Source organism: Pseudoxanthomonas koreensis (genome assembly GCF_010093225.1).
GTDB lineage: Bacteria > Pseudomonadota > Gammaproteobacteria > Xanthomonadales > Xanthomonadaceae > Pseudoxanthomonas > Pseudoxanthomonas koreensis.
The window spans coordinates 1-50546 of the sequence record NZ_PDWM01000020.1 but is presented as its reverse complement, the minus strand read 5'-3'; the positions used below and the strand labels follow the sequence as shown (position 1 = coordinate 50546).

The 50546-nt window shown below is 70.7% G+C and carries 36 protein-coding genes and 2 pseudogenes; 29 read left to right on the top strand and 9 right to left on the bottom strand.

The window, feature by feature from the left end:
* Positions 1 to 45: 45 nt before the first annotated feature.
* The 3 genes from sucC (at position 46) to CSC64_RS07960 (ending at position 3846) form a co-directional block, all read left to right on the top strand.
* Positions 46 to 1209 carry an ADP-forming succinate--CoA ligase subunit beta gene (gene sucC, locus CSC64_RS07970; protein WP_162434794.1) on the top strand — a complete coding sequence of 388 codons (1164 nt, stop codon included), beginning with the start codon at positions 46 to 48 and terminating at the stop codon, positions 1207 to 1209.
* 20 nt (positions 1210 to 1229) lie between these two features.
* Positions 1230 to 2105 carry a succinate--CoA ligase subunit alpha gene (sucD, locus tag CSC64_RS07965; protein ID WP_162434793.1) on the top strand — a complete coding sequence of 292 codons (876 nt, stop codon included), beginning with the start codon at positions 1230 to 1232 and terminating at the stop codon, positions 2103 to 2105.
* 109 nt (positions 2106 to 2214) lie between these two features.
* A complete protein-coding gene (locus CSC64_RS07960; RefSeq protein ID WP_162434792.1) occupies positions 2215 to 3846 on the top strand; it encodes an NAD+ synthase in 1632 nt (543 codons plus the stop codon).
* Positions 3847 to 3917: 71 nt separating this feature from the next.
* Here the strand turns inward: CSC64_RS07960 and CSC64_RS07955 are convergent, their stop codons facing one another.
* Entirely contained in the window at positions 3918 to 4790 is an 873-nt protein-coding gene (locus CSC64_RS07955) for an outer membrane protein assembly factor BamD (protein WP_162434791.1), read from the bottom strand.
* 101 nt (positions 4791 to 4891) lie between these two features.
* Between CSC64_RS07955 and rluD the strand changes: the two genes are divergently transcribed.
* Both rluD and pgeF read left to right on the top strand, forming a co-directional pair.
* A complete protein-coding gene (gene rluD / locus CSC64_RS07950; RefSeq protein ID WP_162434790.1) occupies positions 4892 to 5872 on the top strand; it encodes a 23S rRNA pseudouridine(1911/1915/1917) synthase RluD in 981 nt (326 codons plus the stop codon).
* Between the two features lie 16 nt (positions 5873 to 5888).
* A complete protein-coding gene (gene pgeF, locus CSC64_RS07945; protein ID WP_162434789.1) occupies positions 5889 to 6722 on the top strand; it encodes a peptidoglycan editing factor PgeF in 834 nt (277 codons plus the stop codon).
* Between the two features lie 92 nt (positions 6723 to 6814).
* On the opposite strand, the gene CSC64_RS07940 is transcribed toward pgeF, so the two are convergent.
* From CSC64_RS07940 to otsB, 4 genes are all read right to left on the bottom strand, one after another.
* Positions 6815 to 7600 (bottom strand): DUF481 domain-containing protein, encoded by a 786-nt coding sequence (locus tag CSC64_RS07940; RefSeq protein WP_202922335.1) that lies wholly within the window; start codon positions 7598 to 7600, stop codon positions 6815 to 6817.
* Positions 7601 to 7701: 101 nt separating this feature from the next.
* Positions 7702 to 9069 carry an alpha,alpha-trehalose-phosphate synthase (UDP-forming) gene (gene otsA / locus CSC64_RS07935; RefSeq protein WP_162434788.1) on the bottom strand — a complete coding sequence of 456 codons (1368 nt, stop codon included), beginning with the start codon at positions 9067 to 9069 and terminating at the stop codon, positions 7702 to 7704.
* Positions 9066 to 10853, bottom strand: coding sequence for a glycoside hydrolase family 15 protein (locus CSC64_RS07930; RefSeq protein ID WP_162434787.1), 1788 nt, complete (start codon positions 10851 to 10853; stop codon positions 9066 to 9068). Before CSC64_RS07930 ends, otsA begins: the two co-directional genes overlap by 4 nt.
* A gap of 37 nt (positions 10854 to 10890) precedes the next feature.
* On the bottom strand, positions 10891 to 11664 hold the full coding sequence (gene otsB / locus CSC64_RS07925) for a trehalose-phosphatase (protein WP_162434786.1): 774 nt from the start codon (positions 11662 to 11664) through the stop codon (positions 10891 to 10893).
* A 179-nt stretch (positions 11665 to 11843) separates the two neighbouring features.
* Here otsB and CSC64_RS07920 point away from each other — a divergent pair, with 179 nt between their 5' ends.
* Together CSC64_RS07920 and clpB are read left to right on the top strand one after the other, a co-directional pair.
* Complete coding sequence (locus tag CSC64_RS07920) at positions 11844 to 12374, top strand: DUF4166 domain-containing protein (RefSeq protein ID WP_162434785.1); 531 nt, start codon at positions 11844 to 11846, stop codon at positions 12372 to 12374.
* Positions 12375 to 12487: 113 nt separating this feature from the next.
* Positions 12488 to 15073, top strand: coding sequence for an ATP-dependent chaperone ClpB (gene clpB, locus CSC64_RS07915; RefSeq protein WP_162434784.1), 2586 nt, complete (start codon positions 12488 to 12490; stop codon positions 15071 to 15073).
* A gap of 205 nt (positions 15074 to 15278) precedes the next feature.
* Here clpB and CSC64_RS07910 read toward each other — a convergent pair whose 3' ends face one another.
* The gene (locus CSC64_RS07910) at positions 15279 to 15776 is read right to left on the bottom strand and encodes a Dps family protein (protein ID WP_238389831.1); all 498 of its coding nucleotides are present in this window, start codon (positions 15774 to 15776) and stop codon (positions 15279 to 15281) included.
* 195 nt (positions 15777 to 15971) lie between these two features.
* Between CSC64_RS07910 and hrpA the strand changes: the two are divergent.
* Positions 15972 to 18021: pseudogene (gene hrpA / locus CSC64_RS14075) on the top strand (ATP-dependent RNA helicase HrpA); the annotation flags it as partial.
* 77 nt (positions 18022 to 18098) lie between these two features.
* Positions 18099 to 20195 (top strand): annotated as a pseudogene (locus CSC64_RS14070) (DUF3418 domain-containing protein); the annotation flags it as partial.
* Between the two features lie 54 nt (positions 20196 to 20249).
* Here the strand turns inward: CSC64_RS14070 and CSC64_RS07900 are convergent.
* Entirely contained in the window at positions 20250 to 20861 is a 612-nt protein-coding gene (locus CSC64_RS07900) for a hypothetical protein (protein WP_162434781.1), read from the bottom strand.
* Positions 20862 to 20922: 61 nt separating this feature from the next.
* Here CSC64_RS07900 and CSC64_RS07895 point away from each other — a divergent pair, with 61 nt between their 5' ends.
* The 7 genes from CSC64_RS07895 to CSC64_RS07865 all read left to right on the top strand — a co-directional run bounded on the left by CSC64_RS07895 (position 20923) and on the right by CSC64_RS07865 (position 31105).
* Complete coding sequence (locus tag CSC64_RS07895; RefSeq protein ID WP_162434780.1) at positions 20923 to 23106, top strand: RelA/SpoT family protein; 2184 nt, start codon at positions 20923 to 20925, stop codon at positions 23104 to 23106.
* Between the two features lie 94 nt (positions 23107 to 23200).
* Entirely contained in the window at positions 23201 to 25372 is a 2172-nt protein-coding gene (locus CSC64_RS07890; protein ID WP_162434779.1) for a RelA/SpoT family protein, read from the top strand.
* 116 nt (positions 25373 to 25488) lie between these two features.
* Positions 25489 to 25869 (top strand): RidA family protein, encoded by a 381-nt coding sequence (locus CSC64_RS07885; protein WP_162434778.1) that lies wholly within the window; start codon positions 25489 to 25491, stop codon positions 25867 to 25869.
* A gap of 52 nt (positions 25870 to 25921) precedes the next feature.
* Positions 25922 to 28057 (top strand): ATP-dependent DNA helicase RecG, encoded by a 2136-nt coding sequence (gene recG, locus CSC64_RS07880; protein ID WP_162434777.1) that lies wholly within the window; start codon positions 25922 to 25924, stop codon positions 28055 to 28057.
* 148 nt (positions 28058 to 28205) lie between these two features.
* Entirely contained in the window at positions 28206 to 29147 is a 942-nt protein-coding gene (locus CSC64_RS07875; RefSeq protein WP_162434776.1) for a nucleoside hydrolase, read from the top strand.
* Between the two features lie 88 nt (positions 29148 to 29235).
* Positions 29236 to 29484 carry a type B 50S ribosomal protein L31 gene (locus CSC64_RS07870; protein ID WP_162434775.1) on the top strand — a complete coding sequence of 83 codons (249 nt, stop codon included), beginning with the start codon at positions 29236 to 29238 and terminating at the stop codon, positions 29482 to 29484.
* A 331-nt stretch (positions 29485 to 29815) separates the two neighbouring features.
* Positions 29816 to 31105 carry a citrate synthase gene (locus CSC64_RS07865; protein WP_162434774.1) on the top strand — a complete coding sequence of 430 codons (1290 nt, stop codon included), beginning with the start codon at positions 29816 to 29818 and terminating at the stop codon, positions 31103 to 31105.
* A 118-nt stretch (positions 31106 to 31223) separates the two neighbouring features.
* Here CSC64_RS07865 and CSC64_RS07860 read toward each other — a convergent pair whose 3' ends face one another.
* Together CSC64_RS07860 and CSC64_RS07855 are read right to left on the bottom strand one after the other, a co-directional pair.
* Complete coding sequence (locus CSC64_RS07860) at positions 31224 to 31874, bottom strand: hypothetical protein (RefSeq protein WP_162434773.1); 651 nt, start codon at positions 31872 to 31874, stop codon at positions 31224 to 31226.
* A 98-nt stretch (positions 31875 to 31972) separates the two neighbouring features.
* Positions 31973 to 34444, bottom strand: coding sequence for a penicillin-binding protein 1A (locus tag CSC64_RS07855; RefSeq protein WP_162434772.1), 2472 nt, complete (start codon positions 34442 to 34444; stop codon positions 31973 to 31975).
* A 220-nt stretch (positions 34445 to 34664) separates the two neighbouring features.
* Here CSC64_RS07855 and CSC64_RS07850 point away from each other — a divergent pair, with 220 nt between their 5' ends.
* From CSC64_RS07850 to tkt, 13 genes are all read left to right on the top strand, one after another.
* On the top strand, positions 34665 to 35723 hold the full coding sequence (locus tag CSC64_RS07850) for a pilus assembly protein PilM (protein WP_162434771.1): 1059 nt from the start codon (positions 34665 to 34667) through the stop codon (positions 35721 to 35723).
* A complete protein-coding gene (locus tag CSC64_RS07845) occupies positions 35723 to 36502 on the top strand; it encodes a PilN domain-containing protein (RefSeq protein WP_162434770.1) in 780 nt (259 codons plus the stop codon). Before CSC64_RS07850 ends, CSC64_RS07845 begins: the two co-directional genes overlap by 1 nt.
* Entirely contained in the window at positions 36499 to 37173 is a 675-nt protein-coding gene (locus CSC64_RS07840; protein ID WP_162434769.1) for a type IV pilus inner membrane component PilO, read from the top strand. The genes CSC64_RS07845 and CSC64_RS07840 overlap by 4 nt, the downstream gene beginning before the upstream one ends.
* Before the next feature lie 29 nt (positions 37174 to 37202).
* Positions 37203 to 37715, top strand: a complete 513-nt coding sequence (locus tag CSC64_RS07835) for a pilus assembly protein PilP (protein WP_425501691.1) — start codon at positions 37203 to 37205, stop codon at positions 37713 to 37715.
* A 15-nt stretch (positions 37716 to 37730) separates the two neighbouring features.
* Positions 37731 to 39590 (top strand): type IV pilus secretin PilQ, encoded by a 1860-nt coding sequence (locus CSC64_RS07830; RefSeq protein WP_162434767.1) that lies wholly within the window; start codon positions 37731 to 37733, stop codon positions 39588 to 39590.
* A gap of 119 nt (positions 39591 to 39709) precedes the next feature.
* Positions 39710 to 40708, top strand: coding sequence for an AAA family ATPase (locus tag CSC64_RS07825; protein ID WP_162434766.1), 999 nt, complete (start codon positions 39710 to 39712; stop codon positions 40706 to 40708).
* Entirely contained in the window at positions 40705 to 41664 is a 960-nt protein-coding gene (locus tag CSC64_RS07820) for a DUF58 domain-containing protein (RefSeq protein WP_162434765.1), read from the top strand. Before CSC64_RS07825 ends, CSC64_RS07820 begins: the two co-directional genes overlap by 4 nt.
* Positions 41665 to 41674: 10 nt before the next feature.
* Positions 41675 to 42124, top strand: coding sequence for a DUF4381 family protein (locus CSC64_RS07815; RefSeq protein ID WP_162434764.1), 450 nt, complete (start codon positions 41675 to 41677; stop codon positions 42122 to 42124).
* Entirely contained in the window at positions 42124 to 43146 is a 1023-nt protein-coding gene (locus CSC64_RS07810) for a vWA domain-containing protein (RefSeq protein WP_162434763.1), read from the top strand. The genes CSC64_RS07815 and CSC64_RS07810 overlap by 1 nt, the downstream gene beginning before the upstream one ends.
* Positions 43143 to 44939 carry a VWA domain-containing protein gene (locus CSC64_RS07805; protein ID WP_162434762.1) on the top strand — a complete coding sequence of 599 codons (1797 nt, stop codon included), beginning with the start codon at positions 43143 to 43145 and terminating at the stop codon, positions 44937 to 44939. The genes CSC64_RS07810 and CSC64_RS07805 overlap by 4 nt, the downstream gene beginning before the upstream one ends.
* Positions 44940 to 44947: 8 nt before the next feature.
* A complete protein-coding gene (locus tag CSC64_RS07800) occupies positions 44948 to 46633 on the top strand; it encodes a BatD family protein (protein ID WP_162434761.1) in 1686 nt (561 codons plus the stop codon).
* A 148-nt stretch (positions 46634 to 46781) separates the two neighbouring features.
* Positions 46782 to 48092 carry a dicarboxylate/amino acid:cation symporter gene (locus CSC64_RS07795; RefSeq protein ID WP_162434760.1) on the top strand — a complete coding sequence of 437 codons (1311 nt, stop codon included), beginning with the start codon at positions 46782 to 46784 and terminating at the stop codon, positions 48090 to 48092.
* 295 nt (positions 48093 to 48387) lie between these two features.
* A complete protein-coding gene (gene tkt / locus CSC64_RS07790; protein ID WP_162434759.1) occupies positions 48388 to 50385 on the top strand; it encodes a transketolase in 1998 nt (665 codons plus the stop codon).
* The last annotated feature ends 161 nt before the right edge of the window (positions 50386 to 50546 follow it).

Here is a 50546-nt window from a genome sequence, read left to right as displayed (position 1 = left end):
GACCCCGGCCGCCCGGCGGTCATTCCCCACCCCCACTGGTGAAGCATGAATTTCCACGAGTACCAGGCGAAACAGCTGTTTGCCGACTACGGCATCCCGGTTCCCGCCGGACGCGTCGCGTCCACCCCGGCCGAAGCGGTCGATGCGGCCAAGGCGCTCGGCGCCGGACCCTGGATGGTCAAGGCCCAGATCCACGCGGGCGGCCGCGGCAAGGCCGGCGGCGTCAAGTTCTGCAAGACCACCGATGACGTGTTCAACGCCGCCATCGGCATGCTCGGCAAGAAGATGGCCACCTACCAGTCCGGCGGCGTGGCGCTGCCGGTCAACCAGGTGCTGGTGACCGAGGCCGGCGAGATCGCCAAGGAACTCTACCTGTCGGTGCTGGTCGACCGCGGCAGCAAGTCGATCACCTACATCGCCTCGTCCGAGGGCGGCGTGGACATCGAGACGGTCGCGGCCGAGACCCCGCACCTGATCCAGACCCTCAACGTGAACTTCGTCGAAGGCCTGCAGCCGTACCAGGCGCGCGACGTCGGCTTCGCCCTGGGCCTGAACGCCAGGCAGGTCAACCAGCTGGTCAAGATCATGACCGGGCTGTACCGCCTGTTCAACGACAAGGACCTGGCCCTGGTCGAGCTCAACCCGCTGGCCATCCTCGACAGCGGCGACCTGTACGCGCTGGACGGCAAGGTCAACTCCGACGACAACGCCAGCTTCCGCCACCCGGACCTGGTGGCCATGCGCGACAAGAGCCAGGAGGACGAGACCGAGGTGCTGGCCAGCCAGCACGACCTCAACTACGTCACCATGGACGGCAACATCGGCTGCATGGTCAACGGCGCCGGCCTGGCGATGGCGACCATGGACGTGATCAAGCTCAACGGCGGCGAGCCGGCGAACTTCCTCGACGTTGGCGGCGGCGCCACCAAGGACCGCGTGACCACCGCGTTCAAGCTGATCCTGTCCTCGGACAAGGTCAAGGCGATCTTCGTCAACATCTTCGGCGGCATCGTCCGCTGCGACATGATCGCCGAGGGCATCATCGCCGCGGTCAAGGACGTGGGCGTCAAGGTGCCGGTGATCGTGCGCCTGGAAGGCACCAACGTGGAAGAGGGCAAGAAGCTGCTGAAGGAAAGCGGCCTGGCCATCATCCCCGCCGACGACATCAACGACGGCGCGAAGAAGTCGGTCGCCGCGGTCGCCGCCTGAATATCGAGGACTAAAAACGCATGTCCGTTCTGATCAATAAAAACACCAAGGTGATCGTGCAGGGCTTCACCGGCCAGCAGGGCACCTTCCACGCCGAGCAGATGGTCGAGTACGGGACCCAGGTCGTCGGCGGCGTCACCCCGGGCAAGGGTGGCCAGACCCACATCGGCCTGCCTGTGTTCAACACCGTCGCCGAAGCCGTCCAGGCCACCGGCGCCGACGCTTCGGTGATCTACGTGCCGCCGCCGTTCGCGGCCGACGCGATCCTGGAAGCGGCCGCGGCCGGCATCAAGGTCATCGTCTGCATCACCGAAGGCATTCCGGTGCTGGACATGCTGCGGGTCAAGAACGTGCTCAAGGGCCACCCGGACGTGGTCCTGGTCGGGCCGAACTGCCCCGGCGTGATCACCCCCGGCGAGTGCAAGATCGGCATCATGCCGGGCCACATCCACCAGCCGGGCAAGGTCGGCATCGTCTCGCGCTCGGGCACGCTGACCTATGAAGCCGTGAAGCAGACCACCGACGCCGGCCTGGGCCAGTCGACCTGTATTGGTATTGGCGGCGACCCGATCAACGGCCTGAACTTCGTCGACTGCCTGAAGCTGTTCAACGAGGATCCGCAGACCGAGGGCATCATCATGGTCGGCGAGATCGGCGGCAGCGCCGAGGAAGAGGGTGCCGAATACATCAGGCAGCACGTGAAGAAGCCGGTCGTCGGCTTCATTGCCGGTGCGTCGGCCCCTCCGGGCAAGCGCATGGGCCATGCCGGCGCGATCGCGTCGGGCGGCCAGGGCACGGCCGAGGGCAAGTTCGCCGCGATGGAAGCGGCGGGCGTGACCACGGTGCGTTCGCCGGGCGACCTGGGCGCGGCGATGAAGAAGCTGCTGGGCGGCTGATCGATCCGCCACGCCACGCGACACACGGAAGGCCGCCCCCGGGCGGCCTTCCTTTTTCCGCCCCGCGGCGCGCCGGTATCATGGCCGCATCCCACACCGGTCCGCCGCCATGAAGGATTTCCTGCGCATCGCCCTGGCCCAGTTCGACTTCCCGGTCGGTGCGGTGGCGGGCAACGCGGAGCGGATCGCGGCGATGATCGCCGACGCGCGCGACGAGTACGGCGCCGATGTGGTCGTGTTCCCGGAACTGGCGGTCAGCGGCTATCCGCCCGAGGACCTGCTGCTGCGGCCCGCGTTCCTGGCCGAGTGCGACGCGGCACTCAAGCGGATCGCCGCCGGCGTGCACGGCATCGTCGCCGTGGTGCCTTGGCCGGAGGCGGCCGGCAGCGTGCTCTACAACGCCGCCAGCGTGCTGCGCGACGGTCGCATCGAGACCACCTGCCGCAAGCGCGAGCTGCCCAACTACGCGGTGTTCGACGAGCGCCGCTACTTCGAGGCCGATCCGGACCGCGAACCCTGCGTGTTCGAAGTCGAGGGCGTGCCACTGGGCGTGCTGGTCTGCGAGGACCTGTGGTTCCCCGAACCGCTGGCCGATACGGTGGCCGCCGGTGCGCAGCTGGTGCTGGTGCCCAACGCCTCGCCGTTCGAGCGCGGCAAGCACGCCCAGCGCGATGCGCTGCTGGCCCAGCGCACGCGCGAATCCGGCGCCGCGCTGGCCTACCTCAACCTGGTCGGCGGCCAGGACGCGGTCGTGTTCGACGGCGCCTCGGTGGTGGCCGACGGCGACGGCACCGTGCATCCGGCCGCCGCCGCGTTCACCGACCAGTGGCTGCTGGTGGATTACGACACCGCCGCGCGCAGCTTCATCCCGGTGCAGTGGATCGACGACGGCGACGAGAGCATGGACGCGCTGGCCTGGCGCGCGGTGGTGCGCGGGATCCAGGACTACTGCGGCAAGAACGGTTTCTCGAAGGTATGGCTGGGGCTGTCGGGCGGGATCGACTCGGCGCTGGTGCTGGCGCTAGCGGTGGACGCGCTGGGCGCGGCCAACGTCACCGCGGTGCGCCTGCCCTCGCGCTACACCGCGGACCTGTCCAACGACCTGGCCGCCGAGCAGTGCGCCGCGCTCGGGGTGAAGCTGGAGACGGTGGCGATCGAGCCGGCGTTCCAGGGTTTCCTGCAGTCGCTGGAACCGCTGTTCGAAGGCCACGGCGCGGACACCACCGAAGAGAACCTGCAGTCGCGCTGCCGCGGCGCGATCCTGATGGCGCTGTCCAACAGGTTCGGCGGGCTGCTGCTGACCACCGGCAACAAGAGCGAGTACGCGGTCGGCTACGCCACCATCTACGGCGACATGTGCGGCGGCTACGCGCCGCTGAAGGACCTGTACAAGACGGAGGTCTACGGCCTGTCCAAGTGGCGTAACACCGTCGGTGGCGCGCCGGTGATCCCGCCGGCGGTGATCGCGCGGCCGCCTTCGGCCGAGCTGCGCCCGGACCAGACCGACCAGGATTCGTTGCCAGCCTACGACGTGCTCGACGGCATCCTCTACCGCTACATCGACCAGGAGCAGTCGCGCGACGAGATCGTTGCCGCCGGTTACTCGGCCGAAGTGGTGGACCGGGTGCTGCGGCTGGTGCGCACCAGCGAGTGGAAGCGCCACCAGGCCGCGCCGGGACCGAAGGTCTCGCGTCGCGCCTTCGGCCGCGAGCGCCGCTACCCGATCAGCAACGGCTTCTGAAGAAGTAAAAAAGGGGGGCGGAGGGAATTAAGCGCTTGGCGCTTAATTCCCTCCGTCCCCCTTTTTTATCCTTACTGCCGCTCGGCGTTTCGTTGCCCGGTCGGCGACTTCTCGCCGGCGAACGGGTTCAGCCTGCGGATCGCCCACGGGTAGTCCGGCCAGTCGCCGCTCAGCGCCGGGTGCTGCGGGTCGTTGAGCCTGAGCACGCGCACCGCATCGTCGGCCAGGGTGGTGTTGCCCAGCTCGCGGTAGGCGGTGACCAGCACGGCGACGGCGTCGTTCTGGAACTCGCTCTGCGGATAGGTCTCGAGGATGTAGTTGGCGCGGCCGACCGCCGAAAGCCAGGCGCCACGGCGCATGTAGTACAGCGCGGTGTCCAGCTCGTGGCGGGCGAACATGTTGCGCAGCTCGACCATGCGCTGGCGCGCGTCGGCGGCGTAGCGGCTGTTCGGGTAGCGCTGGGTGACCCGGGCGAAGTCGTCGTACGCCTGCTGCGGCGAGGCCAGGTCGCGGCGGGCCGGGTCCAGCGACCAGACGCGCTGCAGGAACACCGCGTCGCGGTTGGAGTTGGCCAGGCCGCGCAGGTAGTAGAAGTAGGCGATGTTGCGGTGGGTCGGGTAGGTACGGATGAAGCGGTCGATGGTGGAGACCGCATCCTCGTGCTTGCCGGCCTTGAACTGGGCGTAGGCCGTTTCCATCAGCGCCTGTTCGGTGTACGCACCGTACGGGTACTGCGCAACCAGGCGCTTGAACGTGGCTTCGGCGCCGCTCCAGTTGCCCTTCTCCATCTGGGTGTGGGCCTTCTGGTAGAGCTGGTCGACCGGCATGCCCTCCTCGGCGTCCTCCTTGCTCTTGCGGCAGCCGGTGGCCAGGAAGGCCACGAGCAGCAGCAGGACGGCCAGGCGCAGCGGAGCGGGGAGGGCGAAGCGGGAGCGGTGGGCCATCGGAGGCGTACGGCGCGGAAACGGGAAGGGCCGATGATAGCCTAGTGGCCTGTCCGGCGACTGACTCCCGGCTGCCGGGCCCGCCCGGCGGCGATCCCCCGATGCCCTCGACTCCTTCCGCTTCCCGCCAGGCCACCGTCCCCGACGAGGCCGCCGGCCGCCGCTTCGACGCGGTGCTGGCCGAACTGTTCCCCGAATACTCGCGTTCCCGCCTGGCCGCCTGGATCAAGTCCGGCGACGCCCTGCTGGCCGGCGAACCGGCGCGCCCGCGCGACCCGGTCCGCGGTGGCGAAACGGTCACCCTGGCCGCGGTGGCCGAGGTCCAGACCGAGGCCGTGGCCGAGGACATCCCGCTCGACATCCTCTACGAGGACCCCGACCTGTTCGTGCTGGACAAGCCGGCCGGGCTGGTGGTCCATCCCGGTGCCGGCAACCCGGCCGGGACCCTGGTCAACGCCCTGCTGCACCGCGACCCGGAGCTGGCGCTGCTGCCGCGCGCCGGCATCGTCCACCGCCTGGACAAGGACACCAGTGGCGTCATGGTGGTGGCGCGCACGCTGCCGGCGCATACCGGCCTGGTCGCGCAGCGGGCCGCGCGCGAAGTGCATCGCCAGTCCCTGGCGGTCGTGGTCGGCGCGCTGGTCTCCGGCGGCACCGCCAACGCGGCGATCGACCGCCACCCGCGCGACCGCCTGCGCATGGCCGTGCGCGAGGACGGCAAGGATGCGGTCACCCACTTCCGCCTGCGCGAGCGCTTCCGCGCCCACACCGCGCTGGAGTGCAGGCTGGAAACCGGCCGCACCCACCAGATCCGCGTGCACATGCAGCACCTGCGCCACCCGATCGTCGGCGACCCGCTGTACGGCGGCCCGCTGAAACTGCCGAAGGGCGCGAGCGAGGAACTGGCGGCGCAGCTGCGCGGTTTCCGCCGCCAGGCACTGCATGCGGAAACCCTGGAGTTCGCCCATCCGGTCAGCGGCGAAGCGGTGCGCGTCTCCGCCCCGGTGCCGGCCGACATGCGCGAACTGCTGCGGGGGCTGCGTGCGGACAGCCGCGCCTGGGAAGAGAGCCAGCGGCGCTGAGCCGCTGGCCGGTCGCATGGTCACGGTCGGTCCTTCCAGCGAATCCGCTGCCGGCATCGGTGGCACCGGGCCGCTCGCAGATCCCGCCTTCCTGCCGGCCGCGTGGCCGGCGCCGCCGGGCGTGGTCGCGTTCACCACGCTGCGGCACGGTGCCGGCGTGTCGGCTGCGCCGTTCGATACGTTCAACCTCGGTGCGCGCTGCGGCGACGATCCGTCCGTGGTGGCGGCCAATCGCGCCGAGCTGGCGCGTCGCGCCGGCCTGCCGTCGTCGCCGTACTGGCTGCGCCAGGTGCATGGCAGCGGCGTGCTGCGCTTCGATGCGCGGGCGGGCGATGAAGTCGCGGCTGCAGAGGAGCCGGAAGCCGATGCCGCGGTGACTTCGAAACCCGGCACGGTGCTGGCGATCCTGACCGCCGACTGCCTGCCGGTCGTATTCGCCGCACGCGACGGCAGCGAGGTCGGCGCCGCCCATGCCGGCTGGCGTGGGCTGGCCGGCGGCGTGCTGGAGGCGACGGTCGCCGCGATGGCGACGCCCGCCGCGCAGCTGCTGGCCTGGCTGGGCCCGGCCGCCGGCCCGCTGGCCTACGAAATCGGTGCCGAAGTACGCGACGCCTTCATCGGCGAAGACCCGGAAGCGGCGTCGGCGTTCACCGCCACCCGCCCCGGCCACTGGCGCGTGGACCTGTACGCACTGGCGCGGCGCCGGTTGCAGGGTGCCGGCATGCCCGCCGACGCGATCCACGGTGGCGGACTGTGCACGATCTCCGACCCGCGCCGCTTCTACTCGCACCGCCGCGACCAGCGCACCGGACGCATGGCGACGGTGGCGTGGCTGGCGGCGCGCGGCTGATCGCGACGGCAGGCAAGGGACTGAAACGGAACAGACCCGCGATGCGGGCCTGTTCCGTTGCCGCACCGGTTCTCGCCGGCTTGCACCAACCCTCAGCGGAAGTTGTAGACCAGGTTCACCGTGGTCAGGGTGTCGGTCTTCTTGACCCCGGCGGTTTCGTCCACGTCGGTGTTGTGGCGGGTCTGCAGGCCGGCCTTCAGCGCGAAGCGTTCGTTCATCGCCACGGCCACGCCCAGGTCGTTCTGGAGGAAGGTGTTGTCCTTGCCCGATTCCACCAGCAGGGTGTCCACCAGCTCGGTGTTGGCGGTGAGGCGGTGGCGGAGGTCGAGCTGGCCGCGGATGATGGCGTTGCTCTCGGTCGCGCCGGTGGCGGCGTCGCGGGCGCGGCGGTAGCCGGGGCCGATCTCGCCCAGCAGGCGAGTGCGCTCGTTGTCGACGAAGCGGTAGCCGTAGCCGATCGCGGCGGTGGCCTGGTATTCGAAGGCGGAGAAGTCGTCGTTCTCGTAGCGCAGGGTGGCCGACAGGTGCCGGCGTGGGTCGATGCGCCAGGCGCTTGAGGCGCCGAGGTCGTAGCGGTTGGCGCTGGTGCTGTAGCGAGTCTCCTCGACGCCGTCGCCGTCGAAGTCGCCGGTGGTCTCGCCCTTGGCGCGCAGGCCCGAGGCGCTGAGGGCATGGGTCCAGTCGTCGTCCTCGTAACCGAAGGCGAGCTTGGCGTTGAGGTTCTCCGAACGCGAGTTGCCGCGGGCCAGGGCCAGGCCCAGTTCGCCGCTGCCGGTCCAGCCGGCCGGCGCGGGTGCATCCTGGGCGAGGGCGGAAAGAGGCGCCAGGGCGGCGAGGGAGAGGACGACGGTGGCGGCAATGGCGTTGCGTTGGGACATGGGGGTCCTTGTGGTGGTGACGGAAACCGGGCACGACAGCGCGCCGGATCGTGCCGGCGCGGCGCGGGCATATGATGCCGTGCGTGGCTGAGCGTGGCCTGTCAGGCCGATTCCAGCGCCTGCAGATAGTCCCTGCGCCAGGCGTGGATGTCGTGCAGGCGCAGGTACTCGTACATCGCCTGCCAGCGCTCGCGGCGCTGGGCCAGCGGCATGGTCGCGGCGGTGGCGATCGCGTCGGCCACGCCATCCAGGTCGTGCGGGTTCACCTGCAGTGCCTCCTTCATCTCCAGCGCGGCGCCGGCCAGCAGCGACAGCACCAGCACGCCGGGATCCTGCGGGTCCTGCGCGGCCACGTATTCCTTGGCCACCAGGTTCATGCCGTCGCGCAGCGGCGTGACCAGGCCCACGCGCGCGCCGCGGTAGAAGCCGGTGAGGGTGGGGTGCGGGAAGTTGCGGTTGACGTAGCGCAGCGGCGTCCAGTCGGGCGCGGCGTGGGCGCCGTTGATGTGCCCGGCGATCTGCTCAAGCTGGTTGCGCAGCAGCTGGTACTCGCCCACGTCGCCGCGCGACACCGGCGCGATCTGCAGGTAGGTGAGGCTGCCCTTCTGGCCGGGGTGGCGCTGCAGGTAGCGTTCGAAGCCGTGGAAGCGTTCGGGCAGGCCCTTGGAGTAGTCCAGGCGGTCCACGCCGATCGCCATCATCCGCCCGGACAGGCTGGTGCGCAGCGCGCGCACCGCCGGCTTGTTCACCGCTGCGGCCGCCTGCCGGGCGATGTGCGCGGTGTCGATGCTGATCGGGAACGCGCCGGTGCGGAAGCGGCGTCCGCCCGGGGCTTCGAGCACGTCCGTGCCGACGATCCTGCCGCCGCCGTACAGCCGCACGTACGACTGGAAGCGGTCGCAGTCGCGCCGCGTCTGGAAGCCGAGCAGGTCGTAGGCGTACAGGGTGGACATCAGCAGCTGGTGGTCGGGCATGGCCATCAGCAGGTCGGCCGAAGGCACTGGCACGTGCAGGAAGAAGCCGATCCGGCAGCCGATCCCGCGCTCGCGCAGCATCGCCGCCAGCGGGATCAGGTGGTAGTCGTGGACCCAGACGGTGTCGTCCTCGCGCAGCAGCGGCGCCAGGCTGTCGGCGAACAGCGCGTTGACCCGCCGGTAACCCTCCCGCGTGGCGCGGTCGTAGTCGACCAGGTCCAGGCGGAAGTGCAGCAGCGGCCACAGCGTGCGGTTGGAGAAACCGTTGTAGTAGGCGTCCAGGTCGGCGCGGTCGAGGTCGACGGTGACGTAGCGGATGTCGCCGTCGCGCTGCTCGTGCAGTTCGCCGCTGCGTCCGCGCACGGACTTGCCGCTCCAGCCGAACCACACGCCGCCGCGCTCGGACAGCGCCGCCTGCAGCGCCACCGCCAGGCCGCCGGCGCGGTCCTCGCCGGGGATGGCGACGCGGTTGGAGACCACGACCAGGCGGCTCACGAGGCCTCCTGCCAGGAACGCGACAGGCGCATCGCGGCGATGATCAGGCCCACGTGCGAATAGGTCTGCGGGAAGTTGCCCCAGCCTTCGCCGTCCTCGAACGCCATGTCCTCAGACAGCAGCCCCAGCCGGTTGCGCCGCGCCAGCACCCGCTCGAACAGGTCGCGCGCCTCGTCCATGCGCCCGATCGCGGCCAGCGCGTCGATGTACCAGAAGGTGCAGATGGTGAAGCTGGTCTCCGGCGTGCCGAAGTCGTCCGGGGCGATGTAGCGGAACACGCCGTCGCCGTGGCGCAGTTCGCGGCCTATCGCCTCGACCGTGGCCACGTAGCGCGGGTCGTTGGCGTCGACGAAGCCGATGTCGGCCAGCAGCAGCAGCGAGGCGTCCAGGTAGTCGCTCTGGAACGAGGCGCTGAAGTGGTTGGCCTCCGCGCGCCAGGCACGCTCCAGCGTGGTCGAACGGATCGCATCGGCGCGCCCGCGCCAGTGCGCGGCGCGGCCGTCCAGGCCCAGGCGCAAGGCGATCCTGGCCAGGCGGTCGCAGGCGGCCCAGCACATCGCCGCGGTATAGGTGTGCACCTCGGCGCGGCCGCGGAATTCCCACAGGCCCGCGTCCGGCACGTCGTGCAGGGCGAAGGCGCGCTCGCCCAGCGGCTCGAGCCGGGCGAAGGCGTGGGCATCGCCGGGGTCGACCAGGCGCTGGTCGAAGAACAGCTGGGTCGAGGCCAGCACCACGCTGCCGTAGACGTCGTGCTGCTTCTGGATCCAGGCCAGGTTGCCGCGCCGCACCGGGCCCATGCCGCGATAGCCGGCCAGCGACGGCACCTCGTGCTCCTCGAGCTTTTCCTCGAAGCCGATCCCGTACAGCGGCTGCAGGCTGCCGTCATGGGTGGCGATATTGAAGATGTAGCGCAGGAACTCCTCCATGCTGCGGGTCGCGCCCAGGCGGTTGAGCGCGCGCACCACGAAGGCCGCATCGCGCAGCCAGCAGTAACGGTAGTCCCAGTTGCGCGGCGAACCGGGCGCTTCCGGGATCGAGGTGGTCATCGCGGCGATGATCGCGCCGCTGTCCTCGTACTGGCACAGTTTCAGGGTGATCGCGCTGCGGATCACCGCTTCCTGCCATTCCAGCGGAATCGACAGGTAGCGCACCCATTCGCGCCAGTATTCGAGCGTGCGTCCCAGCGCTTCCTCGACGTAGCCGGGGATCGAGCGGGTCAGTGGTTCGTCCGGGCCCAGCACCAGGTGCAGGCGGTGGCCGAGCACGAACGGCAGGCCGTCGCGGATGAAGCGCACCGGCACGTCGGTGGTCAGGCGCAGGGTGAACTGCGGCAGCAGCCAGCGCAGGTGGTTGCTGCCCCAGGTGTGCTCGGGCACGCGCGCGCCCCAGTCGGCCAGCGGCCTTGCGAGCACGCGGATGCGCGGGCTGCCGCTCAGCGGGGTGATCCGGCGCACGATCGACACCGGACGGTATACGCGGCTGTTCTGCTTCCAGCGCGGGGCGAAATCGACGATCTCCAGTGCGCCGCCGCGGCTGTCATGGAGCACGGTGCGTAGCACCGCGGTGTTGTGCAGGTAGCCCTGTTCGGCGTGGGAGAAGTCCTCCAGCTCGATGCCGAAGTCGCCGCCTTCGTGGTCGCGCGGCGAGAGCAGGGCGCAAAAGGCGGGGTCGCCGTCGAACGCGGGCAGGCAGGCCCAGACGACGCGGCCACGCGCATCGACCAGGGCGCCGAAGCTGCCGTTGCCGATCACGCCCAGTTGCAGGTCCGATTGATGTACTTGCATTCCTTTCCCTCGGGTCCGGGGCAGCTGGCGCTGCGCGCTAGCGTGCGGTGGCCTCCCTGTGCATGGCGTTCGCCTGCAGCCAGGCGTGCACCGCGCGGGTATCGGCCAGCGCATGGGTGGCTGCGCTGTCCGCGCGGTTGCCGACCAGCACGCTCCAGCCACCGCCGCGGTTGGCCGCTGCGAAGCCGAATTCGTCGGTCAGGTCGTCGCCGACGAACACCGGCACGCGGCCGGCGAACGGCGCGCGCGCCATCATCCGTTCCAGCGCACGGCCCTTGTCCGCGCCTTCGGGCACGAACTCGACCACGTGGTCGCCGGGTTGAAGGCGATAGCCGGGCAGGGTGGCGATGCGCTCGCGGGCGAATCCGGCCACCGCCTGCGAGTGCACGGGTGCGGCGCGCCAGTGCAGGGCCAGGCTCACGCCCTTGTGTTCGACCAGCACGCCCGGATGCGCGGCGGCCAGGTGCGCGGCATCGCGGTGCAGGTCGTGCAGGAAGCTGGAAGTGTCTTCGGGAATGTCGGCGCTGGTGCCGGCATCGCCGCGGAACTGGTGGCCGTGCAGGCCGGCGGCGGGCAGCCGCAGCGGCGCGAACAGCAGGTCGAGCTGGGCCAGCGGGCGGCCGCTGACTAGCGCCACCGCGCCATCGAGGCGGTCGCTGATCGCGCCGACGGCCTCGCGCACCTGCGGCAGCAGGCGCACGCCGGCGGGGTCGGCCTCGAACTCGACCAGGGTGCCGTCCACGTCCAGGAACAGCGCGCAGGCGTCGTCCAGCGGAGGTGGCGCCGGGCGTTGGGGATTCGCGTCGGCCATCCGGGCATTGTGCCGCATCGGCGGGTGACGGGCGGTTCACGTGTCGCCGGCCGCGTCACGCCACGCCACGCCGCGCCGCGCCGACCGGCCATCGCCTTCGTGCTACCGCCAGCGGAGCGCGGGATCCGGGCGCCGGCGCGCGGACGTTATGCTGGGCGCCATTCCGTCGCCGCCGCCCGATGAACGCCACCGTCTTCCAGCAGGTCCTGCGCGCACCGTTCTTCAACCTGCCGGATCCCTTGCGGGCGCTGCATTCCATCCGCGGCAGCGGCGAGTACGCCGGCACGGTTTCGATCGAGCGCGGCGAGCATCCGCTGTCGCGCCTGTGCGGCGCGATCGCGCGGTTGCCGCCGGCGATGCACGAATCGCCGCTGCGGGTGGAGTTCCGCGCCGACGCGCGCGCCGAAACCTGGAAGCGGGATTTCTTCGGCCATTCGCTGTCCTCGCGCCTGCACTGCCGCGACGGCCTGCTGTGCGAGCGGATGGGGCCGCTGCAGCTGCGCTTCGCCCTGCATACCGCCGACGGCGCGATCTACTGGAACTGCGTCGGCGCGCGCCTGTTCGGCCTGCTGCCGCTGCCGTCGGCGCTGTTCGCGCGGATCCAGTGCCGCGAGCGCGAACACGAGGGGCGCTACGAGTTCCGGGTCGAGGCCGCGCTGCCGCTGGCCGGGTCGCTGATCCGCTACGAAGGCTGGCTGGCGCCGGCCTGAATCCGGCCGCGCGGGGTGGCCGGCGGGGTCCCGGCAACCCTTGAAACCCTCGCCTCCAGCCCTATCTGGGTAGCATCGCCGGCAGTGCCGGCCACTTCTCCAGGGGCCTCCCGATGCGGATGGACAAGCTCACCTCGCGTTTCCAGCAGGCGCTGGCCGACGCGCAGTCGCTGGCCGTGGGCCGCGACCACAACCTGCTCGAACCGGTGCACGTGCTCACCGCCCTGCTCGACCAGTCCGGCGGCAGCACGAAGCCATTGCTGGCCCAGGCCGGGGTCAACGTGCCGCTGCTGCGCGAGCGCCTCGGCGAGGCGCTGGAGAAGCTGCCGAAGGTCTCCGGCCAGGCCGGCAGCCTGTCGGCCGGCAACGACCTCACCCGCCTGCTCAACCTCACCGACAAGCTGGCCCAGCAGCACGGCGACCAGTTCATCGCCAGCGAATGGTTCGTGCTGGCGGCGCTGGAAGACGGAGGCGAGGCCGGCCGCGCGCTGAAGGCCGCGGGCGCGAACAAGGCGAAACTGGAAGCTGCGATCGCGAAGATCCGCGGAGGCGAGACCGTGCAGTCCGAGAATGCCGAAGACCAGCGCCAGGCGCTGGAGAAGTACACCATCGACCTCACCGCGCGCGCCGAATCCGGCAAGCTCGATCCGGTGATCGGTCGCGACGAGGAGATCCGGCGCACGATCCAGGTGCTGCAGCGGCGCACCAAGAACAACCCGGTGCTGATCGGCGAACCTGGCGTGGGCAAGACCGCCATTGTCGAAGGCCTGGCCCAGCGCATCATCAACAACGAAGTGCCCGAGGGCCTGCGCGGCAAGCGCGTGCTGTCGCTGGACATGGGTGCGCTGATCGCCGGCGCCAAGTTCCGCGGCGAGTTCGAGGAGCGCCTGAAGGGCGTGCTGAATGATCTTGCCAAGAACGAAGGCCAGATCATCCTGTTCATCGACGAGCTGCACACCATGGTCGGGGCCGGCAAGGCCGATGGCGCCATGGACGCGGGCAACATGCTCAAGCCGGCGCTGGCCCGCGGCGAGCTGCACTGTATAGGGGCTACCACCCTGGACGAGTACCGCCAGTACATCGAGAAGGACGCCGCGCTGGAGCGCCGCTTCCAGAAGGTGTACGTGGGCGAGCCGTCGGTCGAGGACACCATCGCCATCCTGCGCGGGCTCAAGGAGCGCTACGCGGTGCACCACGGCGTGGAGATCACCGATCCGGCGATTGTCGCTGCCGCGACCCTGTCCAACCGCTACATCAGCGACCGCCAGCTGCCGGACAAGGCCATCGACCTGATGGACGAGGCGGCCTCGCGCATCCGCATGGAGATCGACTCCAAGCCGGAGGAACTGGACCGCCTGGAGCGGCGCCTGATCCAGCTCAAGATCCAGCGCGAGATGCTGAAGAAGGAGAAGGACGACGCCTCGAAGCAGCGCCTGGCCGACCTGGAAAGCGACATCGACAAGCTCGAACGCGAGTTCTCCGACCTGGACGAGGTCTGGAAGTCGGAGAAGGCCGCGCTGCAGGGCGCCACGAAGATCAAGGAGCAGATCGAGGCCGCGCGCCTGGAGCTGGAGGCCGCGCAGCGCCGCCAGGACTACGCGAAGATGAGCGAGATCCAGTACGGCACCCTGCCGACCCTGGAGAAGCAGCTGGCCGCCGCGCAGGAGGTCGAGCAGAAGGAATTCCGCCTGGTCCAGGACCGGGTGACCGACGAGCAGATCGCCGAGGTGGTCGCGCGCTGGACCGGCATCCCGGTCAGCCGGATGCTGGAGGGCGAGCGCGAGAAGCTGCTGCGGATGGAAGAAGACCTGGGCCGGCGCGTGGTCGGCCAGGAAGAGGCGATCCGGGTGGTGTCGGACGCGGTGCGCCGCTCGCGCGCCGGCCTGTCCGATCCGAACCGGCCGATCGGCTCGTTCCTGTTCCTCGGCCCCACCGGCGTGGGCAAGACCGAGCTGTGCAAGTCGCTGGCCGAGTTCCTGTTCGACTCGGCCGACGCGATGGTGCGCATCGACATGAGCGAGTTCATGGAGAAGCACTCGGTGGCCCGCCTGATCGGCGCGCCCCCGGGCTACGTCGGCTACGAGGAGGGCGGCTACCTCACCGAGGCGGTGCGCCGCCGGCCGTACTCGCTGATCCTGCTCGACGAGGTGGAGAAGGCGCACCCGGATGTGTTCAACATCCTGCTGCAGGTGCTCGACGACGGCCGCCTCACCGACGGCCAGGGCCGTACCGTGGATTTCCGCAACACCGTGATCGTGATGACCTCCAACCTGGGTTCGCACCAGATCCAGGAGCTGTCGGGCGACGGTTCGGCGGAGGCCTACACCCAGATGAAGGCCGCGGTGATGGGCGTGGTCCAGGCGCACTTCCGCCCGGAGTTCATCAACCGGCTCGACGACATCGTCGTGTTCCACCCGCTGGACAAGCAGCAGATCAGGCAGATCGCGCGGATCCAGCTGCGCGGGCTGGAGAAGCGGCTGGCCGAGCGCGGGCTGAAGCTGGAACTGTCGGAGAAGGCGTTCGAGCTGCTGGGCAACGTCGGCTTCGACCCGGTCTACGGCGCCCGCCCGCTCAAGCGCGCGATCCAGGCGCAGGTCGAGAACCCCCTGGCGCAGAAGATCCTCGCCGGCGAGTTCGGCAATGGCGACACGGTCAAGGTCGACGCCGAGGGCGGGCAACTGGTGTTCGCCAAGGGCTGAGCCCCGCAACGCCGCCGCCCCTTGCAGGAGCCCACTTCAGGGGGCGACCCGACGCGGCTGGAAAGCGCCGCGTTCAACGCGAAACCCTCCCGGAGAGGTGGCCGTTGAACGAAGCCGTCATCCGACCGCCTCGGTTCGCCCCCTGAAGTGGGCTCCTACAGAAGAGCGGGGGGCGGCACGTACGCCGGGCCGCCCCCGCCATGCCTCACTCCAGCAGCGAACGCAGCATCCACGCGTACTTCTCGTGGGTCTGCAGGCGCTGGGTGAGCAGGTCCACGGTCGGGTCGTCGCCGGCGTCGTCGGCGATCTTGAGCACGCTGCGCGCGGTGCGGCACACCGCCTCGTTGCCGGAGACCAGCTGGCGGACCATGCCCTTCCAGTCCGGTACACCGTCGGCGCCTTCCTCTTCGCGGATCGAGGTCAGGCGGGTGAACTCGGCGTACGAGCCCGGCGCGTTGAAGCCCAGCGCGCGGATGCGCTCGGCGACGTCGTCCAGCGCGTTCCACTGTTCGGTGTACTGGTCCATGAACATCGCGTGCAGCGAGTTGAACATCGCGCCGGTGACGTTCCAGTGGAAGTTGTGGGTCTTCAGGTACAGGGTGAAGGCATCGGACAGATAGCGCGACAGGCCTTCGGCGATCTCCTTGCGGTCGGACGCGCCGATGCCGATGTCGATCCGCGAGGTCGAGGCCACCGGATCCAGCGGCCGCGGCGTGGCCCTGGATCCGGACCTGGCCTTGGACTTGGCCTTGGACTTGGTGGCGGGGGTCTTGCTCTTGGCGGGCTTGCTCTTGGCCATGGTTCGCTCCGTGCAGGTGGGTCCACAGGTCATATATGGGGCTGTCACAATAGACAATAAACCCCGTTGCGTTATGCAAGGTTTCACACGGCGCCATAGATGGAATCGATTCCCCCCGAATTGCGCAGGACCCTGGAAGCCGGACGGCGCGGGATCGACCAGGCCATGGGCCGCGATCGCGGCCGCCTGCACGGGCTGTGGTCGCGCTGGCGCGGGAAGCCCGCCGATGAGGCATTGCGCGAACGCTTCGAGCAGGCGCTGGCCGCATCGGTGGCGGTGCGCCAGGCGCGCGCCACGGACCTGCCGCAGGTAACGGTCGACGCTGCGCTGCCGATCGCCGCCGAGGCCGAGCGCATCGTCGAGCTGATCCGTGCGCACCAGGTGGTGGTGCTGGCCGGCGAGACCGGTTCGGGCAAGACCACCCAGTTGCCGAAGCTGTGCCTGGCCGCCGGCCGCGGCGTGGCCGGCATGGTCGGCTGCACCCAGCCGCGCCGGATCGCCGCCCGCGCCGTGGCCGCGCGCGTGGCCGAGGAACTGAAGACCCCGCTGGGCGGCCAGGTCGGCTACCAGGTGCGCTTCACCGACAACGTCGGTGCCGATACCCGGATCAAGTTCATGACCGACGGCATCCTGCTGGCAGAGATCGCCTCGGACCGCTGGCTGTCGGCCTACGACACGATCATCGTCGACGAGGCGCACGAGCGCAGCCTCAACATCGACTTCCTGCTCGGCTACCTCAAGCAGTTGCTGAAGAAGCGCCGCGACCTGAAGCTGGTCGTGACCTCGGCCACGATCGACACCGCGCGCTTTTCAAGGCATTTCGACGATGCACCGGTGGTCGAGGTGGCCGGGCGCACGTATCCGGTGGAGGTGCGCTACCGGCCGCCGGGACAGGAAGGGGGTTCAGAAGAAGGGGGGGCAGGGTCCCTTCTCCCCGGACGTACCTCGAGGTCCGGAGCTGGCAGGAGCAAAAGGGACTCCGACCCTCATTCCAGTCGCGAGCTCGATCCTGTTGCCGCGATTACCGCCGCCGTCGACGAGATCACCGCCGAAGACCCGCGCGGCGACGTGCTGGTGTTCCTGCCCGGCGAGCGCGAGATCCGCGACCTGCACCGCGCGCTGGAGAAACGCCAGTACCGTTCCACCGAAGTACTGCCGCTGTACGCGCGGCTGTCGGCGCGCGACCAGGACCGGGTGTTCAACCCGGGCCCGCAGCGGCGCATCGTGCTGGCCACCAACGTCGCCGAGACTTCGCTGACGGTGCCGCGGATCCGCTACGTGGTCGATCCGGGCGAGGCGCGGATCAAGCGCTACAGCCCGCGCTCGAAGATCGACCGCCTGCACGTGGAGCCGGTCAGCCGGGCCAGCGCCGACCAGCGCAAGGGCCGCTGCGGGCGCATCGCCGAAGGCGTGTGCTACCGCCTGTATTCCGAAGCCGATTTCCTCTCGCGGCCGGAATTCACCGATCCGGAGATCCGCCGTTCCAGCCTGGCCGCGGTGATCCTGCGCATGCTGCACCTGGGGCTCGGTGGAATCGAGGACTTCCCGTTCCTGGAGCCACCCGACGAGCGTGCCATCGCCGACGGCTGGCAGCAGCTGGTCGAACTGGGCGCGATCGAAGACAGCGATGGCCGGCGCCGGCTCACCGCCACCGGCCGGCAGATGGCGCGCTTGCCGGTGGACGTGAAGCTGGCGCGGATGCTGGTCGCCGCGCAGGGCCACGGCGTGCTGCGGGCGATGCTGCCGATCGCCGCCTTCCTCGGCGTGCAGGATCCGCGCGAACGGCCGCCGGAGGCGCGCGAGGCGGCCGACAACGCGCATGCGCAGTTCGCCGACGCGCGCTCGGAGTTCGTCGGCATCCTGCGCCTGTGGCAGGCCTACGACACCGCCCACGAAGAACTGACCCAGTCGAAGCTGCGCGACTGGTGCGGCAAGCGCTTCCTCGGCTTCCTGCGCATGCGCGAATGGCGAGAGCTGCACCGGCAGCTCAAGCTGCTGTGCGAGGAGTTGGGCTGGCGCGAGGAGGCGTCGGAACAGGCGTTGCTGCCGCTGCTCGCCGGCGCACCGGCGGCCGATGCGCGCGAAGGCGCTTCCACCCGTCCGACCCGCGGCGAACTGCACCGTGCCGCGCGCCTGGCGCGCGAGAAGGAAAAGGGGACGGAGGGAATTTTCCCTGATAAGCCCCCGGTAACCGATGCACCGCCAGGGAAAATTCCCTCCGTCCCCTTTTCCGCCCGCGAACGTGCCCGTGCCTACCAGTCGTTGCACCGCGCGCTGATCTCCGGCCTGCCGACCCAGCTCGGCCACCGCACCGAGAAGGGCGACTACCAGGCGCCGAGGCAGCGCCGCTTCCAGCTGTTCCCCGCATCGCCGCTGGCGAAGAAGCCGCCACCGTGGGTGCTCGTGGCTACCCTGCTGGACACGCAGAAGGTCTGGGGCCTGACCGCCGCGGCGATCGAGCCGGACTGGGCGATCGACGAGCTGCCGCAGTTGCTCGCGCGCAGGCACTTCGACCCGCGCTGGTCGCGCGCGCAGGGCAACGTGCTGGCCTCCGAGCAGATCGGCCTGTTCGGCCTGGTGCTCGCGCCGAAGCGGCCTGTGCATTTCGGTCGCATCGACCCGGCCGGCGCCCACGACCTGTTCGTGCGCCAGGGCCTGGTGCCCGGCGAGATCGATGCGAAGGCGTCGTTCGTGGCCGCCAACCTGAAGACGCTGGAGCTGGCGCGCGAAGAGGAAGCCAAGCTGCGCCGCGCCGGCCTGGTCGCCGACGAGGACTGGCAGGCGCGCTGGTACCTGGACCGGGTGCCGGGCGAGATCCATTCGACGGCCGGCCTGGAGGCGTGGTACCGCAGGCTGGCCGAGCCGCAGCGCGCCGCACTGCGCTGGTCGGCCACCGACCTGCTGCCGGGCGAGGGCGGGCAGGACGACCTGTATCCGAAGTACTTCGCGCTCGGCGACGCGCGCCTGCCGCTGCATTACCGCTTCGAGCCTGGCGCGGCCGACGACGGCGTCACCCTGGAGGTGCCGCTGCCGCTGCTCAACGCGCTCGACCCGGCGCGGCTGTCGTGGCTGGCGCCAGGCTTCGTCGCCGACAAGGCTGCCGGCCTGATCCGTACCCTGCCCAAGGCGGCGCGCCGCAACTACGTGCCGGCGCCGGATTTCGGCCGCGCCTTCTTCGAGGCGTTCGCCAGGCCGTCGGCCGATGCGCTCGGCGGCGAACTGGCGCGCTTCCTCTCCCGCGCCACCGGCGTGGCCGTGTCCGCGCTGGACTTCGACGAAGCCGCGCTGGAGCCGCACCTGCGGATCAACCTGCGCCTGCGCGAAGAGCCGGCGCAGGGCGGCAAGGTCCTGGCCGAGTCGCGCGACCTGGATGCGCTGCGCGCGCAGTTCGGCGAACGTGCCGGTCGCGCTTTCGCCGCGCGCGCTGGCCGCGCGCTGGCCAGCGCGGCGCAGCCGCTGCGCGACTTCCCCGATGCGCCGCTCCCGCTGCAGGTCACCGGCGAGGCCGGCGTGCCCGGCTGGCCGGCGCTGGTCGACGAAGGCGACCACGCGGTGCTGCGCGTGTTCGCCGACCGTGCCCAGGCCCAGGCCGCGCATCCGCGCGGGGTCGACCGCCTGCTGCGGATCGCCCTGGCCGACAAGGCGCGGCAGGCACGCAAACAGCTCCCGGTCTCGCCGAAACTCGGCCTGCTGTACGCGGCGATCGAACAGTTTGGCAACGGCCCGGAAGCGAAGGCGAAGGAAAAGGAGCAGCTGCGCGCCGACCTGGTCGAAGCTGCGCTCAACGCGGTGCTGGCCGATGGGCTGGACGGCATCCGCGACCGCGCCGTGTTCCAGCAGCGCGCCGATGCCGCCGCCCGCCAGCTGTTCGCCGAGGCGATGGCGCGGCTGCAACTGGCCGAACAGATCCTGGCCGCGGTCGCCGAACTCAAGCCGAAGCTGCAGGCGCCGCTGATGGGTTGGGCCGGGGCCAACCTCGACGACCTGCGCGGCCAGCTCGACGGCCTGGTCCACCCCGGTTTCCTCGGCCACACCCCGGCCGAAGCCCTGGCCCAGTTCCCGCGCTGGCTCAGGGGCATGGCCCTGCGCGCCGAACGCGCGCTGCGCGACCCGGCGCGCGACCAGGCGCGGATGCTGGAACTGAAGCCGTTCGCCGACGCGCTCGCCGCCGCGCGCGCGCGCGGCGAGGACGGGGCACCCGGATGGCAGGCGCTGCGCTGGGAGCTCGAGGAACTGCGCGTGTCGCTGTTCGCACAGGAACTGGGTTCGCGCGGCGCGGTGTCGCCGAAGAAGCTCGCCCAGCGCCTGGCCGCGCTGGCGTGAGCCCGTGCCGCGCATCCGTCCCGGTGCGGTCCGGGACGGGTGCCTTCGCGGTGCCTACTTGACCCGCCGCACCTTGGCCGGTGTGTTGTAGCCGTCGAGCCGCAGGTACCAGACGTTGAGCAGGCCGGGCTTGATGGTCACCGCCGGGTTGTTCCTGTTCCTGACGCCGTCGAGCCGCGCCGGTTCCAGCTGCTCCCAGACCTGGCCGTTGGCCAGCGTGTACCTGTTGCCCTTGGCGAAGCCGCGGAATTCGCCGACCAGGTTGCTCTTGATCGGCTCGTCGGAACCGAAATCGAAGAAGCCGCGGTTCTCCTCCTTCACCTCGCGCCGGCCTTCCTCGCGGGCTTCCTCGCGCAGGCGCTCGACCTCGGCGGCGCTCAAACCGGCCGCGGCCGCGCCGACCGCCACCCCGGCGGGCAATGGAGCCGGGGTGGCGGCCGCTGCCGGCGTGGCCGTCTCGCCCGCGTGCTGCCTGCGCATCCACGCGTCCAGCACCGCCAGTTCCTCGGCACTGAGCTTGTGCAGGCCTGCGGCCTTGAATTCCTCCGGCGACATCTGCTGCTCCACGCCGGTGGCGGACGATTGCGCCATGGCAGTGGACGCCGCCACGGCCAGCGACAGGGCCAGGAACAGGACGGACCACGGCGGCAGCGGATGGCGTTTCATGCTTGTTCCTCCGGTATGTTGGCCGCTAGTGTAGTCGTCATCCCCACACGCCGGACCGGCCTTGCCACGCCCCGCCATCGACGGTCTGCATGCCCTGCTGCAGGGTCCCGCCGCGGACCTGCTGCCGCCACAATTGCGCGCGATGCTGCTGCAGGCCTGGGACGCCACGGATGCCGACCACGCCCATCGCGCGCCGTGGCCGATCATCGCCGACACCCTGCATACGCTCGGCCGGCTAGAGGCCGACGAATCGGCGCTGGCCGCCGCGCTGCTGTTCGACCTGCCCGGCCTGCGCGCGGCGGTGGCGGCGAAGCTCGCGGCGACGCAGCCGGCGCTGGCCGGCCTGCTCGAGGGCCAGGACGCCGCCGACCAGGTCTGGGCCCTGCACGCCGGGCGCGAGGCCGGGCGCAACGGCGAGGGCCTGCGCCGGCTGCTGCTGGCCATCGTCCAGGACCTGCGCGTGGTGCCGATCCTGCTGGCGCGGCAGCTGGCGAAGATGCGCGTGGCCGACCGCCTGCCCGAAGCCGGGCGCCGCGCCCTGGCCCAGCTCACCCGCGACATCCACGCACCGCTGGCCAACCGGCTCGGCATCTGGCAGCTGAAGTGGGAACTGGAAGACTTGGCCTTCCGCTTCCTCGAGGTGGACACGTACCGCCACCTGTCGCGCGAACTGGACGAGACCCGCGCCGGCCGCGAGCGCTACATCGAAACGGTGAAGAAGCAGCTGGGCAAGGCCCTGTCCGGGCACGGCATCGTCGCCGAGACCAGCGGCCGGCCCAAGCACATCTACAGCATCTGGCGGAAGATGCAGAAGAAGCACCTGCCGCTGGACAAGCTCTACGACCTGCGCGCGGTGCGCGTGCTCGTCGACGACGTCGCCGCCTGCTACGCCGCGCTGGGCGTGGTCCACGCGCTGTGGGCGCCGGTGCCGGGCGAGTTCGACGACTACATCGCCCGGCCCAAGCCCAACGGCTACGCCTCGCTGCATACCGCGGTGATCGGCCCGGAGGGGCGCACGCTGGAGGTGCAGATCCGCACCCGTGAGATGCACGAGCAGGCCGAGCTGGGCGTGGCCGCGCACTGGCGCTACAAGGAAACCGGCGGCAGCGCCGCGGGCAAGGGCGCCGGTCGCGCGTTCGAGCGCAAGATCGCCTGGATGCGGCAATTGCTCGAACAGGCCGGCGAAGGCCGCGACGGCGAAGGCCTGGCCGGCGCGCTCGATGCCGAACTGGTCGAGGAGCGCGTGTACGCGCTCACGCCGAAGGGCGAGGTGATCGACTTGCCGGTCGGCGCCACGCCGCTGGATTTCGCCTACCACGTGCACACCATGGTCGGGCACCGCTACCGCGGCGCCAAGGTCAACGGCCGGATCGTGCCGCTCGGTTACCACCTGCGCAGCGGCGACCGGGTCGAGATCATGACCGGCAAGGAGCCCGATCCCAGGCGCGACTGGCTGCTGCCGGCCAACGGCTACCTGGCCAGTGGCCGCTCGCGCGACAAGGTGCGCGCCTGGTTCCACAAGCTGGACCGCGCCCGCAACGTCCAGGCCGGGCGCGAGATGCTCGAGCGCGAACTCAAGCGCCTGGGCCTGCACCAGGCCGACCTGGCGCCGGTGGCGAAGAAGTTCCATGCCGAGACAGTGGACGACCTCTACATCCAGGTGGCGCTGGGCGACGTCGGTCCGCACCAGGTCGGCCGCGCGCTGCACGAGCTGGAACGCGCCGCCACGCCGCAGGCCACCGCGCCCGCTGGTTCCGCGCCGGCACGCCCGGCGCCACGGCAGGCGCGGCGGGAAAAGGCCGACGCCGGCTTCACCGTGCAGGGCGTGGGCAACCTGCTGGTGCAGCTGGCCCGCTGCTGCCAGCCGGTGCCGGGAGAACCGATCGCCGGCTACCTGACCCGTGCCCGCGGCGTCACCGTGCACCGCGCCCGTTGCGCGTCGTTCGCGCGCCTGGCCGCGGCCCAGCCACAAAGGGTGCTGCCGGTGGAGTGGGGCAGGGCCGGCGGCGGCTACGAGGTGGACGTGGCCGTGAGCGGCATCGACCGCAAGTGGCTGCTCAAGGATGTGACCACGCTGATCGCGCAGGAGGATGCGCACGTGGCCGACATCCGCAGCGACGTGCGTGGCGATGGCCGCGTGCAGTTGCACCTGCGCCTGCGCGTGGCCGACTACGGCCAGCTGTCGACCCTGCTGGGCAAGCTGGATGCGCTGCCGGGCGTGGACCGGGCGCAGCGCCTGGGATGAACCGCCGATTCCGCGCATCGATCGGCGCGATCGGGACGATCGATCACGCGCTGTCCGGTTTGCCGCAGGCAGGTCGCTGGCATAGGCTTCACCCATGAACCCAGGCCATTCCGCCCAGGCAGTCGCCTCCGCCCCGCCGTCCGCCGGCGAGCCGCTGCCCGACTATGTCCTCGAGCTGGAAAGGGCCGCTTCCTACCTGCCGCCGGAACAGCTGCCGCTGCTGCGCGAGGCCTGGCGCGTGGGTGCCGCCGCGCACGCCGGGCAGAGCCGCAAGTCGGGCGAACCCTACATCACCCATCCGGTGGCCGTGGCCGGGGTCCTGGCCGACCTGGGCCTGGACGTGGAGACGCTGATCGCGGCGATCCTGCACGACACCATCGAGGACACCCCGCTCACCCGCGCCGAAGTGGCCAGCCAGTTCGGCGAGGACGTGGCCGATCTGGTCGAGGGCGTCACCAAGCTGGACAAGCTCAAGTTCCGCGACCGCCAGGAGGCGGCGGCCGAGAGCTTCCGCAAGATGCTGCTGGCGATGTCGCGCGACCTGCGCGTGATCATGATCAAGCTGGCCGACCGCCTGCACAACATGCGCACGCTGGGCGCGCAGGGCGCCGAGGCGCGCACCCGCATCGCCCGCGAGACGCTGGAGATCTACGCGCCCATCGCCCAGCGCCTGGGCATGAGCCTGGTCAAGTCCGAACTGCAGAACCTGGGCTTCCGCGCGCTGCACCCGTGGCGCCACGCGATCATCGAGAAGCACATCCGCAGCCAGCCGGTGGTGCGGCGCGAAGCGATGGCCCAGGTCGAGGTGCAGCTGTCGCAGGGACTGGCGCGCGACGGACTGGAGCACCGCCTGGTGAGCCGGATCAAGACGCCCTGGAGCATCTACAACAAGATGCAGGCCGAAGGCAAAAGCTTCGACCAGGTGATGGACGTGTTCGGCTTCCGCCTGGTGGTGCGCAGCGTTTCCGACTGCTATCGCGCGCTGGGCTCGGTGCACGCGCAGTTCAAGCCGCTGGACGGGCGCTTCCGCGACTTCGTCGCCATCCCCAAGGCCAACGGCTACCAGTCGCTGCACACGGTGCTGTTCGGCCCCTACGGTTCGCCGATCGAGGTGCAGATCCGCACCGAGGAGATGGACCTGATCGCCGAGCGCGGGATCGCCGCGCACTGGACCTACAAGCACGGCGGCGACAGCCCCAACAGCGCGCAGAGCCGGGCGCACGCCTGGATCGTGGAGCTGATCGAGTCGCAGCGCGCCGCCGGTTCCTCGCTGGAGTTCCTCGAGAACGTCAAGGTCGACCTGTTCCCGGACGAGGTCTACCTGTTCACTCCCAAGGGCCGGATCCTGGCCCTGCCGCGCAACTCCACCGCGCTGGATTTCGCCTACGCGGTGCACACCGACGTCGGCAACCAGGCCGTGGCCGCGCGCGTGGACCGCAAGCTGGTGCCGCTGAAGACCAAACTGGCCAGCGGCCAGACGGTGGAGGTCATCACCGCCAGGTCGGCCGCGCCGAAGCCGCAGTGGCTGGAGTTCGTGGTCACCAGCAAGGCGCGCACCGCGATCCGCCACCAGCTCAAGCAGCTCGAGCACGAGGACGCGGTGCACCTGGGCCACCGCATGCTCGACCGCGCGCTGGAGGCGATGGGCAGTTCGCTGGAGCGGCTGCCGGCCAAGCGCCTGGAGTCGTTCCTGGTCGAGCACCGCTTCCCGCGGCTGGAGTCGTTCCTGGCCGAGGTGGCGCTGGGCAACTGGATGCCCAGCCAGGCCGCGCAGGCGCTGATGGCCTACGCCGAGTTGCGCGGTGGCGCGCACTCGAAGCATTCGCAGGAAAAGATCCTGATCAACGGCACCGAGGGCGGGGTGGTCAGCTTCGCCAACTGCTGCCAGCCGATCCCCGGTGACGAGATCATGGGTTACCACACCGCCGGCAAGGGCCTGGTCGTGCACCGGCTGGACTGTCCGAACCTGGCCGAGTTCCGCAAGTCGCCCGAGCGCTGGGTGCCGATCGACTGGGATCCGACTGTCTCCGGCGACTACGACACCTCGCTGATCGTGGACGTGGAGAACCACACCGGCGTGCTGGCGCAGCTGGCCGCGGCGGTGGCGCAGAGCCAGTCCAACATCGAGCGGGTCGACTACCTGGACCGCGACATGAACGCCGCGCAGCTGCGCTTCGCCATCCAGGTGCGCGACCGCAATCATCTGGCCGAAGTGATCCGCCGCCTGCGCCGCCTCAACGTGGTCCAGGGCGTGCGCCGCCAGTAGGGCGGGGCTCGCTGCGCTGCTTTCCTGTCGCCTCACGTGCGTGGGCAGCCGGGCAAGCCCGGCCCTGCGCGGCGAGCCGGTAGAATCCCCGCATTCCCCGTTCCAGGAAAACGCGAATGTCCCAGATCATCCAGACCGACCAGGCCCCCGCCGCGATCGGCCCCTATTCGCAGGCCGTGCGCAGCGGCAACACCCTGTATTTCTCCGGACAGATCCCGCTGGTGCCGGCCACCGGCGAGGTCGTCGCCGGCGACATCACCGCGCAGGCGCGCCAGGTGTTCGACAACCTCCGGGCCGTGGCCGAGGCCGCCGGCGGTTCGCTGGACCGGATCGTGCGCCTGGGCCTGTACCTGACCGACCTGTCGCAGTTCGCCGCGGTCAACGCGGTGATGCAGGAATACTTCTCCGCGCCGTTCCCCGCGCGCTCCACCATCGGCGTTTCCGCGCTGCCCCGCGGCGTGGCCTTCGAGGCCGATGCGGTGATGGTGCTGGACTGAGGAACAGCGCGCTGGGCGGCACGGACGGCGACCCCGCATCGTGGCCACGCGCATGAAGGCCGTGCGCACGCCGGCGCCCGCGCTGGCCGGTGGCGCCACGCCCGTGGCGGCGCTGCGTGGCGTCGGCGAAAGCGTCGCCGGCAAGCTCGCCGCGCGTGGGCTGGCCACGGTGCAGGACCTGTGGCTGCACCTGCCGCTGCGCTACGAGGACCGCACCCGGCTCACGCCTATCCGCGAACTGCAGCCCGGCGTGCCGGCGCAGGTCGAAGGCACGGTGGAAGCGGTCGAACGCGGCTTCCGCTACCGGCCGGTGCTGCGCGTGGCCATCGGCGACGGCTCGCGAGCCACGCTGGTGCTGCGCTTCTTCCATTTCCGCGCTGCCCAGGTGGCGCAGTTCCGCCCGGGCACGCGCCTGCGCTGCTTCGGTACGCCACGGCCGGGCCAGCACGGGCTGGAGATCGTCCACCCGAGCTATCGCGTGCTCGGCGACGACGAAGCGCCTGCGCTGGGCGAATCGCTCGATCCGGTATACCCGGCGGTCGAGGGCGTGGGCCCGGCCACATTGCGCCGGTTGGTTGGCCAGGCGCTGGACCTGCTGCCCGACGCGGATGCGCTTGAACTGCTGCCGGCGTCCACGCCCGGCATGGCCGGCCTGCCGGGACTGCGCGAATCGCTGCTGGTCCTGCACCGGCCGCCGGCCGACGCCGATCTCGCCGCGCTGGCCGCCGGCCAGCATCCGGCGCAGCGCCGCCTGGCCCTGGAAGAACTGCTCGCGCACCACCTGAGCCTGCGCCGGCAGCGGCTGGCGCAGCAGCAGCTGCATGCCCGCGCGCTCGACGGCCCCGGCGCGCTGGCCGCGCGACTGCTGCGGACCCTGCCGTTCGCGCTCACCGGCGCGCAGCGGCGCGTGTTCGAGCAGGTCCGCGCCGACCTCGCATTGCCCAATCCGATGCAGCGCCTGGTGCAGGGCGACGTGGGTTCGGGCAAGACCGTGGTCGCCGCGCTGGCTGCCACCCTGGCGGTGGAGCGCGGCTGCCAGGTCGCGCTGGCCGCGCCGACCGAACTGCTGGCCGAGCAGCACCTGGCCAACCTGAAGGCGTGGCTGGAGCCGCTGGGGATCCGCGTGGCCTGGCTGGCCGGCAAGGTCACCGGCAAGGCGCGCGCGGCCGCGCTGGCTGACGTGGCCTCGGGTGCGGCGCAGGTCGTGGTCGGCACGCATGCCTTGATGCAGGAAGGCGTGGCCTTCCACGACCTGGCCCTGGTAGTGGTCGACGAACAGCACCGCTTCGGCGTGCAGCAGCGCCTGGCCCTGCGCGACAAGGGGCCGGCGCATGGCCACGTGCCGCACCAGCTGGTGATGACCGCGACCCCGATCCCGCGCACCCTGGCAATGACCGCCTATGCCGACCTGGACGTGTCGGCGATCGACGAGCTGCCACCCGGTCGCACGCCGGTCCAGACCGTGGCGGTAAGCGCCGAGCGCCGGCCCGAACTGGTCGAGCGCATCCGCGCCGCCTGCGCCGAGGGCCGCCAGGCCTACTGGGTGTGCACCCTGATCGAAGAGCCGGAAGAGGACGCCAGGCCGGGGCAGGGCGCGCGCCTGCAGGCGCAGGCCGCCGAGCGGACCTTCGAGCAGCTGACCACCCAATTGCCGGGCCTGCGTGTGGGCCTGGTGCACGGACGGCTGAAGGGTGCGGAGAAGCAGGCGGTCATGCGCGCCTTCAAGGATGGCGCGCTCGACCTGCTGGTCGCCACCACGGTGATCGAGGTCGGCGTGGACGTGCCCAATGCCTCGCTGATGATCGTCGAGAACGCCGAACGCCTGGGCCTGGCCCAGCTCCACCAGCTGCGCGGCCGCGTGGGCCGTGGAGCGGCCGCGTCCAGCTGCGTGCTGCTGTACCAGCCGCCGCTGTCGGCGCTGGCCCGGCAACGCCTGGACGTGCTGCGGCAGAGCAACGACGGCTTCCTGATCGCCGAAAAGGACTTGGCACTGCGCGGCCCGGGCGAACTGCTCGGCACCCGCCAGACCGGCCTGGCCGCGTTCCGGATCGCCGACCTGGCCCGCGATGCCGGCCTGCTGCCGCAGGTGCATGCCCTGGCCGACCACCTGCTTTCCGGCGCTCCGGAAATCGCCGACCGGGTGGTCGCGCGTTGGGTCGGCGGGGCCGTCCGCTACGCCGGGGCGTAGAGCGGGGCTTGCCCCGCTGCTCCTGGCCGCATTGCTCCGCCATGCGTGACAGCCGGGCAAGCCCGGCTCTACGGAACCACCTCGCTCACCGGTTTGCCCTGCCCACGGGGAATGGCGACACTGGCCGGCCATTCCAGGACCGTCCCGCATGACCGAAAAGATCCCCCTGCTGATCGATACCGACCCCGGCGTCGATGACGCGCTGGCGCTGCTGATGGCGTTCCATTCCGGCGCCCACCAGGTCGTCGGGCTGACCATCGCCGCCGGCAACGTAGGCCTGGGCCACACCGTGCGCAACGCGCTCAAGCTGCGCGAAGTGGCCGGCCGCACCGATGTGCCGGTATTCGCCGGCTGCGACGGCCCGCTGGTGCACATGCCGCGCGAAGACGCCGCGCACGTGCACGGCCGCGACGGCTTCGGCGACATCGGCTATCCGGATCCTGCCGGCCGCGCCGAGGCCGAGCACGCCGCGCTGGCGATCCTGCGGCTGTCGCACGAACACGCCGGCCGCCTGCTGCTGGTCGCGCTCGGTCCGCTGACCAACCTGGCCCTGGCCCTGCGCCTGGACCCGACCCTGCCGCAGCGCGTGGCGCGGCTGGTGGTGATGGGGGGAGCGGTCACCGCCCACGGCAACATCACCCCCGGTGCGGAATTCAACGTCGGTTTCGACCCGGAGGCCGCCCACATCGTCCTGTCCGGCTTCCCGAAGTACGACCTGGCCGACTGGGAGGCGACCCTGGCCCACGGCTTCCACCATCGCCGGGTCGAGGAATGGCTGGTCGCCGACTCCCCACGCGCCGCTTTCTACGAGGCGATCTCGCGCCAGACCCGGCTCTGGTCCGAGGACCGGCGCGGCGACCACTGGCACTCGGCCGATTCGCTGGCCATGGCCTGGGCGCTGGAGCCGGAGGGTGCGCTGGAGCAGGTCGAGCGTCCGCTGGCGGTGGAAACCGGGGGGCGCGTGGCCCGCGGCCTGACCCTGGTGGACTGGAACCGGCAGACCGGCGCCGCCGACAACGCCCGGATCCTGCTGCGCTACGACCAGGCCCGGTTCGAGGCCCGGGTCCAAGCTGCACTGGCCGCCTCCTGAGCGCGCCACCCATCCCGGCCTTGCGCCGGGGTGGCTTACGCGGCTAGAATAGCTGGCTCTGTTCCGTCAACTACTTACGGTGTGCGCCATGAAGGCCGGCATCCATCCCGATTACCGCGAAGTCGTCTTCCATGACGTCACCTCCGATTTCAAGATCCTGACCCGCTCGACCCTGGCCGGCGGCGCCAAGGAAACCGTGAAGTGGGAAGACGGCAACGAATACCCGCTGGTGAAGATCGAAATCTCCTCCGCCTCGCACCCGTTCTACACGGGCAAGCACAAGGTCATGGACACCAGCGGCCGCATCGACAAGTTCCAGCGCCGCTACGCCCGCTGAACCCAACGCTGGCGTCGCCCCCGGGCAGGCGCCATGCTGGAGAACGGCCGCGCTTGCGCGGCCGTTCTGCTTGTCGAAGACCGCATCCCGGCCTGCTGCCGGGATGTGAACGGCGCCCGATGCGCGCGTGCACCGCACCGCCGTTCCTGCGGGCCGCTCCCGCAGTAGACGTATGGGCCCTCGTGGCCATACGACTTCCGTCCGGGTACTCCGGGGTATGGGTTATGCGATAATCCTCGGGATTCGTGGCGAATGCCGCGGACTCCCTCCCGCGAACGTTCCCGGCGCATCGCGCCAGGTGCCTCGCCTACCCCACAGAGGAGCGCACACCGTGTCCAATCTCGACCAGGTCACGCTGAATGCCGGCGACAAGTCGGTGGCCCTGCCGGTGCTCAAGCCGACCCTGGGCAACGACTGCATCGACATTTCGAAGCTGACCAGGGAAACCGGCCTTTTCACCTACGACTCCGGTTTCACCGCCACCGCCAGCTGCAAGTCGGCCATCACCTACATCGATGGCGACAACGGCGTGCTGCTGTACCGCGGCTACCCGATCGAGCAGCTGGCCCAGCATTCCAGCTTCCTGGAAGTGGCCTACCTGCTGATGAACGGCGAGCTGCCCACCGCGGCCGAGTTCCAGAAGTTCGAGCACGAGGTGACGCATCACACGATGATGCACGAGTCCCTGAAGAACTTCCTGCAGGGCTTCAACTACGACGCGCACCCGATGGCCATGCTGGCCGGCACGGTGGCCTCGCTGTCGGCGTTCTACCACGACACCCTGGACCTCAACGACCCGGAGCAGCGCCGCCAGGCCGCGATCCGCCTGATCGCCAAGGTGCCGACCCTGGCCGCCGCCGCCTACCGCTATTCGATCGGCTGGCCGTCGCGCTACCCGCGCAACAACCTCGATTACGTCAACCGCTTCCTGCACATGATGTTCGAGGTGCCGAGCGAGCCGCTGGAAATGAACCCGGTCGTGGCCAAGGCGCTGGACCTGCTGTTCATCCTGCACGCCGACCACGAGCAGAACGCCTCGACCTCGACCGTGCGCCTGGTCGGTTCCACCGGCGCCAATCCGTACGCGTGCATTGCCGCGGGCATCACCGCGCTGTGGGGGCCGGCGCATGGCGGCGCCAACGAGGCGGTGCTGAAGATGCTCGAGGAGATCGGTACCCCCGACAAGGTCGAGAGCGCCATCGCCAAGGCCAAGGACAAGGAGTCCGGTTTCCGCCTGATGGGCTTCGGCCACCGCGTCTACAAGAACTTCGACCCGCGCGCGAAGATCATCCGCGAGATGACCCACAAGGTGCTCGGCGAGCTGGGCGTGGACGACCCGCTGCTGGAAGTGGCAATGAAGCTGGAGGAGGCGGCGCTGCAGGACGAGTACTTCATCCAGCGCAAGCTCTATCCGAACGTCGACTTCTACAGCGGCATCATCTACAAGGCGCTGAAGATCCCGACCGAGATGTTCACTGTCATGTTCGCCATCGGCCGCACCGCCGGCTGGGTGGCGCACTGGCTGGAACAGCAGGTCGACCCGGAAGCCAAGATCGGCCGTCCGCGCCAGATCTACACCGGCTACGACGTGCGCGACTACAAGGGCATCGGGCAGCGCTGAGGCGCGACCCGGGCAGTCCCACCCGGCAGCTCCGATGGAACGCCCCGCGATGTGGGGCGTTTCCATTTGCGCACCGCGTGACCCGGCCCCGCTCTACGGGATGCGCTTGCCACCGCCGTCAGGGCAGGCCGCTTTCGTAGCCGGCGATCCCGTCTTCGGCCAGCAGCCGGCGCAGCTGGGCCAGCGAGGCGCGGCGCATCGGCCGCTCGTCCACGGCCGACAGCGGTGCCTGGCGCAGCGCGTGCAGCGGCAGCACGGTCACGTCGAAGGCCAGGTCCTCGGCGCTGAACACCCACACCGGCAGGTCGGCGACGCGCTCGCGGTCCAGGCGCAGTCGGCGGGTGCGCGAAACGGCAGGGATGCCATGTTCGTCGAGGTGGCGTGTCACCGCTTCGGCGTCGTCGCTGTAGGCGTGCAGCAGCACCGGCGAGGTCGCGTCGGCGGTGCCTTCCAGCACCGGCCCGACCAGCCGCGGCTCGAAGCCGGCGAGGAACTCCAGCGCCCGCGCCGCCGCCTCGCGCCGCCGGCGCAACGCCTGCGCCTGGCTGTCGCCGAGGAAGATGCGCTGGTACTCGCGCAGCGCCTCCTCGATCTCGCGGTTGCGCGGCAGCGAAGCGTCGTCGCGGATGCCCAGCCGCGCAGCGGCCTTGATCTTGGCCTGGTGGAAGTCGCGGATGCCGCCCTCGGCCATCAGCCGCGCGGCTTCATGGGCCAGGCGGCTGCGGCGTTCGCGGGTACGGGTCTCGGCGTGCTGGCGGGCGCGGTGCATCACGACACTCCCGGGAGAGACCTGGCCCGAATGTACCCGATCGGCGTGACGGTGCGGTCACGCCGCGATGCTGCGCCGGCTCCGTCGCGGAACCGGCGTCAGAAGATGTCGAACGCGCTTTCCTCGCTGCGCTCAGGCCCGAGGAAGTCCAGGCTGTCGCGCATCCGCTCCAGGTCCTCGACCTTCACGAACTCGGCCAGCCCGCCGCCTTCGGTGGACATGCGCCCGGTGTTGTCGACGTAGACCTTGACCATCCCCGGCGGCGGCTCGTTGGACGCGATCGGCTGGTCCTCCAGCGCCACCCGCATGTAGTCGATCCAGATCGGCAGCGCGGCCTTGCCGCCGTACTCGCGGTAGCCCAGCGACTGGAAGTCGTCGCGGCCGACCCAGACCGTGGTGACCAGCGCGCCGCCGAAACCGGAGAACCAGGCATCGCGGTGGTCGTTGGTCGAGCCGGTCTTGCCGCCCACGTCCTCGCGCCCCAGCACCTTGGCCGCGGTGCCGGTGCCGCGCTGGACCACGTCGCGCATCATCGACACCAGCTGGTAGGCGCTGCGCTCGTCGATCGCGCGCGGCGCGATCTTCGCGTCGGCCGCCACGGTCGCCGTGGCTGGCGCGACCTCGCCGGCACCGGATGCTTCGGCTGGCGCGGTGGGAGCCGCGGGCGGCGGGGCCGGTGCGCCGAAATTGAAGCCATCCACCACCTGCGGCGCGGCCACCGCCGCGCCGGTGCCCGGGGCGACGCCGCAACTGCGGCAGGCCACCGCCGGCGACTCCTTGAACAGCACCTTGCCGTCGCGATCGCGGACCTCGTCGATGAACCAGGTGTCCACCCGCGAGCCGCCGTTGGCGAACACCGCGTAGCCGCGCGCGATCGACAGCGGCGTCAGCGAGGCGGTGCCCAGCGACATCGACAGGTTCGGCGGCAGCTCGGCCTCGTCGAAGCCGAACTGGGAAATGTAGGTACGGGCGAACTGCACCCCGATCGCATCCAGCAGCCGCACCGAGACCAGGTTGCGCGACTGCACCAGCGCCTCGCGCAGCCGCATCGGGCCGCGGAAGCCGCCGCCGTCGTTCTGCGGCGACCAGGTGTTGCCGCGACGGTCGCGGAACACCACAGGAGCGTCGAGCACCATCGAGGCGGGGTTGAGTCCCTTCTCGAACGCCGCCGAATAGACGAAGGGCTTGAAGCTGGAGCCGGGCTGGCGCCGGGCCTGGGTGGCGCGGTTGAACTTGTTGCCTGCATAGCTGTAGCCGCCCACCAGGGCGCGCAGGGCGCCGTTGTTGGCGTCCAGCGAAACCAGCGCGGACTGTCCGCGCGGCACCTGGTCGAGCAGGTACTCGCCTTCCTTTTCGCCGCGCCGGACCCGGACCACGTCGCCGCGCTTGAGCAGCGCGGCCGGGTTCTTGCCGGTCCAGCGGGCAGCGGAGGCAGGCGGGGGGACCCTGCCGCCATCGGCCAGCACGACCCGGGCGCTGCCATCCTTCGACGTCCCGGCGCCCACCGCCGGCAGCAGCGCGGCCTGCGCCGGGGTCCCGGCCAGGGCCTTGGCCAGGGTGGCGTCGTCGGCGTCGGCGGCGACCTCGGCCTGGCGCTCGACCCCGTGCCAGCCATGGCGGTGGTCGTACAGGTGCAGGCCGTCGCGCACCGCCTGCTCGGCCGCGGCCTGCAGGTCGGGCAGGATCGTGGTGGGGACGTGGTAGCCGCGGGTCACCGCTTCCGGGCCGTAGCGGGCGATCATCTCCTGGCGGACCATCTCGGCCACGTAGGGCGCGGAGACCTCCACCGGTGGTTCGTGCGGGGTGGCGTGCATCGGCACCGCCTTGGCCGCGGCGGCCTCGGCGCGGCCGACGAAGCCCAGCTCGGCCATCCTGTCGAGGATGTAGTCGCGGCGGATCCGGGCGCGCTCGGGGTTGCTGATCGGGTTGCCGCTGGACGGGAACTTGGGAATGCCGGCCAGCGAGGCCATCTCGTCCAGGCTCAGCTCGTCCATCTTCTTGCCGTAGTAGTACTCGGCCGCGGCGGCCACGCCATAGGCGCGGTTGCCGAAGAAGCTCTTGTTGAGGTACAGCGCCAGGATCTCGTCCTTGCTCAGCGCCCGCTCCATCTTCATCGCCAGCAGCATCTCGGCCAGCTTGCGCTGGTAGCTGTACTCGGAGCTGAGGAAGAACTGGCGGGCGACCTGCTGGGTGATGGTCGAGCCGCCCGGGACCCGCTTGCCGTCGGTGGTGGCCAGCAGCCACACCGCCCGGGCCACGCCCTTGTAGTCCACGCCGCCGTGTTCGTAGAAGCGGGCGTCCTCGATCGCGATGAAGGCCTGGCGCAGGCGCTCCGGGACCTCGTCGATGGCGACCGGGTAACGGCGGTTCTCGCCGAAAACGGCCATCAGCCGTCCATCGGCCGCATAGACGTAGAGCGGCTCCTGCATCTCCACCGTGCGCAGGGATTCGACTTCCGGCAGGCGCGAGGACACCGCGGTATAGAGCATTCCCAGGCCGATCGCGGCCAGCAGGGCCAGGCCGGCGGACGCGATGAGCGCCCAGCGCAGCAGGCGGCGTAGACGGGACATCCGGGGATTCCGATTGCGGATTTCGCGGCCGCAGAGTATAGATTAGCCGCGGGCCATCTAAGGGGTGCCCGCCGGGGACGTTCAGGGGGAGCGGATCCGGTACCACGCGTGACAGGCATCGCAGCCTGCACATGGGGGAGTTGCCAAACCCGAAAAAACCGTTATCTAATGCGCGGGCGCAGGTTGTTAAGCCAAGTGCCTGTCGGCGTGGGGGAAAACTGTGGGGCTCATCCCGAAAAGTCAGTCGCCGCTGATTGGCGTCGACATCAGTTCGACTGCGGTCAAACTGCTGCAGCTGTCGCGCAGCGGAAACCGCTACCGCGTGGAGCATTACGCGGTCGAACCGTTGCCGCCCAATGCAGTGGTCGAGAAGAACATCGTCGAGGTCGAGGCGGTGGGCGAAGCGATTCGCCGCGCCGTCAACCGCTCCGGCACCAGGGCCAGGAACGCGGCCGCCGCGGTCGCCGGCTCGGCGGTGATCACCAAGATCATCCCGATGCCCGCCGACCTGGACGAGAACGACCTTGAAGCCCAGGTCGAGCTCGAGGCGGTCAACTACATCCCGTACCCGATCGAGGAAGTGAACCTCGACTTCGAGGTGCTCGGGGTGATGCCCAGCAACCCGGAGATGGTCCAGGTGCTGCTGGCGGCCTCGCGTTCGGAGAACGTGGAGCTGCGCGAATCGGCGCTGGAGCTCGGTGGCCTGACCGCCAGGGTGATGGACGTGGAGGCCTTCGCGATCGAGAACGCCTTCGCCCTGATCGCCGACGAGCTGCCGGTGGGCCGCGACGGCGTGGTCGCCCTGGTCGACATCGGCGCGACCATGACCACCCTCAACGTCCTGCGCGGCGGCCGCAGCCTCTACAGCCGCGAGCAGGTGTTCGGCGGCAAGCAGCTCACCGACGAGGTCATGCGCCGCTACGGCCTGACCTACGAGGAAGCCGGCCAGGCCAAGCGCCAGGGCGGGCTGCCCGAGACCTACGAGGTCGAGGTGCTGGAACCGTTCAAGGAGGCCACGGTCCAGCAGATCAGCCGCCTGCTGCAGTTCTTCTATGCCGGCAGCGAGTTCAACCGGGTCGACCAGGTGGTGCTGGCCGGCGGCTGCGCCTCGATCGTCGGCCTGCCGGAAATGGTCGAGGAGCAGCTGGGTGTGCCGACCCAGGTCGCCAACCCGCTGGCGCAGATGACCCTCGGCCCGCGCGTGCAGGCGCATGCCCTGGCCCAGGACGCCCCGGCGCTGATGATCGCCACCGGCCTGGCCCTGAGGAGCTTCGACTGATGGCACGGATCAACCTACTGCCGTGGCGCGCCGAGCGCCGCAAGCAGCGCCAGCGCGAGTTCCAGGGGATGCTGGGGCTGGCTGCGCTCGCCGGCGTGCTGCTCTCCTTCCTGGTCTGGTTCTACTTCGACCGGCAGATCAGCGGCCAGCATGAGCGCAACAGCTTCCTGCAGGCCGAGATCGCCAAGGTCCAGAAGCAGAACGAGGAGATCAAGGAGCTCGACGCCAAGAAGGACCGCCTGCTGGCCCGCAAGAAGGTCATCGAGGAGCTGCAGGCCAACCGTTCGCAGATGGTCCACCTGTTCGACTCGCTGGTGCGCACCATCCCCGATGGCGTCACCCTGGGCTCGATCAAGCAGGAGGGTGAGATCCTGACCCTGCAGGGCAACGCCCAGTCCAACGCCCGGGTCAGCGCCTACATGCGCAACCTCGAGGTGTCCGGCTGGATGACCAAGCCCGACCTGTCGATCATCGAGGTCAAGAAGGACGACAAGGCGCCGACGTCCGGCAGCAGCCGCACGCTGCCCTACAGCTTCAGCCTCAAGGTGCAGCTGGCCAATCCCAATGCGACGGCCGAGGGCGGGGTGCCGCTGGGTACGGCCGCGGTCGACCCGGCTGCCGTTGATGCTGCCGCCACGCCGGCGCCTGCGGCCACGACTCCGGCACCGGCACCGGCACCGGCCTCCGTGCCCGCAGGCGAGGGAGCCACGCCGCCCGCTGCCCCTGCGCCTGAGCAACAGCAACCGGCCACGCAGACCGACGGGAGGCCGGCGTCATGAGCCAGAAGAAGAAGATCAAACTCAGCGACCTGGACTTCAACAACATCGGTGGCTGGCCGCAGCAGGCGAAGATCGTCTTCTGCGTGCTGCTGGCGCTGTTCATCCTGGTCATGGCCTACCTGCTGTTGATCCGCGGCAAACGCGAGGAACTGCAGGGGCTGGAGAGCCAGGAATCGACGCTGCGCGCCCAGTTCGAGGACGAGCAGGGCAAGGCCGCCAACCTGGAGCCGCTGCGCCAGCAACTGGCGCAGATGGAGCAGGTCCTGCAGCAGATGCTCAGGCAACTGCCGAGCAAGACCGAGATGCCGGACCTGATCATCGACATTTCGCAGACGGCCCTTTCCAGCGGCCTGGCCAACGAGCTGTTCCAGCCGGGCCCGGAGACGCCGAAGGAGTTCTACGCGGAGAAGCCGATCGCGCTGCGCATGGTCGGCAACTACCACCAGTTCGGCGCCTTCGTCAGCGGCGTGGCCTCGCTGCCGCGCGTGGTGATCCTGACCATGCATGACATCCAGCTGCAGCCCAAGGAAGGCAAGACCATCACCCGCGGCGGCGCGCTGGAGCTGTCCGGTACGGTCAAGACCTACCGTTATCTGGACGAACTGGAAATCTCCGAGCAGGAGAAGGCGGCACAAGCCGGCAATGGCGCAACGACGGGGGGCGGCGCATGATCCTGGATCGCAACCGTGGGGCGCTGCGCATGCTGGCCGCCTCGCTGCTGGTGCTCAGCCTGGGCGCCTGCGGCCGCGGCGTGACCAGCACGCCGGGCGACGCGCCGAACCTGGAGAAGTGGGTGGCCGACGTGCGTGCGCGTCCCGCGCCGCCGCTGGAGCCGCTGCCGGTGATGCAGCAGTTCGAGACCTTCGAATACGCCGCACAGGACCTGCGCGACCCGTTCAGCGACGCCTGGAGCAATTCGGACGGAGCCGGCGGCCTGAGGCCGGACCCGAACCGGCGCAAGGAACCGCTGGAGCAGTACCCGCTGGACAGCCTGGACATGGTCGGCACGATCGGTGCCGGTGGTGGCCTGGTGGCGCTGGTGATGGCCCCGGACCGGGTGACCCACCGGATCCTGCCGGGTGCCTACCTGGGCCAGGCCGACGGGCGGGTGACGTCGGTGCAGGAAGACAAGATAGAACTGGTTGAACTTGTGCCGGATGGTGCGGGCGGCTGGCTGGAACGTCCGGCCTCCATCGCGCTCGAAGATCAATGATTGGGGGATAGCACGATGACCTTTACCAATGCCCAGAGCCTGCGCACGCATCGGCGCCCGCCGATCATCCGGGCCTGCGGCCTGGGCCTCGCGCTGGCCCTGACCGTACCCGGTCTCGCCGCCGCTCCGGCCGCGCAGTCCACCGTGGCCTCCCAGGCCACGACGACCGCCAAGTCGAAGGTGTCCGCAATCGACTTCAAGCGTGGCGACGGCGGCGCGGGCCGGCTGATCCTGCGCTTCGACGGTGACGGCGTGGCCCCCGACCTGAGGAACCAGGACGGCAGCGTGGTGGTGGACGTGGCCAACGCCACCCTGCCGGCCGAGCTGCAGCGCCCGCTCAACGTCACCGACTTCGCCACGCCGGTGCAGCGCATCGACGCCAAGCCCTACGGTGGCGGCACCCAGCTGGTGCTGAGCACCCGCGGCGACTACGAGTCGCTGGCCTACCAGACCGGCAACGAGTACGTGGTCGAGATCGCCCCGCGCGCCAGCGCAACGGCGGTCGGCGCGGTCAGCGGCGCGGCGGTCGCCAGTGCCCAGGCGAAGCTGGCCAAGCAGGGCTATTCCGGCCGGCCGGTGACCTTCAACTTCCAGGACGTGCCGGTTCGCACCGTCCTGCAGCTGATCGCCGAAGAGTCCAACCTGAACATCGTGGCCTCGGACACGGTGACCGGCAACGTGACCCTGCGCCTGGTCAACGTGCCCTGGGACCAGGCGATGGACATCGTCCTGCGCGCCAAGGGCCTGGACAAGCGTCGCGACGGCAGCGTGGTCTGGGTCGCGCCGCAGCCCGAGCTGGCCGCGTTCGAGAAGGCCAAGGAAGATGCGCGCATCGACCTGGAGAACCGCGTCGATCTGGTCACCGACTACATCCAGATCAACTACCACAACGCCGCGGCGATCTTCAAGGCGCTGACCGAGGCCAAGGGCATCGGCAACCAGGGTGGCGGCGGTGGCGGTGGCGGCAACGACCAGGAGAACGGCTTCCTGTCGCAGCGCGGCCGCATCGTCGCCGACGAGCGCACCAACACCCTGATGATCAGCGACATCCCGAAGAAGGTCGCGCAGATGCGCGAGCTGATCAACGTGATCGACCGCCCGGTCGACCAGGTGCTGATCGAGAGCCGCATCGTCATCGCCACCGACAGCTTCGCCCGCGACCTGGGCGCGCGCTTCGGCGTGTCGGGTTCGCGCCAGTACGGTGACAACACCGCGATCATCGGCAGCTCGGTGGCGGGCAACAACACCGGCACGCCTGGCCTGAACTTCAACCTGCCGGCGACCACTGCCAGCGGCACCAACGTGAGTTCGCTTGCCTACACCCTGCTGGGCACGAATTTCTCCATTGATCTCGAACTGTCCGCCCTGCAGCAGGAAGGCCGCGGCGAAGTGCTGTCCAACCCGCGCGTGGTCACCTCCAACCAGCGCGAGGCGATCATCCGCCAGGGCCGCGAGGTCGGCTACGTGACCCTGACCGGTGGCGGCAACCAGGCCTTCCCGACCCCGACCGTCGAGTTCAAGGACGTGGTGCTCGAGCTGAAGGTCACCCCGACCATCACCAGCGACGACCGCGTCTTCATGGCGGTCCACGTGACCAAGGACGAGGTCCTGCGCTACATCGACACCAGCATCGGCCAGGTGCCGGAAATCGCCACCCGCGAGATCAATACCGCGGTGCTGGTCGACGACGGCCAGACCGTGGTGATCGGCGGCGTGTACGAGTTCACCGACGCCAACAGCGTGGCCAAGGTGCCGTTCCTCGGCAACGTGCCCTTCGTCGGCGCCTTCTTCAAGAAGACCAGCCGCACCAAGGAAAAGGCCGAGCTGCTGATCTTCCTGACCCCGAAGGTCATGCGCGTCGAAAAGCGCGCCTGAGGAGCCGCCGGCCGACGGTCGGGATAGCACGACAGATGACGGGGCCTGCGGGCCCCGTCGCTTTTCCGGCGTTCAGCGGCCGGGGAACTCGACAGCCACGATCGGGTCAGAATGCCGCCATGGATAACCTGCCTCCCCCGCTTCCCGCCGGCGGCCTGCACGCCGCCTTCGCCACCCTGCGCGACAACCTCGCCGCGGCCATCGTCGGCCAGGCGGCGCTGGTCGAGCGCCTGCTGGTCGCGCTGCTCGCCGACGGCCACCTGCTGGTCGAGGGCGCGCCCGGCCTGGCCAAGACCACCGCGATCCGGACCCTGGCCGCGCACCTGGAAGCGGACTTCGCCCGGGTGCAGTTCACCCCGGACCTGCTGCCGGCCGACCTGACCGGCACCGAGGTCTGGCGCCCGCAGGAAGGCCGCTTCGAGTTCCAGCAAGGCCCGGTGTTCCACTCGTTGCTGCTCGCCGACGAGATCAACCGCGCCCCGGCCAAGGTCCAGTCCTCGCTGCTGGAGGCGATGGGCGAACGCCAGGTCACCGTGGGCCGCCACACCTATGCGCTGCCGCCACTGTTCCTGGTGATGGCCACCCAGAACCCGATCGAGCAGGAGGGCACCTTCCCGCTGCCCGAGGCGCAGCTCGACCGCTTCCTCATGCACGTGCGCATCGGCTATCCCGATGCCGAGGTGGAAACCGAGATCCTGCGCCTGGCGCGCGAACGCTCGCGGCAGGCGCTGCATGCACCGCCGGAGCCGGTGGCGCGCATGCCGCAGGCGCAGGTGTTCGCCGCGCGCGAACAGGTCCTGGACCTGCACGTGGCCCCGGCGCTGGAGCGTTACCTGGTCGAACTGGTGCTGGCCTCGCGCGATGCCGGCCGCTACGACGCCGCGCTCGCCCGGCGCATCGCCTGGGGCGCCAGTCCGCGCGGTTCGATCGCGCTGGAACGCTGCGCGCGGGTGCGGGCATGGCTGGCCGGCCGCGACTTCGTCACCCCCGAGGACGTGCGCGCGGTCGCCCCGGACGTGCTGCGCCACCGCGTGCTGCCCAGCTACGAGGCCCTGGCCGAAGGCTGGGACGGCGACCGCCTGGTCGCCGCGCTGCTGGAAAGGGTGCCGACGCCGTGAGCGCGCCCGGCCCGGCGCCCGCCGTGGCCGATGCCGCGCAGGAAGGCATCGTGCCGACGCTGGCCGAACTGGTCGCGCTGCGCGCCCAGGTCCAGCGCGTGCCCCTGCCACGGCGCGGCCGCCACGGCGTGCATGGCCCGGCGCCGTCGAGCCTGCGTGGCCGCGGCATGGAATACGCCGAATCGCGGGAATACACGATCGGCGACGACGTGCGCCGGATGGACTGGCGGCTGACTGCGCGCAGCGGCCGCGCCCACACCAAGCTGTTCCAGGCCGAACGTGAACGCCTGACCCTGCTGGTCGCCGACACCGCGCCGGAGCTGTACTTCGGCACGCGCACACGCTTCAAGTCGGTGCAGGCCGCGCGTGCCGGCGCGGTAGCGGTGTGGTCGGCGCTGCAGTCCGGCGACCGGATCGCCGCGCTGCGTGGCGGCGAGCCGGCGATCCCGCCGGCCACCGGCCTGCGCGGTGCGATGCGCGTGCTGGACGCGCTGGCGCGCTGGTACGCGCGACCACCTCGGGAAGACGCGGGGCTGGAGGTCGCGCTCGAACATGCGCAGCGCCTGCTGCGACCTGGTGCGCAGCTGGTGGTGCTGGCCGACGCCGGCAGCGCCGCGCAGGTGCCCTCGCTGCGCTGGACCGCGCTGGCGCGCCACCACCAGGCCACCCTGGTGTTGTTGCAGGATCCGCTGGAAACCGCGCCGCCGCGCCGTGACCTGTCCTTCATCGCCGGCGCGCGACGTCTGCAGTTGCCGCTTGGCAACGCTGGCGTGCGCCAGCGCTGGAACCGTGCCTTCGTGCAACCGGCGCAGGAACTGGCGCGCACGCTGCCGGCACGGGGCTGGCAGGTGCGCACGCTGGCTACCGACGTCGACAGCACCCACTGGCTGCGCCCACGCGATGCCGCGGCCGTGGCGGAAGCGATGGCCGTACCCGTCACCGCGGGCATGGATTGAGGACGGCCGCATGGATCCGGCCAGCCTGCCGCTGCGCGACGTGCACCTGCCGCCATCGCCACCGTGGTGGCCACCGGCACCCGGCTGGTGGTGGCTGGCCGCGGCCTTGCTGCTGCTCGCCTGCGGCTGGGCGGGCTGGCACCTGTGGCGCGCCGCGTGCCGGCGCCGCTGGCTGCGCTGGTTCGACGCCGACACTTCGCATGGCACCTTGCCGGAACAGCTGGCGGCGATGTCCGTACTGTTGCGCCGCGCAGCGCGCCACCGGCGTCCCGGCAGCGAACTGCTGCAGGGAGACGAATGGCTGCGATTCCTCGACGGTGCGCGCGGCCAGGCATTCAGCGCCGGTGCCGGCAGCCTGCTGCTCGACGGCGGCTTCCGCCTGCAGCTGGACCCGTCGGCGTTCGCGGCCGCACGTGCCGTGGCGCGCGCGCGGTTCCTCGAACTGATGGAAGGCCGCTGATGGACGCCTGGTGGTCCGCCTGGCAGGACGGTTTCGCGGGCTTCGCCTGGCCATGGGCATGGGCGCTGCTGCCGTTGCCGGTCCTCGTCCACCTGCTGCTGCCGCCGCGGCGCAGCGCGGCGCCGGCGCTGCGCGTGCCTTGGGGGCGCCGCCTCGACGGCGTGGCCGCGGCGACGGGCGCGGACCGGCTGCGCGTGGCCTGGCTGCTGCCGCTGCTGGCCTGGGCGCTGCTGTGCGCGGCGGCCGCGCGGCCGCAGCAGCTCGGCCCGGCGCAGGTGCCGCCGCGCGAGGCACGGCAGATGCTGCTGGCGGTAGACCTGTCCGGCAGCATGAGCGAGACCGACATGGAGCTGGGCGGCCGGCCGGTGGACCGGCTGACCGCGGCCAAGGCGGTGATCGCCGACTTCCTCGACCGCCGCGCCGGCGACCGCGTCGGCCTGCTGGTGTTCGGCCAGCGCGCGTACATGCTCACGCCACTCACCCTGGACCGCGATTCGGTGCGCCAGCAACTGCGCGACAGCGTCGCCGGCCTGGCTGGGCGCGAGACCGCGATGGGCGACGCGATCGGGCTGGCGGTCAAGCGCCTGCGCGAACAGCCCGAAGGCCAGCGCGTGCTGGTGCTGCTCACCGACGGCGTCAACACCGCCGGCGTGCTCAAGCCGCTCAAGGCTGCCGAACTGGCCCAGGCCGAAGGCGTGCGCGTGCACACCATCGCCTTCGGCGGCAGCGGTTCGTTTTCCTTCTTCGGCGTGCCGCTGCCGGTGCAGCGCGGCGAGGAAGTGGACGAGGACACGCTGCGCGAGGTGGCGCGGATGACCGGCGGCCAGTTCTTCCGCGCCCGGGATACTGCCGAGCTCGCCGGCATCTACGCGGAACTGGACCGGCTCGAACCGCTGGCGGTGGCCGCGGCCCCGGTGCGGCCGCGGATCGAACGCTATCCGTGGCCACTGGGCGCTGCGCTGCTGCTGGCGCTGGCCGGTTGGCCGCTGCTGCGCGCGGGCGCGGAAAGGCGCGCGGCATGAGCGGTTGGCTGCAGCTTCCAGAACTCCATTTCCAGCGGCCGATGTGGCTGTGGGCGCTGCTGTTGGTGCCGCTGCTGTGGCTGCTGTGGCGTCGCCATCGCCAGCAGGGCTGGCGCGACGTGGTCGACGCGCACCTGCTGCCGCACCTGGTCGAACCCGGACGCAGCCGTGCCGGCCTGCGCGTGGCCGGTGTCTCGCTGGCGCTGGCCCTGGCGATCGTGGCGTTGTCGGGTCCCGGCTGGCGACAGGAGGAGCGGCCGCACTGGGAGTCGCGCGCGCCGCTGGTGATCGCGCTGGACCTGTCGTCGTCGATGCTCACGCCCGCCCTGCCGCCGGCGCGGCGGGCGCAGGCGCGGGCCAAGATCGACCCGCTGCTGCGCGAACGCCAGGGTGGCGAGGTCGGCCTGGTCGCCTGGGCCGGCGACGCCTACACCGTCGCGCCGCTCACCGCCGACGCCGGCAACATCGCCCTGTTCCTCGATGCGCTGCAGCCGGACGTGATGCCGGAGGACGGCCACAACATCGAACGCGCGATCACCCATGCGGCCACGCTGCTGCACCAGGCCGGTTTCGAACGCGGCGACATCCTGCTGGTGACCGGCGAAGCCGATGCGGCCGCGGGCAACATCGCCGCGGCGGTGGCGGGGCAGGGCTATCGCGTCTCGGTGCTCGGCCTGGGCAGCCCGGTGGGCGCCATGTACCGCGATGCGGGCGACGTCGTGCGCACGGCCCGGCTCGACGAATCCTCGCTGCGTGCGCTGGCTGCCGCCGGTGGTGGCCGCTATGCGACCCTGGGCGTGGACCAGGACGATCTGCATGCGCTGGGCGTGCTCGATCCGGCCAGCGAAGTGGCCAACGAACGCGACGGCGGCGAGCGGGTTTGGCTGGACCAGGGCTACTGGCTGCTGCTGCCGTTGCTGCTGTTGGCCGCGCTGGCGTTCCGGCGCGGCGCCGGCGTGCTGGCGGCGTTGCCGCTGGCCCTGCTGCTGTCGTTGCCTGCGCCTGCGCAGGCACAGGCCGTCGGGAGCGCGGGCGATGGCTGGTGGCGGCGCGCCGACCAGCAGGCGCAGAAGCAGCTCGAGCGCGGCGTGGATGCCTATCGCGACGGTGATTTCGCGGCCGCCGGAGAGGCCTTCGCCGGTGCCACCGCGCGCGGTGCCGAGGCCGAGTACAACCTGGGCAACGCGCTGGCGCGGCAGGGCCGCTACGACGATGCGATCGCCGCCTACGACCGCGCCCTGGCGCAGACGCCGGCGATGGAGGACGCGATCGCCAACCGACGCATCGTCGACGAGGCGCGCAAGCGCCAGCCGCCGCAGGGCGGACAGGGACAGCAGGACCAGGACACGCAGGACGGAAAGGACGGGCAGGACCAGGACAGCCAGAAGGATCCGCAACAGGACCGGCAAGGCCGCCAGCAACAATCCACGGACCAGGACCCGGGACAGGAGCAGGGCGATCCCGGGTCCAGGCCGGAGGAAGACGGCGAGCAACCGCAGGGCCAGTCCCCGCAGTCCGCGTCGTCGCCGCCACCGAAGGCCGAGGACGCCCAGGCGCGCCAGCGCCAGGAACAGGCCGACCGCGAACAACGCGAACGCATGCAGCAGGCGCTGCAGCAGGGCGGCGACAGGCAGCAATCGCCGCCGTCCGCCCAGCCGCAGGAAGATGCGCAGGCACGCGAACAGCGCCAGGCGCGCGAAGCCTGGTTGCGGCGCGTGCCCGACGATCCCGGCGGCCTGCTGCGCGCCAAGTTCCGCCTCGAACAGGAACGCCGCCAGCGCGAGGGGCGATGACCAGGAACATGCATCCCGTGCCGAACCCCGATCCACGCCGCAGCGGCGCCTTGCCGCGCATCGCCCGTTTCTTCGTGGCGCTGCTGCTCGCCGCCCTCGCCACGCTGCCGCCGGCGCAGGCCGAGACCCGTGCCTGGCTCGACCGCGCCACCGTGGCGGTCGGCGAGGCGGTGACCCTCAACATCGAGACCGACCAGCCCGGCGTCGCCCCGGACTACACGCCGCTGCAGGCCGACTTCACCCTCGGCGAGCCGTACCGCAGCGCCGGATCCGGCGGCGACACCCTGTTCGGCATCGCCCTGACCCCGCGTCGTGGCGGAGTGGTGGAACTGCCGGCGCTGCGCGTCGGCGCCGAGAGCACCGCGCCGCAGCGCCTGCAGGTATCCGCGGCGCCGGTGCCGCGTGGCGACGTGTTCGTGGAGTCGCGGGTCGACGAAGCGTCGCCCTACGTGCAGCAGAGCGTAGGCCTGACCGTGCGCCTGTACTACGCCACTCCGCTGCTGTCCGGCGAGCTGGTCCAGGACGCGCCCGACGGCGCCTCGCTGCAGCGCATCGGCGACGACGTACAGAGCAGCCGCGAGGTCAACGGCCGCCGCTACCGCGTGCTCGAGCGCCGCTACCTGCTGGTGCCCGAGCGCAGCGGCGAATTGCCGCTGCCGCCCGCGCGCTTCCGCGGGCAGGGTGCAGGCGGCTTCTTCGAGGACTTCTTCGGCGGCAGCCGCGAGCTTGCGGCGGAGAGTGCAGCACAGGCCCTGCAGGTGCGCGCGCAACCCGATGGCGCGCCGCAGCCCTGGCTGCCGCTGCGCGGCCTGCGCCTGCGCTACCTGTCCACACCCTCGCAGGCGCGTGCCGGCGAGGCGGTGGACGTGGTGGTGGAGGCAGTGGCCGAGGGCGCCACCGCCGCCCAGTTCCCGGAAATCCCGGCGCCGCAGGTCGCCGGTGCCCAGGTGTTCGCCGAGCGCGCCGAGAGTACCGAGCGCTTCATCGACGGCAGCCCGCAGCTGACCGTGGTGCGCCGCTTCTCGGTGGTACCGCTGCAGGCCGGCGCGCTGCGCGTGCCCGGGCCGAGGCTGGACTGGTGGGACACGGCGTCCGGGAGCGCGCGCGTGGCGATGCTGCCGGAGCTGCGGCTGGACGTGGCGGCCGCGGGTGTCGCGGGCGATGCCGGGCAGGCCGCCGTACCGGCGCAGGTGCCGCCGGCCACCGGCGCACCGCTTTCCGACGCGGGGGCGCCTGCGCCGATGCAACCGGCCGCACGCCCCTGGGCCTGGCTGGCACTGGTCTTTGCGTTGCTGTGGCTGGCCACGCTGGCCTGGCTGTTGTGGTCGCGGCGGCGGCCGGCATCCGGCGCCGTGGCCATGGCCGGCGCGGTCGACGCCGTGCGTGCCGGTGCGCGCCCGGTCGTCGCCGACCTGCGCCGCGCGCTGGATGCCGGCAGCTTCGACGACGCGGTTTCGCTGCTGCGGCGCATGGCCGCGCCCGAGGCGGCGGACCTGGACGAGGTGCTGGCGCGCCTGGACGACCCGGTCCAGCGCGACGCGCTGCAGGCGATGCGGCGTGCGCTGTGGGCTGGCGAGGGGCAGCCGGCCGCGGCACGGGCGGCGCTGCGCACGGCCTTCCGCGATGGACCGCGCTGGCGCGCCGCCATGCCGGCAACCGTTGCACCGCTGCCGCCGCTGTATCCACCGCGTTGACGGCAGGCGTGCCGGGCCGCGAGGGCGCCCGGGCGCGTCGCGGTCCTTGACGAGCGGGGCACGCGCCCACGCTGGAGTGGCATGCACCGCACTGAAGCGGCCGCCGCCGGTTTGTTAAGCTGCGCGCTGCCTACTCCGGAAGCCCTGCATGACCGCCACTGCACGCCGTCCCTGGCCGATGCCATGGAAGATGGGCCTGGGTTTCGCCCTGGGCCTGGTGCTGGGCCTGATCGTCCACCTCACCGGTGCGGAAGCGGCCTGGGTCAAGATCTTCACCGACTGGGTGACCACCCCGGCGTCGCGCCTGTTCCTCAACCTGATCTTCATGCTGATCGTGCCGCTGCTGTTCTCGGCGCTGGTGATCGGCATCGCCGAGATGGGCGACATCCGCGCCCTGGGCCGGATCGGCTGGAAGACCCTGTCGTACACCGTGGTGCTCTCCGGCGTGGCGGTGCTGCTGGGCCTGGTCCTGGTGAACCTGTTCAAGCCCGGCGCGGGCGTGGACCCGGAACTGGCGCAACAGCTGCTGGTGCAGAACGCCGACCGCAGCCGCGAGATCGTGGCCAGCGTAGACAGCCAGCCGCGCGGCATGGACATGCTGCTGTCGATCGTGCCCAGCAACGTGGTCGACGCGGCCTCCAGCAATGCCTCGATCCTGGCGCTGATGTTCTTCGCGGTGATGTTCGGCGTGGGCATGGTCCTGGTCGACGCGGAGAAGGTGTCCACGCTCAAGCGCGGCATCGAGGGCGTGTTCGAGATCTCGATGACCCTGATCGGGCTGGTGATCCGGCTGGCGCCGTATGCGGTGTTCTGCTTCATGTTCAACCTGGCGGCGATCTTCGGCTTCGACCTGCTGGTGCGGTTGGGCGCGTATGTCGGGGTAGTGGTGCTGGCGCTGGCGCTGCACATGTTCGGCACCTACTCGCTGGCGGTGCGGATGACCGGGCGTTCGCCGCTGAAGTTCTTCCGCGACATCCAGGAAGCGGCGGTGATGGCGTTCTCCACCGCCTCCAGCAACGCCACCCTGCCCACCGCGCTGCGCGTGGCCGACCAGATGGGGCTGCCGCAGAAGGTCTCGCGCTTCGTGCTCACCGTGGGCGCCACCGCCAACCAGAACGGCACCGCGCTGTTCGAGGGCGTGACGGTGATCTTCCTGGCCCAGTTCTTCGGCGTGGACCTGACCCTGGGCCAGCAGTTCATGGTGATGCTGGTGTGCATCCTCGGCGGCATCGGCACCGCCGGCGTGCCCTCGGGCTCGCTGCCGGTGGTGGCGCTGATCTGCGCGATGGTCGGGGTGGACCCGATCGGCATCGGCCTGATCCTGGGCGTGAACCACTTCCTGGACATGTGCCGGACCACGCTCAACGTCAGTGGCGACCTGACCCTGGCCACCCTGGTGGCGCACGGCGAGACCGACGCCGCGCTCCCCGACCCGGCCCCCGCCTCCCGCCCCCTGTAGGAGCCCACTTCAGGGGGCGACCCGACGCCATCTGAAGGTGCCGCGTTCAACGCGCCACCTCCGGATCGGCCGCGTCTAACGCCACGGTGTTCCTGCCGCCCGGGGTCGCCCCCTGAAGTGGGCTCCTACAGGGGGCTTCGGGGGGACCGGCTCCACCGCACTCCGGGATCCCGCTCCGGCCGCCTGCGGCTTTCCGGGCGTTTTTCCCGCCACGCGGGACAGGACCGGACAGGGGTGGGACAATGGGCGGCCCGCAGCGCCGCGGGTGCCTTCCAGACCCCCCACACGCCAAGACATGACGACGCCGACCCGCCGACAGCTCGCCAACGCCATCCGTTTCCTCGCCGCCGATGCGGTCGAGGCCGCCAAGTCCGGCCACCCCGGCATGCCGATGGGCATGGCCGACATCGCCGAAGTGCTGTGGAACGACTACCTGCGGCACAACCCGGCCGACCCGGGCTGGTACGACCGCGACCGCTTCGTGCTGTCCAACGGCCACGGCTCGATGCTGCACTACGCGCTGCTGCACCTGAGCGGCTACGACCTGCCGCTGGACGAGCTCAAGCGCTTCCGCCAGCTGCACAGCAAAACTGCCGGCCATCCGGAGCGCCACGAGACCCCGGGCGTGGAGACCACCACCGGCCCGCTGGGGCAGGGCTTCGCCAACGCGGTCGGGTTCGCCCTGGCCGAGAAGCTGCTGGCGCAGCGCTACAACCGGCCGGACTTCGACCTGGTCGACCACCGCACCTGGGTGTTCATGGGCGACGGCTGCATGATGGAGGGCGTCTCCCACGAGGCCGCCTCGCTGGCCGGTACCTGGGGCCTGGGCAAGCTGACGGCGTTCTGGGACGACAACGGCATCTCCATCGACGGCGAGGTGCACGACTGGTTCACCGACGACACGCCAGCGCGCTTCGAGGCCTACGGCTGGCACGTGGTCCGCGATGTCGACGGCCATGACCCGGCGGCGATCAAGGCCGCGATCGACGCGGCGCTGAAGGTCGCCGACAAGCCGAGCCTGGTCTGCTGCAGGACCGTGATCGGCTTCGGCGCCCCGCACAAGGCCGGCAAGGAAGAGTCGCACGGCGCGCCGCTGGGCAAGGACGAGATCGAAGGCACGCGCCAGGCGCTGGACTGGCCGCATGCGCCGTTCGAGGTGCCGCAGGAGATCTACGCCGGCTGGCGCAGCGGCGCCGGCGCGCAGGACCAGGCGCAGTGGCAGCAGCGCTTCGACGCCTATGCGAAGCAGCACCCGGAGGCGGCCGCCGAGTTCGCGCGTCGCTGCAGCGGCGAGCTGCCGGGCGATTTCATTGAAAAGGCCGACGCCTTCATCGCCCAGGTCCAGGCCGAGGGCGCGAACATCGCCTCGCGCAAGGCCTCGCAGAACGCGATCGGCGCCTTCGCTCCGCTGCTGCCGGAAATCATCGGCGGCTCGGCCGACCTGGCCCCGTCCAACCTGACCCAGTGGAAGGCCAGCAAGCCGGTGACCGAAGCCGACCCGGGCGCCAACTACATCCACTACGGCGTGCGCGAGTTCGGCATGAGCGCGATCGCCAATGGCCTGGCCCTGCATGGCGGCTTCCTGCCGTTCGACGCGACCTTCCTGGTGTTCAGCGACTACGCGCGCAACGCGCTGCGGATGAGCGCGCTGATCCCGGCGCACGTGATCCACGTCTACACCCACGACTCGATCGGCCTGGGCGAGGACGGCCCGACCCACCAGCCGGTCGAGCACCTGGCCTCGCTGCGCTACATCCCCAACAACGACGTGTGGCGCCCGTGCGACGCGGCCGAATCGGCGGTGGCGTGGAAGGCGGCGATCCTGCGCAGCGAAGGCCCCAGCGTGCTGGTGTTCAGCCGCCAGAACCTGCCGGCGCAGCCGCGCAGCGGGGCGCAGCTCGCGCTGGTGGAGCGGGGCGGCTACGTGCTGGCCGACGCCGAGGGCGGCGCGCCGGACGTGATCCTGATCGGTACCGGTTCGGAAGTGTCGCTGGCGATGGAAGCCAAGGCGATGCTGGATGCGGCAGGGGTGAAGACGCGCGTGGTGTCGATGCCCTCGACCGAGGTGTTCGACCGCCAGGACGCGGCCTACCGCGAGTCGGTGCTGCCCAACGCCGTGCGCAGGCGCGTGGCGGTGGAGGCGGGCGTGAGCGACTTCTGGCGCAAGTACGTCGGCCTGGACGGCGCGGTGGTCGGCCTGGACCGCTTCGGTGCCTCGGCGCCGGCCGGCGACCTGTACAGGTACTTCGGCATCACCACCGACAAGGTGGTCGAGGCGGCCAAGGCGCTCTGAAGTCGTGCAAAAAGGTGCAAAAAGGGGGCGGAGGCTGAGGTTTCCCCAGGTTTCCCTTTTCCGGATCAATGACTTGCGCTGATCCTGGTTTGCAAGAGCGCGCGCATGGCGCGATCTTCGTGGTTACCAGACCAATGAGGATCGCAGACCATGCGCGCAAC

Excerpts from the sequence above, each read along its gene's own strand:
- clpB (WP_162434784.1), top strand. The coding sequence starts at position 12,488 with ATGCGGATGGACAAGCTCACCTCGCGTTTCCAGCAGGCGCTGGCCGAC.
- CSC64_RS07805 (WP_162434762.1), top strand. The coding sequence starts at position 43,143 with ATGAGCGGTTGGCTGCAGCTTCCAGAACTCCATTTCCAGCGGCCGATG.
- sucD (WP_162434793.1), top strand. The coding sequence starts at position 1,230 with ATGTCCGTTCTGATCAATAAAAACACCAAGGTGATCGTGCAGGGCTTC.
- otsB (WP_162434786.1), bottom strand. The coding sequence starts at position 11,664 with ATGGCCGACGCGAATCCCCAACGCCCGGCGCCACCTCCGCTGGACGAC.
- CSC64_RS07960 (WP_162434792.1), top strand. The coding sequence starts at position 2,215 with ATGAAGGATTTCCTGCGCATCGCCCTGGCCCAGTTCGACTTCCCGGTC.
- CSC64_RS07875 (WP_162434776.1), top strand. The coding sequence starts at position 28,206 with ATGACCGAAAAGATCCCCCTGCTGATCGATACCGACCCCGGCGTCGAT.
- CSC64_RS07930 (WP_162434787.1), bottom strand. The coding sequence starts at position 10,853 with ATGCAAGTACATCAATCGGACCTGCAACTGGGCGTGATCGGCAACGGC.
- CSC64_RS07855 (WP_162434772.1), bottom strand. The coding sequence starts at position 34,444 with ATGTCCCGTCTACGCCGCCTGCTGCGCTGGGCGCTCATCGCGTCCGCC.
- CSC64_RS07840 (WP_162434769.1), top strand. The coding sequence starts at position 36,499 with ATGAGCCAGAAGAAGAAGATCAAACTCAGCGACCTGGACTTCAACAAC.
- CSC64_RS07940 (WP_202922335.1), bottom strand. The coding sequence starts at position 7,600 with ATGTCCCAACGCAACGCCATTGCCGCCACCGTCGTCCTCTCCCTCGCC.
- CSC64_RS07810 (WP_162434763.1), top strand. The coding sequence starts at position 42,124 with ATGGACGCCTGGTGGTCCGCCTGGCAGGACGGTTTCGCGGGCTTCGCC.
- CSC64_RS07830 (WP_162434767.1), top strand. The coding sequence starts at position 37,731 with ATGACCTTTACCAATGCCCAGAGCCTGCGCACGCATCGGCGCCCGCCG.
- CSC64_RS07870 (WP_162434775.1), top strand. The coding sequence starts at position 29,236 with ATGAAGGCCGGCATCCATCCCGATTACCGCGAAGTCGTCTTCCATGAC.
- CSC64_RS07890 (WP_162434779.1), top strand. The coding sequence starts at position 23,201 with ATGAACCCAGGCCATTCCGCCCAGGCAGTCGCCTCCGCCCCGCCGTCC.
- CSC64_RS07860 (WP_162434773.1), bottom strand. The coding sequence starts at position 31,874 with ATGCACCGCGCCCGCCAGCACGCCGAGACCCGTACCCGCGAACGCCGC.
- pgeF (WP_162434789.1), top strand. The coding sequence starts at position 5,889 with ATGGTCACGGTCGGTCCTTCCAGCGAATCCGCTGCCGGCATCGGTGGC.
- tkt (WP_162434759.1), top strand. The coding sequence starts at position 48,388 with ATGACGACGCCGACCCGCCGACAGCTCGCCAACGCCATCCGTTTCCTC.
- CSC64_RS07800 (WP_162434761.1), top strand. The coding sequence starts at position 44,948 with ATGCATCCCGTGCCGAACCCCGATCCACGCCGCAGCGGCGCCTTGCCG.
- rluD (WP_162434790.1), top strand. The coding sequence starts at position 4,892 with ATGCCCTCGACTCCTTCCGCTTCCCGCCAGGCCACCGTCCCCGACGAG.
- CSC64_RS07835 (WP_425501691.1), top strand. The coding sequence starts at position 37,203 with ATGCTGGCCGCCTCGCTGCTGGTGCTCAGCCTGGGCGCCTGCGGCCGC.
- CSC64_RS07955 (WP_162434791.1), bottom strand. The coding sequence starts at position 4,790 with ATGGCCCACCGCTCCCGCTTCGCCCTCCCCGCTCCGCTGCGCCTGGCC.
- CSC64_RS07815 (WP_162434764.1), top strand. The coding sequence starts at position 41,675 with ATGGATCCGGCCAGCCTGCCGCTGCGCGACGTGCACCTGCCGCCATCG.
- CSC64_RS07885 (WP_162434778.1), top strand. The coding sequence starts at position 25,489 with ATGTCCCAGATCATCCAGACCGACCAGGCCCCCGCCGCGATCGGCCCC.
- CSC64_RS07795 (WP_162434760.1), top strand. The coding sequence starts at position 46,782 with ATGACCGCCACTGCACGCCGTCCCTGGCCGATGCCATGGAAGATGGGC.
- CSC64_RS07825 (WP_162434766.1), top strand. The coding sequence starts at position 39,710 with ATGGATAACCTGCCTCCCCCGCTTCCCGCCGGCGGCCTGCACGCCGCC.
- CSC64_RS07900 (WP_162434781.1), bottom strand. The coding sequence starts at position 20,861 with ATGAAACGCCATCCGCTGCCGCCGTGGTCCGTCCTGTTCCTGGCCCTG.
- sucC (WP_162434794.1), top strand. The coding sequence starts at position 46 with ATGAATTTCCACGAGTACCAGGCGAAACAGCTGTTTGCCGACTACGGC.
- recG (WP_162434777.1), top strand. The coding sequence starts at position 25,922 with ATGAAGGCCGTGCGCACGCCGGCGCCCGCGCTGGCCGGTGGCGCCACG.
- CSC64_RS07845 (WP_162434770.1), top strand. The coding sequence starts at position 35,723 with ATGGCACGGATCAACCTACTGCCGTGGCGCGCCGAGCGCCGCAAGCAG.
- CSC64_RS07920 (WP_162434785.1), top strand. The coding sequence starts at position 11,844 with ATGAACGCCACCGTCTTCCAGCAGGTCCTGCGCGCACCGTTCTTCAAC.